This is a genomic window from Ruegeria sp. N11 (genome assembly GCF_056531525.1).
On record NZ_JBQFLX010000007.1, the window covers coordinates 56,848 to 113,212 of the forward strand.

58 protein-coding genes (1 of these 58 cut by a window edge) are annotated in these 56,365 nt (G+C 60.3%); 21 read left to right on the plus strand and 37 right to left on the minus strand.

The window, feature by feature from the left end; genetic code table 11:
• Nucleotides 1–109: 109 nt before the first annotated feature.
• The 10 genes from ACR0J8_RS09185 (at nt 110) to pdeM (ending at nt 11,381) form a co-directional block, all read left to right on the plus strand.
• Nucleotides 110–1,345 carry a CpaE/TadZ family protein gene (locus tag ACR0J8_RS09185; protein WP_480524804.1) on the plus strand — a complete coding sequence of 412 codons (1,236 nt, stop codon included), beginning with the start codon at nt 110–112 and terminating at the stop codon, nt 1,343–1,345.
• Nucleotides 1,346–1,369: 24 nt separating this feature from the next.
• Complete coding sequence (locus ACR0J8_RS09190) at nt 1,370–2,815, plus strand: TadA family conjugal transfer-associated ATPase (protein ID WP_170613282.1); 1,446 nt, start codon at nt 1,370–1,372, stop codon at nt 2,813–2,815.
• Between the two features lie 12 nt (nt 2,816–2,827).
• Nucleotides 2,828–3,796, plus strand: a complete 969-nt coding sequence (locus ACR0J8_RS09195; RefSeq protein WP_170678144.1) for a type II secretion system F family protein — start codon at nt 2,828–2,830, stop codon at nt 3,794–3,796.
• Between the two features lie 10 nt (nt 3,797–3,806).
• Entirely contained in the window at nt 3,807–4,781 is a 975-nt protein-coding gene (locus ACR0J8_RS09200; protein ID WP_480524806.1) for a type II secretion system F family protein, read from the plus strand.
• Between the two features lie 7 nt (nt 4,782–4,788).
• Nucleotides 4,789–5,370 carry a tetratricopeptide repeat protein gene (locus ACR0J8_RS09205; protein WP_170613288.1) on the plus strand — a complete coding sequence of 194 codons (582 nt, stop codon included), beginning with the start codon at nt 4,789–4,791 and terminating at the stop codon, nt 5,368–5,370.
• 30 nt (nt 5,371–5,400) lie between these two features.
• Entirely contained in the window at nt 5,401–6,252 is an 852-nt protein-coding gene (locus ACR0J8_RS09210; protein WP_170613290.1) for a tetratricopeptide repeat protein, read from the plus strand.
• Between the two features lie 3 nt (nt 6,253–6,255).
• On the plus strand, nt 6,256–6,801 hold the full coding sequence (locus ACR0J8_RS09215) for a prepilin peptidase (RefSeq protein ID WP_170613776.1): 546 nt from the start codon (nt 6,256–6,258) through the stop codon (nt 6,799–6,801).
• A 117-nt stretch (nt 6,802–6,918) separates the two neighbouring features.
• The gene (locus ACR0J8_RS09220; protein ID WP_170613292.1) at nt 6,919–8,226 is read left to right on the plus strand and encodes an ATPase; all 1,308 of its coding nucleotides are present in this window, start codon (nt 6,919–6,921) and stop codon (nt 8,224–8,226) included.
• Between the two features lie 40 nt (nt 8,227–8,266).
• On the plus strand, nt 8,267–10,678 hold the full coding sequence (locus ACR0J8_RS09225) for a ligase-associated DNA damage response DEXH box helicase (protein ID WP_480889809.1): 2,412 nt from the start codon (nt 8,267–8,269) through the stop codon (nt 10,676–10,678).
• 40 nt (nt 10,679–10,718) lie between these two features.
• The gene (gene pdeM / locus ACR0J8_RS09230) at nt 10,719–11,381 is read left to right on the plus strand and encodes a ligase-associated DNA damage response endonuclease PdeM (RefSeq protein ID WP_480524812.1); all 663 of its coding nucleotides are present in this window, start codon (nt 10,719–10,721) and stop codon (nt 11,379–11,381) included.
• A gap of 1 nt (nt 11,382) precedes the next feature.
• Here the strand turns inward: pdeM and ACR0J8_RS09235 are convergent, their stop codons facing one another.
• The 18 genes from ACR0J8_RS09235 to ruvC all read right to left on the minus strand — a co-directional run bounded on the left by ACR0J8_RS09235 (nt 11,383) and on the right by ruvC (nt 27,804).
• Nucleotides 11,383–12,129, minus strand: a complete 747-nt coding sequence (locus tag ACR0J8_RS09235) for a LytTR family DNA-binding domain-containing protein (RefSeq protein WP_170613298.1) — start codon at nt 12,127–12,129, stop codon at nt 11,383–11,385.
• A 228-nt stretch (nt 12,130–12,357) separates the two neighbouring features.
• Nucleotides 12,358–13,248 carry a bifunctional methylenetetrahydrofolate dehydrogenase/methenyltetrahydrofolate cyclohydrolase FolD gene (gene folD, locus ACR0J8_RS09240; protein ID WP_170613300.1) on the minus strand — a complete coding sequence of 297 codons (891 nt, stop codon included), beginning with the start codon at nt 13,246–13,248 and terminating at the stop codon, nt 12,358–12,360.
• 52 nt (nt 13,249–13,300) lie between these two features.
• Entirely contained in the window at nt 13,301–13,606 is a 306-nt protein-coding gene (locus ACR0J8_RS09245) for a chorismate mutase (protein WP_170678160.1), read from the minus strand.
• A 57-nt stretch (nt 13,607–13,663) separates the two neighbouring features.
• Nucleotides 13,664–15,340 carry a formate--tetrahydrofolate ligase gene (locus ACR0J8_RS09250; protein WP_480524815.1) on the minus strand — a complete coding sequence of 559 codons (1,677 nt, stop codon included), beginning with the start codon at nt 15,338–15,340 and terminating at the stop codon, nt 13,664–13,666.
• A 144-nt stretch (nt 15,341–15,484) separates the two neighbouring features.
• Entirely contained in the window at nt 15,485–16,081 is a 597-nt protein-coding gene (locus tag ACR0J8_RS09255) for an MOSC domain-containing protein (RefSeq protein WP_480524816.1), read from the minus strand.
• A gap of 98 nt (nt 16,082–16,179) precedes the next feature.
• Complete coding sequence (gene ftsH / locus ACR0J8_RS09260; RefSeq protein ID WP_170613308.1) at nt 16,180–18,096, minus strand: ATP-dependent zinc metalloprotease FtsH; 1,917 nt, start codon at nt 18,094–18,096, stop codon at nt 16,180–16,182.
• A 75-nt stretch (nt 18,097–18,171) separates the two neighbouring features.
• Nucleotides 18,172–19,425 carry a tRNA lysidine(34) synthetase TilS gene (tilS, locus tag ACR0J8_RS09265; RefSeq protein WP_480524819.1) on the minus strand — a complete coding sequence of 418 codons (1,254 nt, stop codon included), beginning with the start codon at nt 19,423–19,425 and terminating at the stop codon, nt 18,172–18,174.
• Complete coding sequence (gene ybgF, locus ACR0J8_RS09270) at nt 19,422–20,246, minus strand: tol-pal system protein YbgF (protein ID WP_480525024.1); 825 nt, start codon at nt 20,244–20,246, stop codon at nt 19,422–19,424. Before ybgF ends, tilS begins: the two co-directional genes overlap by 4 nt.
• Nucleotides 20,247–20,250: 4 nt before the next feature.
• Nucleotides 20,251–20,754 carry a peptidoglycan-associated lipoprotein Pal gene (gene pal / locus ACR0J8_RS09275; protein ID WP_480524820.1) on the minus strand — a complete coding sequence of 168 codons (504 nt, stop codon included), beginning with the start codon at nt 20,752–20,754 and terminating at the stop codon, nt 20,251–20,253.
• An 88-nt stretch (nt 20,755–20,842) separates the two neighbouring features.
• Nucleotides 20,843–22,162: a Tol-Pal system beta propeller repeat protein TolB gene (tolB, locus tag ACR0J8_RS09280; protein ID WP_170613314.1), complete on the minus strand. Its 1,320-nt coding sequence runs from the start codon at nt 22,160–22,162 to the stop codon at nt 20,843–20,845.
• Nucleotides 22,159–23,253: an energy transducer TonB family protein gene (locus tag ACR0J8_RS09285; RefSeq protein ID WP_480524823.1), complete on the minus strand. Its 1,095-nt coding sequence runs from the start codon at nt 23,251–23,253 to the stop codon at nt 22,159–22,161. The genes tolB and ACR0J8_RS09285 overlap by 4 nt, the downstream gene beginning before the upstream one ends.
• Before the next feature lie 9 nt (nt 23,254–23,262).
• Nucleotides 23,263–23,739: a protein TolR gene (gene tolR, locus ACR0J8_RS09290; protein ID WP_170807746.1), complete on the minus strand. Its 477-nt coding sequence runs from the start codon at nt 23,737–23,739 to the stop codon at nt 23,263–23,265.
• Between the two features lies 1 nt (nt 23,740).
• Nucleotides 23,741–24,436 (minus strand): protein TolQ, encoded by a 696-nt coding sequence (gene tolQ, locus ACR0J8_RS09295; protein WP_170807745.1) that lies wholly within the window; start codon nt 24,434–24,436, stop codon nt 23,741–23,743.
• 105 nt (nt 24,437–24,541) lie between these two features.
• The gene (gene ybgC / locus ACR0J8_RS09300) at nt 24,542–24,925 is read right to left on the minus strand and encodes a tol-pal system-associated acyl-CoA thioesterase (RefSeq protein WP_480524825.1); all 384 of its coding nucleotides are present in this window, start codon (nt 24,923–24,925) and stop codon (nt 24,542–24,544) included.
• Nucleotides 24,922–25,545, minus strand: coding sequence for a hypothetical protein (locus ACR0J8_RS09305; RefSeq protein WP_480524827.1), 624 nt, complete (start codon nt 25,543–25,545; stop codon nt 24,922–24,924). The genes ybgC and ACR0J8_RS09305 overlap by 4 nt, the downstream gene beginning before the upstream one ends.
• A gap of 63 nt (nt 25,546–25,608) precedes the next feature.
• Nucleotides 25,609–26,628, minus strand: a complete 1,020-nt coding sequence (ruvB, locus tag ACR0J8_RS09310) for a Holliday junction branch migration DNA helicase RuvB (RefSeq protein ID WP_170807742.1) — start codon at nt 26,626–26,628, stop codon at nt 25,609–25,611.
• Nucleotides 26,629–26,632: 4 nt separating this feature from the next.
• The gene (ruvA, locus tag ACR0J8_RS09315) at nt 26,633–27,310 is read right to left on the minus strand and encodes a Holliday junction branch migration protein RuvA (protein WP_480524830.1); all 678 of its coding nucleotides are present in this window, start codon (nt 27,308–27,310) and stop codon (nt 26,633–26,635) included.
• The gene (ruvC, locus tag ACR0J8_RS09320; RefSeq protein ID WP_170613330.1) at nt 27,307–27,804 is read right to left on the minus strand and encodes a crossover junction endodeoxyribonuclease RuvC; all 498 of its coding nucleotides are present in this window, start codon (nt 27,802–27,804) and stop codon (nt 27,307–27,309) included. Before ruvC ends, ruvA begins: the two co-directional genes overlap by 4 nt.
• A 333-nt stretch (nt 27,805–28,137) precedes the next feature.
• Here ruvC and ACR0J8_RS09325 point away from each other — a divergent pair, with 333 nt between their 5' ends.
• Nucleotides 28,138–28,350: a DUF1127 domain-containing protein gene (locus tag ACR0J8_RS09325; RefSeq protein WP_170613332.1), complete on the plus strand. Its 213-nt coding sequence runs from the start codon at nt 28,138–28,140 to the stop codon at nt 28,348–28,350.
• 89 nt (nt 28,351–28,439) lie between these two features.
• On the opposite strand, the gene ACR0J8_RS09330 is transcribed toward ACR0J8_RS09325, so the two are convergent.
• From ACR0J8_RS09330 to ACR0J8_RS09345, 4 genes are all read right to left on the minus strand, one after another.
• On the minus strand, nt 28,440–28,784 hold the full coding sequence (locus tag ACR0J8_RS09330) for a hypothetical protein (protein ID WP_170678184.1): 345 nt from the start codon (nt 28,782–28,784) through the stop codon (nt 28,440–28,442).
• 103 nt (nt 28,785–28,887) lie between these two features.
• A complete protein-coding gene (locus ACR0J8_RS09335) occupies nt 28,888–29,760 on the minus strand; it encodes a 50S ribosomal protein L11 methyltransferase (protein WP_480889821.1) in 873 nt (290 codons plus the stop codon).
• A 66-nt stretch (nt 29,761–29,826) separates the two neighbouring features.
• Complete coding sequence (locus ACR0J8_RS09340) at nt 29,827–31,059, minus strand: MFS transporter (protein WP_480524834.1); 1,233 nt, start codon at nt 31,057–31,059, stop codon at nt 29,827–29,829.
• 80 nt (nt 31,060–31,139) lie between these two features.
• Complete coding sequence (locus ACR0J8_RS09345) at nt 31,140–33,335, minus strand: primosomal protein N' (protein WP_480524836.1); 2,196 nt, start codon at nt 33,333–33,335, stop codon at nt 31,140–31,142.
• Nucleotides 33,336–33,423: 88 nt separating this feature from the next.
• Here ACR0J8_RS09345 and fsa point away from each other — a divergent pair, with 88 nt between their 5' ends.
• From fsa to ACR0J8_RS09365, 4 genes are all read left to right on the plus strand, one after another.
• Complete coding sequence (gene fsa, locus ACR0J8_RS09350; protein ID WP_170613342.1) at nt 33,424–34,077, plus strand: fructose-6-phosphate aldolase; 654 nt, start codon at nt 33,424–33,426, stop codon at nt 34,075–34,077.
• Between the two features lie 194 nt (nt 34,078–34,271).
• Nucleotides 34,272–34,979 (plus strand): DUF484 family protein, encoded by a 708-nt coding sequence (locus ACR0J8_RS09355; RefSeq protein ID WP_480524838.1) that lies wholly within the window; start codon nt 34,272–34,274, stop codon nt 34,977–34,979.
• On the plus strand, nt 34,976–35,896 hold the full coding sequence (locus ACR0J8_RS09360; protein ID WP_480524840.1) for a tyrosine recombinase XerC: 921 nt from the start codon (nt 34,976–34,978) through the stop codon (nt 35,894–35,896). Before ACR0J8_RS09355 ends, ACR0J8_RS09360 begins: the two co-directional genes overlap by 4 nt.
• A gap of 87 nt (nt 35,897–35,983) precedes the next feature.
• The gene (locus ACR0J8_RS09365; protein ID WP_480524842.1) at nt 35,984–36,679 is read left to right on the plus strand and encodes a CDP-alcohol phosphatidyltransferase family protein; all 696 of its coding nucleotides are present in this window, start codon (nt 35,984–35,986) and stop codon (nt 36,677–36,679) included.
• A gap of 2 nt (nt 36,680–36,681) precedes the next feature.
• On the opposite strand, the gene ACR0J8_RS09370 is transcribed toward ACR0J8_RS09365, so the two are convergent.
• The 7 genes from ACR0J8_RS09370 to ACR0J8_RS09400 form a co-directional block, all read right to left on the minus strand.
• Nucleotides 36,682–37,149, minus strand: coding sequence for a hypothetical protein (locus ACR0J8_RS09370; RefSeq protein ID WP_170613349.1), 468 nt, complete (start codon nt 37,147–37,149; stop codon nt 36,682–36,684).
• A 76-nt stretch (nt 37,150–37,225) separates the two neighbouring features.
• Nucleotides 37,226–37,684, minus strand: coding sequence for a methylated-DNA--[protein]-cysteine S-methyltransferase (locus ACR0J8_RS09375; protein ID WP_480524844.1), 459 nt, complete (start codon nt 37,682–37,684; stop codon nt 37,226–37,228).
• A gap of 134 nt (nt 37,685–37,818) precedes the next feature.
• Nucleotides 37,819–40,731 carry an isoleucine--tRNA ligase gene (gene ileS / locus ACR0J8_RS09380; protein WP_480524846.1) on the minus strand — a complete coding sequence of 971 codons (2,913 nt, stop codon included), beginning with the start codon at nt 40,729–40,731 and terminating at the stop codon, nt 37,819–37,821.
• Between the two features lie 249 nt (nt 40,732–40,980).
• Nucleotides 40,981–41,691 carry a VIT1/CCC1 transporter family protein gene (locus ACR0J8_RS09385; protein ID WP_480524848.1) on the minus strand — a complete coding sequence of 237 codons (711 nt, stop codon included), beginning with the start codon at nt 41,689–41,691 and terminating at the stop codon, nt 40,981–40,983.
• Between the two features lie 59 nt (nt 41,692–41,750).
• Nucleotides 41,751–42,740 (minus strand): YcjF family protein, encoded by a 990-nt coding sequence (locus ACR0J8_RS09390; protein ID WP_480889828.1) that lies wholly within the window; start codon nt 42,738–42,740, stop codon nt 41,751–41,753.
• Nucleotides 42,733–43,188: a GNAT family N-acetyltransferase gene (locus ACR0J8_RS09395; RefSeq protein ID WP_170807730.1), complete on the minus strand. Its 456-nt coding sequence runs from the start codon at nt 43,186–43,188 to the stop codon at nt 42,733–42,735. Before ACR0J8_RS09395 ends, ACR0J8_RS09390 begins: the two co-directional genes overlap by 8 nt.
• The gene (locus tag ACR0J8_RS09400; protein WP_480525026.1) at nt 43,185–44,600 is read right to left on the minus strand and encodes a YcjX family GTP-binding protein; all 1,416 of its coding nucleotides are present in this window, start codon (nt 44,598–44,600) and stop codon (nt 43,185–43,187) included. The genes ACR0J8_RS09395 and ACR0J8_RS09400 overlap by 4 nt, the downstream gene beginning before the upstream one ends.
• Before the next feature lie 113 nt (nt 44,601–44,713).
• Between ACR0J8_RS09400 and truA the strand changes: the two genes are divergently transcribed.
• Entirely contained in the window at nt 44,714–45,481 is a 768-nt protein-coding gene (gene truA / locus ACR0J8_RS09405) for a tRNA pseudouridine(38-40) synthase TruA (protein ID WP_480524852.1), read from the plus strand.
• Nucleotide 45,482: 1 nt separating this feature from the next.
• Here the strand turns inward: truA and ACR0J8_RS09410 are convergent, their stop codons facing one another.
• From ACR0J8_RS09410 to ACR0J8_RS09420, 3 genes are all read right to left on the minus strand, one after another.
• Nucleotides 45,483–46,412: a nickel/cobalt transporter gene (locus tag ACR0J8_RS09410; protein ID WP_480889833.1), complete on the minus strand. Its 930-nt coding sequence runs from the start codon at nt 46,410–46,412 to the stop codon at nt 45,483–45,485.
• Nucleotides 46,397–47,044, minus strand: coding sequence for a DUF1007 family protein (locus tag ACR0J8_RS09415; protein WP_480524856.1), 648 nt, complete (start codon nt 47,042–47,044; stop codon nt 46,397–46,399). The genes ACR0J8_RS09410 and ACR0J8_RS09415 overlap by 16 nt, the downstream gene beginning before the upstream one ends.
• Before the next feature lie 73 nt (nt 47,045–47,117).
• On the minus strand, nt 47,118–47,909 hold the full coding sequence (locus ACR0J8_RS09420) for a thioesterase family protein (RefSeq protein ID WP_480889836.1): 792 nt from the start codon (nt 47,907–47,909) through the stop codon (nt 47,118–47,120).
• Nucleotides 47,910–48,076: 167 nt separating this feature from the next.
• Here ACR0J8_RS09420 and ACR0J8_RS09425 point away from each other — a divergent pair, with 167 nt between their 5' ends.
• Nucleotides 48,077–49,012: a 2-hydroxyacid dehydrogenase gene (locus tag ACR0J8_RS09425; protein ID WP_480889839.1), complete on the plus strand. Its 936-nt coding sequence runs from the start codon at nt 48,077–48,079 to the stop codon at nt 49,010–49,012.
• 15 nt (nt 49,013–49,027) lie between these two features.
• Here the strand turns inward: ACR0J8_RS09425 and ACR0J8_RS09430 are convergent, their stop codons facing one another.
• Nucleotides 49,028–49,381, minus strand: a complete 354-nt coding sequence (locus ACR0J8_RS09430) for a hypothetical protein (protein ID WP_170807724.1) — start codon at nt 49,379–49,381, stop codon at nt 49,028–49,030.
• A gap of 178 nt (nt 49,382–49,559) precedes the next feature.
• On the opposite strand from ACR0J8_RS09430, the gene ACR0J8_RS09435 reads away from it, so the two are divergent.
• The 3 genes from ACR0J8_RS09435 (at nt 49,560) to ACR0J8_RS09445 (ending at nt 51,849) form a co-directional block, all read left to right on the plus strand.
• Nucleotides 49,560–50,393 carry a bifunctional allantoicase/(S)-ureidoglycine aminohydrolase gene (locus ACR0J8_RS09435; protein ID WP_480524862.1) on the plus strand — a complete coding sequence of 278 codons (834 nt, stop codon included), beginning with the start codon at nt 49,560–49,562 and terminating at the stop codon, nt 50,391–50,393.
• 91 nt (nt 50,394–50,484) lie between these two features.
• On the plus strand, nt 50,485–50,808 hold the full coding sequence (locus ACR0J8_RS09440) for a hypothetical protein (RefSeq protein WP_480524864.1): 324 nt from the start codon (nt 50,485–50,487) through the stop codon (nt 50,806–50,808).
• Nucleotides 50,809–50,862: 54 nt separating this feature from the next.
• The gene (locus tag ACR0J8_RS09445; protein ID WP_480524866.1) at nt 50,863–51,849 is read left to right on the plus strand and encodes a type I glyceraldehyde-3-phosphate dehydrogenase; all 987 of its coding nucleotides are present in this window, start codon (nt 50,863–50,865) and stop codon (nt 51,847–51,849) included.
• A 38-nt stretch (nt 51,850–51,887) separates the two neighbouring features.
• Here the strand turns inward: ACR0J8_RS09445 and ACR0J8_RS09450 are convergent, their stop codons facing one another.
• From ACR0J8_RS09450 to puuE, 3 genes are all read right to left on the minus strand, one after another.
• The gene (locus tag ACR0J8_RS09450; RefSeq protein ID WP_321251414.1) at nt 51,888–53,315 is read right to left on the minus strand and encodes a nucleobase:cation symporter-2 family protein; all 1,428 of its coding nucleotides are present in this window, start codon (nt 53,313–53,315) and stop codon (nt 51,888–51,890) included.
• A 63-nt stretch (nt 53,316–53,378) separates the two neighbouring features.
• Nucleotides 53,379–53,864, minus strand: a complete 486-nt coding sequence (locus ACR0J8_RS09455; protein WP_480524868.1) for an ureidoglycolate lyase — start codon at nt 53,862–53,864, stop codon at nt 53,379–53,381.
• A complete protein-coding gene (gene puuE / locus ACR0J8_RS09460; protein WP_480524870.1) occupies nt 53,861–55,279 on the minus strand; it encodes an allantoinase PuuE in 1,419 nt (472 codons plus the stop codon). The genes ACR0J8_RS09455 and puuE overlap by 4 nt, the downstream gene beginning before the upstream one ends.
• A 169-nt stretch (nt 55,280–55,448) precedes the next feature.
• Here puuE and uraH point away from each other — a divergent pair, with 169 nt between their 5' ends.
• Entirely contained in the window at nt 55,449–55,805 is a 357-nt protein-coding gene (uraH, locus tag ACR0J8_RS09465) for a hydroxyisourate hydrolase (RefSeq protein ID WP_170678585.1), read from the plus strand.
• 212 nt (nt 55,806–56,017) lie between these two features.
• Here uraH and ACR0J8_RS09470 read toward each other — a convergent pair whose 3' ends face one another.
• Nucleotides 56,018–56,365 carry the final stretch of a LysR family transcriptional regulator gene (locus tag ACR0J8_RS09470; RefSeq protein WP_480524872.1) on the minus strand. The gene runs 573 nt beyond the window's last position, so 348 of the gene's 921 nt are visible here — the last part of the coding sequence; the start codon falls outside the window, past its right edge; it ends in the stop codon at nt 56,018–56,020.

Genomic DNA, 56,365 nt, shown 5'->3' on the forward strand with positions numbered 1-56,365 from the left:
CAATTGGGTGACCTGCGGCCAGATTTGACCGCATCGGGGCGACAGCCAATCCGACCAGACCGCTTGTGTTTGTAAGATTTGCCAAGCCCTCACTACGAGGATTGTGTTAATGACAAGCGCCGCGCCGCAAGACGAAAATAACGCCATTCTGGCCTGCACAATCAGCCGTGATGTCCAGAACTTCGATCTGTTGATCGAAGACATGGAAGTTGCGCTGGGTGAACGCTGGGGCGATCTTGGATTTGCTGAGGCACTGGCTTTTTTCGGCCAGCCCGAGGCAGATTCTCTTGAATTTGTGGCACTTGCAATCGACGGGGAAGACGAAGACAACCTGACGCTGATGGGTGAAATCATCACCCGCGCCAAGGACAAGAAAATCAAAGTTGTTCTGATCGCCGAAGATGTCACACCTGCGTTGCTGCATCAGCTGCTGCGCAAAGGTGCCGATGAATTTGTCCCGTACCCGCTGCCCGAAGGCGAGTTGCAGGAAGCCATCGAGCGCATGAAACAGCCCGATCCGGTTGCCGCGCCCCAGGCGGCGGCAGTTCCGCTGACCCAGGGCGAATCAAAAGAAGGCGCGCTGTTTGTGGTGCACGGCCTGGCCGGAGGCGTAGGTTCGACCACTCTGGCGGTCAATCTTGCCTGGGAACTGGCTACGGTTTCGGACAAAGAAGCACCGACCGTCTGCCTGATTGACCTGGATCTGCAATTTGGCACAGTTTCCACCTATCTGGACCTGCCGCGTCGCGAGACAGTGTTTGAAATGCTGTCGGACACGGCGTCCATGGACGACGATGTTTTTTCCCAGGCGCTGCAGACATATGAAGAAAAACTGCAGGTTCTGACCTCGCCTTCCGACATTGTGCCGCTGGACCTGATTACGCCGGAGGATATTCAGCGCGTCATCGACACCGCACGCAAGCATTTCGACTATGTGGTCGTGGATATGCCAAAAACGCTGGTGCACTGGTCCGAAACGGTGCTGGCGGCGGCGCATGTCTATTTTGCACTGATCGAGCTGGATATGCGGTCCGCCCAGAACGCGCTGCGCCTGAAGCGTGCCTTGCAGGCCGAGGAGCTGCCCTTCAACAAGCTGCGCTTTGCATTGAACCGGGCGCCAAAATTCACGGATCTGAACGGCAAGGGCCGGGTCAAGCGCATGGGCGAAAGCCTGGGAATCTCCATCGATCTGCAACTGCCCGAAGGTGGCAAACCTGTTCTGCAAGCCGGCGATCACGGCCTGCCGCTTGCAAAATCTGCCGCCAAGAACCCACTGCGGCGGGAAATCGCCAAACTGGCCAAGTCGCTTCACAGCCTGGGCTCGAGCAACGCGGAAGCCGCGTAACAACTTCTCAAGGGGACAGCCGTCATGTTTTCGAGATACAAGAAGCAGCCTGATGCGCAGCCGGTCAAGACTGCGGCCAAAGCCCCAGAGGCCGCCCCGGCCGCGGCAAACGCTCCTGCCTCTGCCACAACGGCGGTTGTCCGCAAACCGGTGCAAAAAAAGGCCGCCGAGGCCTCATCTTCCGACCGTGACCGCAAGCGCAAGGAACGCTTGAGTGAAATCAAGATCGATCTGCATCGCGAATTGCTTGAAAACCTGAACCTCTCGGCGCTGGAATCAGCCGCCGAGGCTGAGCTTCGGGCCGAAATCAGCGCCATTGCCAGCGAAGTTCTCGAATCGCGCAACATCGTTCTGAACCGCGAAGACCGTTCGCAGCTCAACAAGGAACTTTATGACGAGGTCACCGGGCTTGGGCCTTTGGAAACCTTGCTGCAGGATGACACGGTCAACGATATTCTGGTGAACGGACCGCAGCAGATCTTCGTGGAACGCGATGGCAAGCTTCAACTCAGCGACATCACCTTCAAGGACGAAAAGCACCTGATGCGGATCATCGACAAGATCGTGTCCGCCGTGGGTCGCCGGGTCGATGAATCCAATCCTTATGTTGACGCCCGTCTTGCTGACGGATCGCGTTTCAACGCCATGGTGCCGCCGATTGCGGTGGACGGATCTCTGGTATCCATTCGTAAGTTCAAAAAGGACAAGCTGGGCATCGATGATCTGGTCAATTTCGGTGCGTTCAGCGAAGAAATGGCTGCCTATCTTCAAGCTGCGGTGTCTACGCGCCTGAACGTTATCGTATCGGGTGGTACAGGTTCTGGTAAAACGACCACATTGAACGCCTTGTCCAGCTTCATTGACGACGCCGAACGCATCCTGACGATCGAGGATACAGCCGAACTTCAGCTGCAGCAGACCCATGTGGGCCGGATGGAAAGTCGCCCGCCCAACGTAGAAGGCAAAGGTGAGGTCAGCCCGCGAGACTGTCTCAAAAACGCCCTGCGGATGCGCCCCGACCGTATCATCGTGGGTGAGACGCGCGGTGCCGAGGTGATCGACATGTTGCAGGCCATGAACACCGGCCACGACGGGTCAATGACCACGATCCACGCCAACTCGGCCCGCGACGGGATCTCGCGTCTGGAAAACATGATCGCGATGGCCGGGATCGAGATGCCGATCAAGGCCGTGCGCAGCCAGATTGCCAGCGCTGTGAACCTGATCGTACAGGCCAGCCGCTTGCAGGACGGTTCGCGCCGCATGACATCGATCACCGAGATCACCGGGATGGAAGGCGATGTGATTTCCATGCAGGAAATCTTTCGTTTTCAACGTGTTGGCCTGACACCTGACAACAAGATTATCGGTCACTTCACCGCAACCGGCGTGCGCAGCCACTACTCCGAGCGCTTCCGTCTGTGGGGCTTTGACCTGCCCGCGTCCATTTACGACCCAACCACAATGTAGGAGATCAAGGATATGCAACTGCCTATGGAGGCATTGATCTATGTCGCGATCTTCGTGGGCGTTCTGGCCCTGGTCGAAGGTATCTACCTGGTCGCGTTCGGCAAATCCATCAGCCTTAACAGCCGGGTAAACCGCCGCCTCGACATGCTCGACAAAGGTGTCGGGCGTGAACAGGTTCTGGAACAGCTGCGCAAGGAAATGCAGCAGCATATGAAATCGCAGAGCATCCCGCTCTATTCCCTTCTGGCCGACAAGGCGCAGAAGGCGGCGATTGCGTTTTCGCCCCGTCAATTGATCATGATCATGTGCCTTGTATCCGGGGTCGCGTTCATGGGGCTTAGCATCGGCACAGCCACCGATACCGCCTTACGGGCGGCCATTTCCGTCGCAATCGGTGTTGGCAGCGTTTATGCGTGGGTGAACCAAAAGGCCAAGAAACGCATGGGCATGATCGAAGAACAATTGCCCGAAGCCGTGGAACTGATGGTTCGCTCGCTGCGTGTCGGCAACCCCTTCGTCTCAACGATTCAGGTTGTTGCCACCGAGGTTCAGGACCCGCTGGGAACCGAGTTTGGCGTCATCGCCGATGAATGCGCCTATGGCCGCGACGTTGGCGAAGCCTTGAAAGACATGGCCGAACGTCTGGACATGCAGGATTTGCGGTTTTTGGCGGTTGCCGTGGGCATCCAGCAGCAATCCGGCGGTAACCTCGCAGAGATTCTGGCCGGTCTTGCACAGGTTATCCGTGCCCGATTCCGCCTGTTTCGCCGCGTCAAGGCGATCACGGCCGAGGCACAGTGGTCCGGTAAATTCCTGTCGGCCTTCCCGCTGGGCTGTCTGGCTTTCATACTGGTCAAGGATCCCGGTTATTACGACGGCGTTCTCGACCATCCATGGTTCATTCCGATGTGTTTCTTTGTTGGCATCACGCTGACGCTGAACCTGATCGTCATGAAAATCATCACCAACATCAAGGTTTGAGGGCACGGCAATGGAATTCCTGACCCGCATCAATGACTTGCTGACCGAGCATCTGGGCGAGTTCGGACCACTGATCGTGGTCGGTGTTCTGGGGTTGTTCATGATCCTGGTCACTATCCCTCTGATGCTGAACCAGCCCGAGGATCCGCTCAAGAAGTTACAGCGTTCGAATGCCGCGCCCAAGAAGGGAAAAAAGGCCAAGAAAGACCAGTTGCGGAACGCCGGTCGGAACGAGCAGCTTGAAAAATTCGCGACCTTTCTGGAACCGAAAGATCAGGAAGAGCTGTCGGCAATGCAGCTCAAGCTGCGGCAGGCAGGGTACCAGACCAAGGATGCGGTGCGGTTTTTCCACTTTGCACAGTTCTCCCTTGGGATCATCGGCATCATTGTCGGCGTTCTGCTGGTAACGGTGTTCGCGGGAACGCAGGAATTCACCACCCAGCAAATTCTGGTGCGCGTGCTGGTGCCCGGCGGTGTCGGCTACATGATCCCCAAATACTGGATCACGCGCCGCATCGAAGAGCGGAAAGAGAAGATTACGCAAGCCTTTCCCGACACGCTTGACCTGATGCTGGTCTGTGTGGAGGCTGGTCAGTCCCTCGATCAAGCCATAGTCCGGGTGTCCAACGAAATGAAAGCCTCGTACCCCGACATTTCGCAGGAGTTCGAGATCGTCGCTTACGAAATGAAAGCGGGTAAGGACAAGGATACCGTCCTGCGTGACTTTGGCACCCGTTGTGGCGTGCAGGACGTCAACTCGTTCGTCACGGTGATGATCCAGTCGGCGACTTTTGGTACATCAATTGCAGAAGCCCTGCGGGTGTATGCGGGCGAGATGCGCGACAAGCGCGTCATGCGCGCGGAAGAGGCTGCGAACAAGCTGCCAACCAAAATGACGCTTGTCACAATGGGACTGACAGTTCCGCCTTTGCTGGTTATTCTTGTCGGGCCTTCGGCAAACGTTATTTCGACTTTCGGCCGGTAGTAACCTGATGAACCCATTTCGATGCTGCGCCCGGACCGGGCTCCGCCGCATCTTTCAGGTCACCCTGGTTTTCGCCATGGTGGCCTCTTGCACAGAGACCGATCGTTCCGGCGATCTGGAGGCTCCGGGCATTGACGCCGGAGGACAGGCCGAGGACGAAATTGAGGTTGGAAACCGGTTGATGGCCGCCGGCGAGTACGAACTGGCGCTCAAGTCCTTTACCCGCGCCGCTCTGGAACAGGGGATGACGCCGCAAATCCTGACATCGATGGGCACGGCAAATCTGGGCCTGAAGCGCCTTGGCCAAGCCGAAACCCTGCTGAGACGGGCCGTCAAGGATGATACCGATTGGCCGGTGGCCTGGAACAATCTGGGCGTTCTGCTGATGGAAACCGGGCAATATCCGGAAGCGGCTCAGGTGTTTCAGCGCGCTTATGCGCTGGACAATGGCGAAAGTGACGCAATCCGCGACAATCTGCGGTTAGCACTCGCAAAAATGGAAAATCCTGATAATAATACCTCACAAGAACAAGAATATACGCTGGAGCAGCAAGGCGACGGGCAATTTACGCTTCGCAAGCTCCCGTAACCAGAGGCAAGAGCAGTAAAGGACGCAAAAATGCGCCAACAATTCTTGATTCCGTCGATCGTCATATGCGGATTGATTGTATCGGCATGCGCCAAAGAGACCGAAGAAGAAAAGGTCGAGCGTACATTTCAGGAAGTAAACGTCATTGATGAAACCAATCTGAATGACGTGTTGCTGAGTGCGGCCGACCCGAACGAGGCGGTCACATATTTCCACAATGCGGCCACCAAGAACCCTGATCGCATCGACCTGCAGCGGGGTCTGGCGATATCCCTGTCACGCGCCAAACGCACAACCGAAGCTTCTACCGCGTGGAAGAAGGTTACAGGCATGAAAGGCTCGACCAACGCGGACAAGGTCGAGTATGCAGACGCTCTGGTTCGCGGCGGCAACTGGAAAGAGGCCGAGGCTGTGCTGGATTCGGTTCCACCCACATTTGAGACATTCAAGCGCTATCGTCTCGAGGCGTTGGTGGCGGATTCGCAGGAAAGCTGGAAGCGGGCGGATCATTTCTACGAAACCGCCGTGGGCCTGACGACGCGCCCGGGCAGTGTGATGAACAACTGGGGTTATTCCAAGCTGACACGCGGCCAGTATGCCGAGGCCGAACGCCTGTTTACTGAAGCGATCCGGCACGACAAATCCCTGTTCACCGCCAAGAACAACCTTGTCCTGGCCAGATCGGCCCAGAGAAACTACACCATGCCGGTTATTCCGATGACCCAAATCGAGCGCGCCCAGTTGCTGAATACGATGGGGATCTCGGCGGTCAAGCAAGGCGATGTGAACACGGCCAAGAACCTGTTCCGCGAGGCCATTGCCACCCACCCGCAACATTTCGACGAAGCCGTCCGTTCGCTGCGTGCGCTCGAGGAAGCCTGATTGATGCATATCCCTGCGGTTGCAGCTGCGTGGTTCCTGCCATTTGTGCTGCCAATCTGCTTTTACGTCGCTTTCACTGATATGCGTGAAATGCGGATCAAGAATCACGCGGTTCTGGCGCTGGCGATTGTTTATGTCGTCATCGGTCTGTTTGTCCTGCCGCCGTGGTCGCAGGAGTGGTTAAGCGGGAATATTGGCCCCCTATCCGTCACTTTGCCCCTCTATCTGTGGCAACTGCTGCATATTGTCATTGTTCTGCTTGTTGGCATCGTCCTGAACGCGGCAGGGGTCATGGGTGCGGGAGACGCCAAGTTCCTGGCTGCGGCCTCTCCTTTCGTCTGGTTTGCCGACGCTTTTATCCTGTTGGCCGTTCTGACAGCGACCCTTCTGGCCGCCGTGGCAACCCATCGTCTGGCCAAAAACACCCGTCTGCGCAGCATCGCACCGCATTGGGAAAGCTGGGACCGTGGCCGGCAATTTCCAATGGGTCTGGCCCTGGCAGGCGCTTTGGCCATGTATCTGATTTTGGGAACTGTTTACGGTTCGTGAACTATCATCAGCGCGCCTTGCCCCCGCCTTGGTCCTGCCACAAAGGCGGGCCAAATTTTCCGCAAGCGGCCCTTTCAGGGCCCGTTGACGTGAAACCGGGATAGACGAGCCACGCTCATGAATATGCAGACCACTTCCGTTATGGCCCCCCCTGCCCCAAAGGGGCTGGGTGAAATGCAGCTTCCGCTGGTGATGATGCGGGACATTTTGCTCAAGACGATCTTTCGCAAGAACGTCGACACCGTGTCCGAGATCGCCGCAGCCATCTGTCTTCCGGGTTCCGTTACGCAGGAACTGGTTGATATCACCCGCGATCAGAAACTGCTTGAGGCGACCGGCACCCTGAACGCCAACAGCGGCAACGAAATGGGGTACCAACTGACCGATGCGGGAAAGGCGCGTGCGCTGGACGCGTTGAGCCAGTCGGAGTATTTCGGCGCCATGCCAGTACCGCTGGACGTGTATCGCGAGCAGGTCAAGCGCCAGTCGATTCGCAACATTCAGGTTACGCGTGAACAACTGACCGGTGCGATGGGTCATCTGGTTCTGCCCGACAGCCTGCTTGACCATTTGGGCCCGGCGGTCAGCGCCGGCCGGTCGATCCTGATGTATGGCCCGCCGGGCAATGGTAAATCCTCGATCTCGAACGGTATCCGCGACGCGCTGGGGGACAATGTCTATGTGCCCTGGGCCATCGAATATGCCGGGCAGGTGATCACCGTCTATGACCCGATCGTCCATACCGCCATCGAACAGGAACCCGATGACCCCAACAGCCTGCGCCGCCGCAAACGGTTCGATTCGCGCTATGTTCAGTGCGAGCGCCCGACGGTTGTGACCGGGGGCGAACTGTCTCTCAGCATGCTTGATCTGGTCTACAACCCGACCGCGCGCACCTACCAGGCGCCGCTGCAGTTGAAATCGACAGGTGGCATCTTCATCGTCGACGACCTTGGCCGTCAGGCGGAACCACCTCAGGCGCTGGTCAACCGCTGGATCGTTCCGCTGGAAGAAAACAAGGACATCCTTGGCCTTCAATCGGGTGAAAAGTTCGAAGTTCCCTTTGACACGCTGGTCATCTTCTCGACCAACTTCCACCCGAACGAGATCTTTGACCAGGCCGCCCTGCGCCGTATCTTCTTCAAGATCAAGATCGACGGTCCGAACCAGGAAAACTTCCTGAAAATCTTCGCCATGGTTGCCCGCAAACGCGGCATGCCGCTGGACGAGGCCGCGCTGGTGCATCTGTTGAAGGTCAAATACCCCACGATCAACAACATCTATGCGAACTATCAGCCGATCTTCCTGATCGACCAGATGATCGCGATCTGCGAATTCGAAGGCATCCCCTATCAGATGAGCCCCGACCTGATCGACCGGGCCTGGGCAAACATGTTCGTCAAGGACGAGAAAATCGTCAAATAACGCCGTGCCAATCAGGCGCGAGGGCGTTTAATCTGCGCAAATGACGCAGATTCCCGCCCGGATCACCGACTGGTTTTCAGCCAAAGGCTGGTCCATCCACCCGCATCAGCAGGACATGTTCGACCGGGCACAAGACCCGGCGACATTGCTGATCGCACCCACAGGTGGCGGCAAGACCATGGCCGGCTTCCTGCCGACGCTGGCGGAACTGGCCGATGGCACGCACGAGGGCCTGCACACACTCTATGTCTCGCCGCTCAAGGCGCTGGCGGCGGATATCCGGCGCAATCTGCGCGGCCCGGCAGACGAAATCGGCCTGCCGATCCGGATCGAAGACCGGACCGGCGACACCTCAGCCACGCAAAAGAAACGCCAGCGCGTGGATCCGCCGCATATCCTGCTGACGACGCCCGAAAGTCTGGCGCTGCTGACCTCGTACGAGGACGCGCCGCGCATGTTCAAAGGCGTGCAGCGGGTGATCGTTGACGAGATCCACGCCCTTTCCGAAAGCAAACGCGGCGATCAGTTGATGCTGGCACTGGCGCGCCTGCAAAGCCTGTGCCCTGCCCTACGCCGCGTGGGCCTGTCAGCAACTGTCGAAGACCCCGATGCCATCGCCCGATTTCTTGCCCGCCATCCTGACACCTGCCGGATCATTCAGGCCGACCCCGGCCCTGACCCGGATATCTCGATGCTGGAAACAACCGAGATGCCACCATGGTCCGGCGGCGGCGCGGCCTATGCCATTCCGGCCGTGCTGGAGCAGGTCCGGCAACACAAGACGACACTGATCTTTCACAACACCCGCGCACAGGCCGAGATCTTTTTTCACAACCTGTGGCTCGCAAATGACGAGGGTCTGCCCATCGGCATTCATCATGGCAGTCTGGACCGGCAGCAACGCGAAAGGGTTGAAGCCGCAATGGTGCGCGGAGAGTTGCGCGCCATTGTCTGTACCGGCAGCCTGGATCTGGGCATCGACTGGGGTGATGTGGATCTGGTGATCCAGATCGGCGCGCCCAAGAACGTCAAGCGACTGGTGCAACGCATTGGTCGCGCCAATCATCGATACAACGCCCCCTCCAAGGCTTTGCTGGTGCCTGCCAACCGGTTCGAAGTTGTCGAATGCGTCGCAGCGCTTGAAGCCGTCCAGGCGCATGATCTGGATGGCGAACCGCGCGGGCGCGGCCCAAGGGACGTGTTGTGCCAGCACATTCTAATTGCCGCCGCCGCAGGGCCGTTCGATGCGGACGACCTTTATGCGGAAATGACGATGGCAGGGCCTTTTGCCCAAGTGTCGCGCCCGGAGTTCGACGCCTGTCTGGAGTTCTGTGCCACTGGGGGATACGCCCTGCGCGCCTATGACCGCTGGCAACGACTGCAGCAGCGCTCCGATGGCCGTTGGCAACTGCGCGACCCGCGCGCCGCGCAGCGTATCCGTATGAATCTGGGCACGATTCAGGATACCGACACCCTGAAAGTGCGCCTGAAACGCAACCGGGGCGGCAAACCCCTGGGTGAGGTCGAAGAGGGCTTTGCCGCTTCGCTGACGCAGGGTGATACCTTTCTGATCGGCGGGCAAATCGTCCGCTATGAAGGCCTGCGCGAAATGGTTGTCGAGGTCAGTCGCCGCGCTGATCGCAAACCCAAGATCGCCACGTTTTCCGGCACGAAATTTGCCACTTCCACGCAGTTGAGCGACCGCATCTTGCGGATGTTTGCCCAGGACAACTGGCCGCAATTGCCGCCGCACACCGCCGAGTGGCTGGCCCTGCAACGCAACATGTCCCGTCTGCCCCAACGCGACCGGCTGCTGATCGAAAGTTTTCCCAATGACGGGCGCGAAAATCTGTGTGTCTACGGATTTGCCGGGCGAAACGCCCAGCAAACGCTGGGCCTGCTGCTGACCAAACGGATGGAGGAAACCGGGCTGGCACCATTGGGCTTTGTCGCCACCGACTATGCCACGCTGATCTGGGGACTGGATGCGGTGACCGATCCGCGCCCCCTGTTCGAACACAGAGCATTGCGGGCGGGGCTCGAGACATGGCTGGCGGGCAACGCGGTGATGAAGCGTACCTTTCGCGCCTCGGCGACAATCGCGGGGCTGATCGAACGGAATACCGGCGGCCAGCGCAAGAGCGGGCGGCAGGCAACGTTCTCGTCTGACATACTGTATGACACGCTGCTGAAATATGACCCGGACCACCTGCTGATGCAGATCACGCGCGAAGAGGCCATGCGTGGTCTGGTGGACTTCGGCCGGATCGAGGAAATGATTGCGCGCATCGGCGACCGCATCGATCTTCTTCGGCTGGACAGAGTTTCCCCCCTGGCCGCGCCGCTGTTTCTTGAGGTCGGCAAAGTGCCCGTCAAAGGGGCCGCCGAAGAACGGCTATTGGCCGAGGAAAGCGCGCGGCTTTTGCAGGCTGCGGGATTAGAGAGCGGCTAATCCGCTTGCCTTGGGTCGGGAAAAAGGCAAAGAACGGATCATGAACAGCCTGTTGTTTACCTTTGCCGGTCTATCCCTGCACGCTTTGGGGTCCGGGGCGTTGTGGTGGCCCGATCGGAATTTGCTGTGCGTGTCCGACCTGCATCTGGGCAAGTCCGAGCGCATGGCCCGGCGCGGCGGGGCCGCGCTGCCGCCCTATGACACACAGGACACGCTGACGCGGCTGGCGGCGGACCTGCACCACACCCGCGCCGAGACGGTCATTTGCCTGGGTGACAGCTTCGACGATCTGGACGCCGCACAGTCATTGATCCCGGACCATCAATTGCAGATCGTCACCCTGCAGGCTGGCCGGGACTGGATCTGGATCGAAGGCAACCACGATCCCGGACCTGTCGAACTGGGCGGAACGCATCTGTCCGAGTGCTCCTTTGGACCGTTGGTATTCCGCCACATCGCCGAACCCTCTGGCCGGGCCGAGGTTTCGGGCCACTACCACCCCAAGGCGAGCTTACGCGTGCGTGGCCGGTCCATCACCCGGCCGGCGTTCCTGCTGGATCAGGCGCGTTTGATAATGCCGGCCTACGGTACGTTTACGGGCGGTCTGCGCAGTACCGACGCGGCCTTGGCCGGCTTGATGGACAAACAGGCCAAAGCCATTCTGACCGGGCCACAGCCACAGATCATTCCCATGCCGCGCTAGTTCAGATCAGCCCGTCCTGTTCCAACATGGGTCTGTATTTTCGGCTGACCGGCACAAGGTCGCCGTTACGCAGCCGGACGAAAGTCTTTCCGTCGGTCCGTTCGGTGCTGACAATTGCATCATCAGTCACCCAATGGGATCGGTGTGTGCAATGACCGGGGATCGGCTCCATCTCGTCGATCGCATCCGTAAAACGCGATCGAATGGTAAACGTACCCTCAGAGGTGACGACATCCACATTGTGATCCCGAACCGTCAGACGATAGATCCGGCCCTGAAAACCCGCCGGAAGACGTCTGACCAGACGCGGCATCTGCTCTGGCACTCCGGTCGGCTTTGGATGTCCGGGTTCCGTCCGGCCGACCAGAATCAGGCCGGTCGAGAACAGCACCCCGTAAGGTAAGACCGCCAGGGCACCTGGGGCTTCCTGTCCGCCAATCGTGAACAGCAGCCAGGCCAAAAGCCACAATGCCGGTGTAAACAGGATCAGGATGACGGCAGAGAAGACAACGTCTCGGGCCGAAAGATAGTCCTGAGACAGATGTTCATAGATGAACTTTCTGGAAAGCCATGTCGCGGCGATTGCCAGTGCCATGACACCGGCCCAGAATGTCAATCGCATGCCGAACGGCAATGCGACGTCCAAAAAAGGTGGAAAAGTGTAAGCCAGCAGCGGAACGAAAACCAATCCAGCCACCACGCGTTGAAGGGTGCAAGCGGCTATGATCAGGTTCAGTTTTGACTTCATATTGTTCCGACGGGCAATCCGCTGAGGTCCGTTACAATCACTTCGAGCGGCATGCATTTCGCATTTAACCAACTGGATTTAATAACTTATCACCTATTTGATCACATTCAAACCCGTTTATTCAAAATTAATGTTGTCTCTCAATGAGGAAACGGCCGGGAAGGTTTCCCCTGCCCGGCCGTTCCAAAGCATCGGTTGAGCGCTGAAATTGCGCGCAATCTTCCGCGATCAAGCGGTCAGGCCCTCGGGTTCAGGTAAACCGTTCGCGCGGCAGCACGCTGTCAGCGTGTTGGCCAGCAAGCAAGCGATGGTCATCGGGCCAACGCCGCCCGGAACCGGTGTGATCGCACCGGCGCGTTCGGCCGCACTGGCATAGTCGACGTCTCCGACCAGCTTGTTCTTGCCGTCGCGCTCGATCCGGTTGATGCCCACATCGATCACGGTCGCCCCTTCCTTGATCCAGTCGCCCGGCACCATCTCGGGGCGGCCTACGGCGGCAACCACGATATCGGCGCGGCGCACGACGTCCGGCAGGTCCTTGGTGCGCGAATGCGCGATGGTCACGGTGCAGCTGTCACCCAGCAACAGTTGCGCCATCGGCTTGCCGACGATGTTCGACCGGCCGATCACAACAGCATCCATACCCGACAGTGACCCATGGTGGTCGCGCAGCATCATCAGGCAACCCAGCGGGGTGCAGGGCACCATCGACTTCTGACCGGTACCCAGCAGGCCCACATTCGAGATATGGAACCCATCCACGTCCTTGGCCGGGTCGATCGAGTTGATCACCAGATCCTCGTTCAGATGCTTGGGCAGCGGAAGCTGAACCAGAATCCCGTGCACGGCGGGATCGTTGTTCAGCTTGTCGATCAACGCCAGCAGGTCTGCCTCGGAGGTCTCGGCATCCAGCTTGTGCTCGTACGAGTTCATGCCGACCTCGACGGTCATTTTGCCCTTTGAACGGACATAGACCTGACTGGCCGGATCCTCGCCCACCAGAACCACGGCCAGGCCGGGCGTGATGCCGTTTTCCTCTTTCAGCTTTGCAACCTGATCGGCCACCTGCGCGCGGACTTTGGCCGCAAAGGCCTTGCCGTCGATGACTTGAGCTACCATCCTTTGATCCCTTCTTTCAAAAGCGGATCGGGCGCCAGAAGCGCCCGGTCATTCAGTCAGGGCCGAGCACACTTTCTTCGCGTGCAATCGACCAATCAATCAAGATACGCCACAGATCTTCGGCAAGATCAGGGTCCATGCCCAGTCTGTCCGAGCTCACACGTACCTTTTGCACCACATCTTCAACTCGCTCAGGAATTCGGGCCGGAAGACCCTCGCCCGGTTTCAGCTCGGACGCGCGGTCAATGTAAGTTGCGCGCGTCACCAACATCTCAATCAGTTGGCGGTCCAGCTTGTCGATCTGAACCCGCAATTCCTGCATGGAAAGACAGTCTTGCGGCAGTGTCAGAGTGGGCATCGCAATCTCCTCATGGCCCAGGGATTCCCCGGACCACGAGATGTCTCATTCAGCGGCTTAGAACAAGCCCTCGATCTCACCTGCGTCATTGAGGCAGATGGTTTCCGCGGCGGGTTTGCGCGGCAGACCGGGCATGGTCATGATCTCACCACAGACAACCACGATGAAACCGGCACCAGCGGACAGGCGAACCTCGCGCACCGGAACCGAGTGGCCGGTGGGCGCGCCACGCAGGGACGGATCGGTGGAGAACGAATACTGGGTTTTTGCCATGCAGACCGGCAGGTTGCCATAACCGGCGGCTTCCCATTCCTTCAGCTGGTTGCGGATCTTGGAATCCGCCAGCACCTCGTCAGCGCGGTAGATGCGCTTGGCGATGGTCTCGACTTTTTCGAACAGCGGCATGTCGTCCGGATAGATCGGCGAGAAGTTCGCAGTACCGGCATCGGCGATTTCCACAACCTTTTTGGCCAGATTCTCGGATCCCTCCGAGCCCAGTTCCCAGTGACGGGACAGAACCGCCTCAACCCCATGCTCGGCGCAATAGTCCTTGACGGCCTGCACTTCGGCGTCGGTGTCGGTGACGAAGTGGTTGATCGCGACGACAACCGGCACACCGAAGGACTTCACGTTCTCGATATGGCGGCCCAGGTTGGCACAGCCCGACTTCACGGCATCAACATTCTCGGCACCCAGATCGGCCTTGGCAACGCCGCCGTTCATCTTCATCGCGCGCACGGTGGCAACCAGCACGACGGCAGACGGGGCGATGCCCGCCTTGCGGCATTTGATGTTCATGAACTTTTCGGCACCCAGATCGGCACCAAATCCCGCTTCGGTCACGACATAGTCGGCGACTTTCAGAGCGGTCTTGGTGGCGATGACCGAGTTACAGCCATGCGCGATGTTCGCGAAAGGACCGCCGTGAACGAAGGCCGGGTTGTTTTCCAGCGTCTGCACCAGGTTCGGCTGCATGGCGTCCTTCAGCAAAACGGTCATCGCGCCTTCAGCTTTGATGTCGCGGCAGTAGACCGGCGTCTTGTCGCGACGGTAAGCGACGATGATGTCGCCCAGGCGTTTCTCCAGATCCTTCAGATCGTTTGCTAGGCACAGGATCGCCATGACTTCAGATGCCACGGTGATGTCATAGCCTGCTTCACGCGGGAAACCGTTCGAGACACCGCCCAGCGAGCAGGTGATCTGACGCAGGGCGCGGTCGTTCATGTCGACCACGCGGCGCCACACGACGCGGCGCATGTCGATGGCCTGCTCGTTGCCCCAGTAGATGTGGTTGTCGATCATGGCCGACAGCAGCGAGTGGGCAGAGGTGATGGCGTGGAAGTCACCGGTGAAGTGCAGGTTCATTTCCTCCATCGGAACAACCTGCGCGTAACCGCCACCTGCAGCGCCGCCCTTCATCCCGAAGTTCGGGCCCAGCGAGGCTTCGCGGATACAGATCATCGCGTTCTTGCCGATGCGGTTCAGGCCGTCGCCCAGACCAACGGTGGTGGTGGTTTTGCCTTCACCTGCCGGGGTCGGGTTGATCGCGGTCACCAGGATCAGCTTGCCATCTTCACGGTCCTGCACCGAGTTGATGAAGTCCTGGCTGACCTTTGCTTTGTCGTGACCGTATGGCAGCAGGTCTGTGGACTCGATGCCGATTTTAGCGCCGATTTCCTGAATCGGCTTCTTGTTCGCTTCGCGGGCGATTTCGATGTCGGATTTATAGCTCATTGGGCAGGGTCCCTGGTTGAATGCCGTGCAAAACCGACGCTGAGCGTCGGCGCTGTGCAATCCATACCGTCGTGTACAAAACGGATGGCTATGGATTCCGACATAATTGTGCCGCGAAACGGCGTCGGGGTGTTTACCGCGTTTCTAATCGGAAACGCCGGTACCGGAAGGTGCCCAGGCCCGCTGATCCGGCACGAACAGTTTCATGCTGTCACCCAGCTTCAATTGACCCGGACGTTCGACCCAGGCGGTCACGCCCCTGCGCCCCTGCGCCGCCGGTTTGAAGGCAGGGCCATGTCCCGGCAGGTCGGCCTCCACCTCGCGTCCCGGAATGATGCAGGGACGGTTTTCCATATCGATCGTTAGCGTCAGGCCATTTGCGGCCTGCAGACGGGAACTTGGCGGCACATGGGTGAAATCGGGAATTCCGCGCAACACCAGGCTGGCGCCCAGATAGGACGGGTCCAGCCGGGTCAGGCTCATCTCCGTAGCAATCTCGTCCAGTTGCTCGGCTGACAATACCGACAACTGCCGGACATTTCGAATTTCCGTTCCCTTCGGATAGAGGTTTGTCATGCGAACGCAGGAGGCCCGGTTCACACCTTCGTGCCGCGCGCCGGGATCACCCGCGAAATCCAGATCCAGCCTCTCGACCGACTTGGCCCGAATACTATTGCCGGCAGGAACGTGCCCCAGCCAGGTAACTTCGGCGGTGTATTCGGTTTGGCGCAATACGGGCATGTCACCCCTTTCAGGCGGTGTGCGATAACACGGCACAGAAACCCAGTTTTTTTGATTGGAAAGAAAAAAGACCCGGGACATTGCCCGGGTCCGTGTTCTTAAGCCGAAGGTTCCGGCTCCATCCCGCCTTCGGGCGGAGACTTCTTGACCTTGGTCTTCGGGATCGCGGTGACACTGGGCGCGCTACCCTCGTCGGTGTTGTCGCCTTCGTCATCCCCCTCGCCGGGCGATTCGCCGTTCATGACGCGCTTTATCTCGTCACCTGTCAGCGTTTCGTATTCCAGCAAGCCCTGTGCCAGGCGTTCCCAGCTTTCACCGTTCTCGTGCAGGATTTCGAGCGCACGTTCATAACCCTGCTGAATCAGGCGCTTCACCTCTTCCTCGATCAGTTCCTTGGTGTGCGCGGAAACCGAGAATCCGGCCGTGTTGCCTGAATACCCCTCATGCGCCTCGGCATAGTCGATATTGCCGACCTTGTCGGACATGCCCCAACGCATCACCATGGCGCGCGCCAGCTGGCTGGCCTGCATGATGTCACCGGCCGGACCGTTCGACACATGATCTTCACCGTATTTGATCACCTCGGCGGCTTTGCCCGCCATGGTCATGGCCAGCTTCTGCTCACACTCATCGCGGTGATAGTTCAGGCGGTCCATTTCCGGCAGCGAAACCACCATACCCAGGGCACCACCGCGCGGGATGATCGTCGCCTTGTAGACCGGATCGCACAGCGGCAGGGTCAGGCCGACCACGGCGTGACCGGCCTCGTGATAGGCGGTCTTTTCCTTCTGGTCCTGTGTCAGAACCATCGAGCGGCGCTCGGCCCCCATCATCACCTTGTCTTTCGCGTTCTCGAAATCTTCCATGGTGACAAAGCGGCGGCCCACACGGGCAGCCATCAGGGCCGCCTCGTTCACAAGGTTCGCCAGATCAGCACCCGAGAAGCCCGGCGTACCGCGTGCAATGATACGCAGGTCGACATCGGGGCCCAGAGGAGTCTTGCGGGCGTGGACACCCAGGATCTTCTCACGACCCTTGATGTCCGGATTACCCACAGTGACCTGACGGTCGAAACGGCCCGGACGCAGCAGCGCGGGGTCCAGAACGTCTTTACGGTTGGTGGCCGCAAGAATGATCACGCCTTCGTTGGCCTCGAACCCGTCCATCTCGACCAGCAACTGGTTGAGGGTTTGTTCGCGTTCGTCGTTACCACCGCCATAACCGGCGCCACGGTGGCGACCCACGGCGTCGATTTCGTCGATGAATACGATACAGGGCGCGTTCTTCTTGGCCTGTTCAAACATGTCGCGCACACGGGATGCGCCGACACCCACGAACATTTCAACAAAGTCCGAGCCCGAAATGGTGAAGAACGGCACACCCGCCTCACCCGCAATCGCACGGGCCAACAGCGTTTTACCGGTACCCGGAGGGCCAACCAGCAGCGCGCCTTTCGGGATCTTGCCGCCAAGACGTGAGAATTTCTGCGGGTTGCGCAGGAATTCGACGATCTCTTCCAGTTCTTCCTTCGCCTCGTCGATCCCCGCCACGTCGTCAAATGTAACGCGGCCATGCTTTTCGGTCAGCATCTTGGCCTTGGACTTGCCAAAGCCCATCGCGCCGCCTTTGCCGCCGCCCTGCATCCGGTTCATGAAATAGACCCAGACACCAATCAGCAGCAGGAAGGGCAGCAGTGTGATCAGGAACGACTGGAAACCCGACTGTTGCTGCTTTTCAGCGCGCACGGGGATGTTCTTGTCGATCAGCAGTTTGGTGACTTCGGCATCGCCGGGCTTGATGGTGACATAGCTGGCACCACTTTGCGTGGTATAGCGAATCTGCTCGCCGTCCAGTGTCACATTCTTGACTTCGCCGCCCTCAACTGCGCTGACAAAGTCGGAATAGGTTCTTTCGTTATTCTGAAGCGATCCGCCAGGACCGCTGAACAGATTAAACAATGCCAGGATCAGCAGAAAAAGAACGACCCAGAAAGCGATATTACGAGCGTTGCCCAAGAAAAATCTCCCAACAGATTTCGGCAGGTGAGGATCCGCCGCTTGCTCCTTAAAATAGAGAGGATTGTGGCAGGTTCAATGCGATAAAATCATAGCATAAAACTCGGGCCAATTTGGCATCATTTCGGCATGCCAACCATTTGGGGATCCGGAAAGCGGGGCAGACACGACCGTATCGCCTGTCCAGACCGCAGGCGTGGACATCAGTGCGCGCCGGGGCAAGCGTGCTTCACGCCAATCCGGTAATTGTTTCAGCCCGTCCTCGCCCAGCGCGCGGATTTCGGCATCTGGAATGGTGGGGCCGGACACCACCCAGCGTCGGTCCCAAGGCTGGTTACACGCGGCTGATACACCCTGAACCGCCTTTAGTTCCCTGCAAATCCACGCATTATCGCGTTCTGTGAAGACCAGACAGCCTCCGATGGTGCTGGTCCGGCGATTCAATAATGCTTCCAGCGCCTGATCCACATTTGACTGGCGCGGAGGATACCCCTCTCCCGCTATCCAGTTGATGGTCGCGATCAGAAGGCGGCGCTGGACCTCGCGCGGCAAAGCCACAAAACCTGCGGGATCAATGCAGACAGCGCCGTCTTTCACTTCGGTGATCTTGCGGGCGGATTCCTGCGTATACCGCGCCAAAGCATCACGGGCTTGTGCAAGATTTTCAGCCACCCGGGCCAGAGACTGCGCGGTGATGCCAATCGGTTCCAGGCTTGCCAGAGCCTGCCGCACCTTGATCCGGTCAAATCGGGTATCGTGATTCGACGGGTCCTCGATCCAATCAGTGCCGATCCCGCGTAGATAAGTGCGCAGTTCCTGACGCGAGATATCCAGCATCGGTCGAAGCAGCAAAACCCCGTCTCGTGCGCGAACAGACGGCATCGATGACAGGCCGGTGACGCCGGCCGCGCGCGCCAGCCTCATCAGAACGGTTTCGGCCTGATCGTCTGCCGTGTGCCCAAGGGCAATGGCCTCCGCCCCATTGCGACCGGCCCATTCCGTCAGCAACGCGTAACGCGCCTGACGGGCCTGATCCTGCAGGTTTCCGCTGCCACCCCACCCTTGCCAGACCAGAGTATCATGCGACAGCCCAAGGCTTCCTGCCTGCGCGGCCACCGTTTCTGCCTCGGCCGCTGCTTCAGGCCGCAGGCCATGATTCACGGTTGCTGCCAGAACTGTCACCCCTTCAGCCCGTGCTATGCCATGCAGAAGATGCATCAGCGCAACCGAGTCGCCGCCGCCCGAAACCGCCACACCGATACGGCGCGGCAGTGTTTTCGGCAGTCGCTCGCGGATCTGAGCTGTCAGAGAAGCGGCACTTCGGGTCAAGAACAACCCAGAGACGCCATTTCCTGCGTGGCGTCCGAGACCGTGCTGGAGGATGGGAAACGCACCCCAACCTCGCCCAACGTGATACAGGCCTGATCGGTTTGTCCCAATCGCCCCAGCGCGGCGCCCAGTTCAAACAGCGCTTCGGGGGCAAAGGCCCCTTCGGAATCACCGGTAAAGCTCGCCAGGAATGCCCGGGCGGCTTCACGGGTATCGCCCAGACCTTCCAGCGCCTGGCCACGTCTCAGATGCGCCTCGGGTGCAAGCGGACTGCCGGGATACGAGGTGTCGAATTGCGCGAATCCATCTGCGGCAGACTGAAAGTCACCATCAGCCAGCGCCTGCGACGCTGCATCAAAATCAGCGCGTTCACCCACGGCAAGTTCACCCTGACCCGAATTGGTCGGCTCAATCGGCGTAGGAGCGACGGCGACATCGGTCGCGGTTTCCCCGCCTAGGGTCGACGTTTCGCCCAACGTGCTGAGATCGCCCCCTTCCAGTTCGACCAGCCGGAATTCCAGGTCACCAATTCGATTGGTGCCATCGGTCACAACGCTCTGGATACGTTGGTTCAGCTGTTCGGTCTGCCGGGTCAGGCGCTGTAACTCGGCCTCGATGGCGTCAACGCGTTCCAGTACGGAACTGCCGGACAGGTTCGGCGCCGGGGAGCCGGTGGTCGAAAACTCGCGCTTGAGGCGCTGGATTTCCACGTGCAGCACTGTCAGTTCCTGCCGGATATCCGCCAGCGTCTGCTGATCCTGCGCCTTTGCCACGCCGGCGGTCAGCACGACCGCCGCCAGAACCCATCCTGCAATTCGCATCATCTTACCCCAGTGTTGAGCCGGTCAGCACCGTCACCGCGCGGCGGTTCTTGGAATAGCAATCCTCGGTGCTGCAAATCTCGATCGGGCGTTCCTTGCCATAGCTGACCGTGGTTAGACGGCTACCCGCCACCCCCCGCGAGATCAGATATTCACGCGCGGCGTTCGCCCGGCGTGCGCCCAGCGCAAGGTTGTATTCGCGTGTGCCCTGTTCATCGGCGTGACCTTCGATCATCGCCACAAAATCCGGGTTTGCCATCAGCCAGTCGGCCTGCCCCTGCAGAACGGTCTGCGCCTGCGCGGTCAGGGTGGATTGGTCGACCTCGAACAGCACCCGGTCCCCGACCGTTTGCTGGAAATAGGCAGGCGAGCGTGGGTCGCTTGGCGATCCCGGCAGGATCGAACCGCTGCCGCCTGCGCCGCCGCCCAGTGCCGATGGATCATTGTTGGTACAGGCCGCGATCACGCTCAGCGTGCCCAAGACCAGGATTTTGCCCAATACGTTCATTTCAGGTGCCTCGTGGATTTGTTTGTTTATTGCCGTCTCTTTAGCACAGCCAGAGTTTCATGTGAACTTTGCCGATCTGCTGCCCCGATCAATTCTGCAAAGGCCCCCAGGACGGGTCGCTGCCGCCATCCGGCGTGCGGACCGGGCGCAGGTTCCGGCCCGAAATATCCACCGAATACAGCGTCGCCCGTCCGCTTGCGCCCTGGGTCTCGCGGGTGAACATGATCACGCGACCATTGGGCGACCACGTGGGGCCTTCGTCCAGGAAGGACGAGGTCAGCAAGCGTTCTTCACTGCCGTCCGTACGCATGACACCGATGTGGAAACGGCCCTTGTTCTGCTTGGTGAAGGCGATCAGGTCACCACGCGGCGACCAGACCGGCGTGCCATACCGGCCCTGCCCGAAACTGATGCGTGTCGGCTCACCCCCGCCTGCGGGCATGATGTAGAGTTGCGGCGTGCCCGAGCGGTCGCTTTCGAACACGATCTGCGAACCGTCCGGCGAATAACTAGGTGCGGTTTCGATTGCGGGCGTGTTCGTGAGGCGGACACTTTGGCCCGACGCAAGGTCCATCTTCCAAAGGTCGGTATTACCGCCCTGAATCAGCGAATAGACGATCGAGCGCCCATCTGGCGAAAAGCGCGGCGAGAAACTCATCGTTCCGTCCTGCGTCTTGAGTTCACGCCGTTTGACCCGGCCCACGTCCAGAACGTAAATCCGGGGGCTGCCGCTTTCGTAACTTGTGTAAAGCAACTGCTCGCCGGTAGGGGAAAAGCGCGGGGCCAGAACGATGGCAGAGCTGTCGGTCAGATACTGAACATTGGCTCCGTCGTAATCCATGATCGCCAGCCGTTTCAGGCGCTGGTCCTTGGGGCCGCTTTCCGACACAAACGCAACCCGGCTGTCGAAATATCCGCCCTCGCCTGTCACCCGGCTATAAACCTGATCGGCCACTTTATGCGCCATGCGCCGCCAGCCATCCGTGGTGCCTGCAAACTGCAACCCGCTGCCCAGTTCCTGACCCGAGAAAACATCCCAGACCCGGAAACGGACGGTCAGCTTTTTGCCTGACACGTTGACCGCGCCCGTCACCAACGCTTCGGCATTGATGGCCTTCCAGTCCGCAAACTGAAGCGGGGCCTCGAAGCTTGTCACCTGACTGATGAACGCATCCGACGAGATTTCGCGAAACAGCCCGGTGCCGGTCAGATCCGCCGCAACTACGCGCGAGATGTCCTGCGCGTATTGCGCCGCGGTAGGACTGTCCGGAACGAAATTTGGAACGGCAAAGGGCAAGGGTTCGATAATACCCTGATCCAGTTCCAGCCGCAGCGGCCCGCTTTGTGCAAAAACCGGCGCCGACAGAAGCGTCAGGCCAATAAAGAGGCTGGTCAGAAGTTTCATCATTTGATCCGCATCCTCTCGGGATTGAATGTAATCTCAATATCCTGCCACTGCGCGTATTTGTCAGCAGGCAGGTCGTATCCTTTTGCTCCGCAACGCAAAATAGCGCGCCGCGCGGCCTCGTAGGCCTGTTTTGCAGCCCCTGAAGAGCCGCCAGAGCTGTCCAGCAACTGCAAGCTGCCGCCAACAACCTTACCATCCGGGGTCAGAGAAAAGCCGACCACAACGACGGTCTGCAAGGCGTCCGTCGACAACGATCCGACATTCCAGCATTTCGATACCGCCAGCCGCATCGCGTCCTTTTCACCACTGGTCAGCGGTGGCCCCGATGGCGCGTCATCCTGTCCCAACGCATCGGCCAGCGCATCCTCGATGGCCTGCTGGTCACTTTGCGCCGGTTCTTCGGGGGCTTCCGGGGCTTCGGCCACCACGGGTTCGGCCGGAGGTTGCGGGCGGCTGGGACGCGTTCGGGGGCGCGGGGAAGTCTGGGGCGACAATTCCTGCGTCTCTTCCGCCTCGGTCACGATCTGATCCGTGGCTTCCTCGGGCGCGGTCTGATCCTGTTGCTCCTGCTGGGTCTCGGCCCCTTCATCCAGGGATACGGCGGGGGTTTCGATGTCATCCGGTTTTGCCTCAGGCGGCGGCGGGGCCACCGGCTCGGGCGCAACCTTGTCAGCGGAATTGGGCAGGGATTCCGGACCCGGCGTCGGCAGCGCAGCGACTTCCGTATCAGGCTGGTCCAGCGTCGGGGGTTGTTCGATCACTTCCGGCTCGGGCGGGGCTTCCACCGGCTCGGGCAAAGGATCAGGCTCGGGCTCGGACGCGACAATCGGCTCGGGTTCTGGTTGTTCTTCGGGTGTCGGTTCAGGGGCGTTGGCCACTTCGGGCTCTTCAGGCTGCTGCAAATCAGCGGGCGGCGACGGAACCTGGGGCGCGTCGCGTTGCGCGGTCATCGCAGCAAACTGTTCAGCCGTGACCACAGATACCTCCTGAACGGCCATAGGCAAAGGCTCGGACCGGAACGTGCCGCCAAATAGCGCCCATCCGATCAGACCTACGTGGGCAATCGCCGAGATCTTGGTGCCGGTATCCACCGCGCGGCCTCACTCTCCACCTTCGTCAAATGTCGGCCCGCCGGTATCGGTCACAAGGCCCACATTCGAAAACCCGCCGGCATTCAGCGCCCCCATCACCTGCATCACCTGCGCGTAGGGAATTGCGCCGTCCGCCCGCAGGAACACCCGGTCACTGGTACGCTCAACCGCAATGGCCCTGAGTTTTCCGATCAGATCGGCACGCGCGACGTCCGTGGTCTGGATCTGCACCCGCCCGTCCGCTGTCAGTGTGACGGTCAGCGGTTCCTCATTGTCACCCGGCAGGGCACTGGCCGCCGTCTTGGGCAGGTCCACGGGCACCCCCACGGTCAGCAGCGGGGCCGCCACCATGAAGATGATGAGCAGCACAAGCATGACATCTACAAATGGCGTCACGTTGATCTCGGCCATCGGCTGGGCGCGACCACGCCGCCGCCCCCGCCTACGGCCGTTTCCGCCCGAGGGTTGCTGAACCGCCGCACCCATCTCAGCTGTCCAACTGCCGCGACAGGATGGTGGCGAATTCGTCGGCAAACGCTTCATACCCGCCAACGATCCGATCACTGTCCGCGCTGAGCTTGTTGTAGAAAATCACCGCCGGGATCGCGGCCAGCAGGCCCAGACCGGTGGCCAAAAGCGCTTCGGCAATACCGGGCGCAACAACGGCAAGGTTGGTGTTCTGCTGCTCGGCGATCTCGATAAAGGCGTTCATGATGCCCCATACGGTGCCGAACAAACCGATAAATGGCGCGGTCGAGCCGACCGTGGCCAATATGGGCAGACCTTTTTGCAGTGTTTCCGCCTCTTTTGCGATGGCCACATCCATCGACCGGTCAATCCGTGCCGTCGCGCCGGCAATCAAGCCGCCGTCATTTCGGTGTGACCTGCGCCACTCGATCATGCCGGCGGCGAATATCTTCTCGGAACTGCCGTCCGGTCGCGTCCCGATCTGTTCGAACAGCTCATCCAGCGGATTGCCGGACCAGAAGGATTCATCAAAAACCTGCGCTTCGCGTCGCGCTGCGCGGTAATTGATCAGTTTCTGAATGATGATCGCCCAGGACCAGAACGATGCGACGACCAGTATCAGCATCACCAGTTTGACGATAAATGTCGCGCGGGCAAACAGCCCCCACATGGAGAAGTCGATCTCCTGCGCCAGCGCCAGCGTTTCAGCTTCCATGAACCTGCTCTTTGTTTTGCCTGACAGCCATTTGGCCTTGTTTTGCCAAACGCTAACGCAGTTGGTATCGAAAAGCCAACAGAACCACCCCGGCTGAGTAAATTGTTACATCAATGCGCGAATCTCTGCCGGAAGACGGATCGGCCTGCCCTCGCTATTGATGCAAACGGCGGTCACGGTGGCGCGGAAAATCTCGGTTTCGCCGCGCCGGACAAGCTGCGCCATGGTCAGGCGCACTCCTGAAATCGAAACCATCTCGGTCTCGACGATCAGTTCATCATCAAACCTGGCCGGCGACAGATAATCTGCCTCGATCCGGCGCACGACCCAGACAATCCCCTGATCCCGCATCGCGTTCTGGTCATTGCCGAGGTTGCGCACCCAGTCCGATCGTGCCCGTTCAATAAAACGCAGGTAATTCGCATGATAGACAACACCACCCATGTCGGTGTCTTCGTAATAGACCCGAATGGGAAAGACGTGCTTCATTGTGGCTGCTCCAGACGCGCAAACAATCGCAATGCGTGGGACGCATCCTGCGCCATTCCCGGCAAAATCGGATCATAGGCGGCCCGGATAAGCGCGGCGATTTCAGGGCGCAGAATTGTCGTCTCGCCAGCCACGGCCAGCGGAGACTGCGACCGGAACGCAGCATCGGACCACAACAAAACGGTCTGTACCACCTGCCCCAGCGCAAGCGTTTCGGCAGGAATTTTGGACAATTCGCCATCCATCTTCAAAAACACGAACGCCGCCCGGATGGTCCCGTCCTCCTCGAACCGGAATATACGGTACTGGTTGGCATCCGCCTCCATCAGCCGCCCGACCAGAGGGGTCAGATCAGGGATCAGACGGTCCAGATCGGGCACCTCCAGCAATTCCTGCCAGTCGCGAAAAAAGAAGACCATGCAGTTCGCGCCCAGTTCCGGATCGGTCTCGGCCATCTTGTGGCCAGCCAGGGCGACAACCGCCTCGAACGCGCCCTTGATCACGGAAAGCGTATCATCTTCGACGCCAAAGACGATCGGCACGATCGGTCGCCCCCAACGCGCGAACAGGAACTCGCCGTTTTCACGCGTAAAAAGTGCTTCGATTTCTTCCGGTGTCACGGCCGACCCTTCATCTTGTCAAAAATACTCTCGCCGAAGGCATAAAACCCATGGCGCACCGCATCAACCAAACAGATCGCTCTGCCCGCGGGGCGCCGCCATTCCCAGATGCGTCCATGCTTTCTGCGCCAGCATCCGTCCACGCGGAGTGCGCTGTATCAGTCCCTGCTGCAACAAATAGGGCTCAATCACTTCTTCAAGCGAATCCCGGCTTTCTGACAGCGCCGCCGACAAGGTTTCGATTCCCACAGGGCCGCCCGCGTAATTTTCGGCGATCAGCTTCAGATAACGCCGGTCCGCACCATCCAGCCCCAGGTTGTCCACACCCAGACGCGTCAGGGCACCATCGGCCAGATCGCGTGTAATCCGCCCATCGCCCTCGACAATGGCAAAATCGACCACGCGCCGCAGCAGCCGCCCGGCGATACGCGGGGTTCCACGCGAACGCCGGGCGATCTCGCGCGCGCCTTCATCATCAGCCGGAGCACCCAGCTTGCGCGCGTTGCGGGTGACGATCTCGTGCAGTTCGTCGACCGTGTAGAACTGCAACCGCGTTGGAATACCAAACCGGTCGCGCAAAGGCGTGGTCAGCAGCCCCATGCGGGTCGTAGCGCCCACCAGAGTGAACGGCTGCAATTCGATCCGGACGGTGCGCGCCGCAGGGCCTTCACCGATCACCAGATCCAGCTCGAAATCCTCCATCGCAGGGTACAACACCTCTTCAACAGCCGGGTTCAGACGGTGGATTTCGTCTATGAACAAAACGTCCCGCGATTCCAGATTGGTCAGGATCGCCGCCAGATCGCCCGCCTTGGCCAGCACGGGGCCCGAAGTCATGCGGAAATTCACCCCCAGCTCGCGCGCCATGATCTGCGCCAGCGTGGTTTTCCCAAGCCCCGGCGGGCCATGGAACAACGTGTGATCCATCGCCTCGCCCCGCTGGCGGGCTGACTGGATGAAGATGCGCAGATTGGCTCTTGCCTCGGCCTGACCGATAAATTCGTCCAGCCCCTGCGGACGCAGCGCGCGGTCATTGTCTTCCGGCAACGGATCGGGGCGCAGGGCGGGATCGGCGTCTACCATTCATTCACCCTTTCGGAGCAAGCAGTTTCAAAGCGGCCCGGATCAGTTCCGCCTCATCCGCGTCGGGCAGGTTGGCTGCGGCTTCGGCCACGGCCGATGCTGCCTCGGACGGTCCATACCCCAGATTGGACAAGGCCGACAAAGCCCCCGCAGTAGCAGCCGCCGAACCCGAGACTGGCCTGACCGTCGGTTTGGCGACTGGTGCAGGTTCGGACGATTCGACCACTTCCAGTTCGGGACCGCTCATCGCTTCTGTCACCGTGCCGCCCATTGCCATCACGCCTGGCGCCTTGTCCTTGAGGTCCAGCACAATCCGCTGCGCCGTCTTCGGTCCGACACCCTTGGCCGCCTTGACCGCACCCCAGTCACCCAACGCGATGGCGCGACTGACCCCGTCCGGTCCCAGTGCGGACAGGATGGCGAGCGAGACCTTGGCCCCAACGCCCTGCACCGAACACAGCAGGCGATGCCATTCCTTCTCGACCAGCGACAGAAACCCGTAAAGCTGCATGAGGTCCTCACGCACGACCATGTCGGTGTAGATCGAGACGCCCTCACCCACACCCGGTAGTGCCGCCATGGTCCGGTCCGAACAGTAGACGATATAGCCGACCCCGCGCACATCAATCAGCACGTGGTCTGCCGCGCGATAATCCAGCCGCCCGGTCAATTTTCCGATCATGCCCGCACCTCTTTCATGCGCGCCTGAGGCGCCGCGCCGTAATAGGAATGACAGATAGCAATCGCCAGCGCATCCGCCGCGTCCGCCCCTTTGGGCTGACACCCCGGCAGTTGCAGCTTGACCATATGCAGCACCTGCTCTTTTTCGGCGTGACCCACACCGACCACGGTTTTCTTGACCCGGTTGGGCGCGTATTCCCCGACCGTCAAACCGGCCTTCGCCAGCGTCAGCAACGCCACGCCGCGCGCCTGACCCAGTTTCAGCGTTCCAGCCCCGTCCTTGTTGACGAATGTCTGCTCGATCGCGGCCTGATCCGGTCGATACTCGGCTATGACCTCGACGATCTGGTTGTGCAGGGACAAAAGGCGTTCACCCAGATCGTCCCCGTCCGACTTGCACAACCCGTTGGCGACATGGCTCAGACGGCTGCCATGCGATTCGATGATGCCCCATCCCAGGGTTCTCAGCCCCGGATCAATGCCTAGAATTCGCATGTTGTGCCTTTGGCCTGCTCGGGTTCGTGTGATTTTTTTATCAACTAGCACGAAGCAAGAACATTTTCCAAGTGAATTGACCCAAAGGCCAAAAACGACAGACCTGTCTCAACGGCGACAGATGGACCCTTTTTGCGACCCGGAATGTCCTGTTTCCGCCACCTACTGAAAGAGAAATTCATCAATGATTTAAGGGATTTTAATGAAATCCGAGCTCTGCAGAAATTGCATAGGACACATGCAAATTCCGCTCTTGTGCCGGCGATATGACATCACTAGATGCCCGGCAGATCGCAAGATCAGACAGTAACACAAACCAGAAGGAAACAGGATATGGCTGCACTGGACACAACCCGCACCGCCACTGGCTCGTTCGGCCTCGTTGGCCGTATCGGCGAAACTTTCGCAGCGGTCGTCAACGCCGTTGTCGAATGGAATGACGCCCGCGTTACCCGCAACGCGCTGAGCGGTCTGACCGACCGTGAACTGGAAGATATCGGCCTGTGCCGTGGCGACATCGACGTCGTTGCGGAAGGCCGCCGCTAAGACGGCAAACGCCCACTCACAGCTCCTTTACAGAGCAAAAAAACACCGCGCAGCCAGAAGCGGCGCGGTGTTTTTTGATTCAGGCCAAGTCAGTAGAGGACTTTGTTAAGCTGAACCGAGAGAAACTCTGTCATCGGGTCCACCTGCATGATCCAGGCTCCTGCCTGCTCAACCGAGGTGCCCTGGCTTAGTGTGTCAATGCGGTGGTCATAACCGGTCGGACCAAGGCTGGACAGCAGAAACGCCTTGAAGGCAAAGAACCCGCAGATACAGAACAGCAGAACCTTTGCAGGGATCGCCGATCTGACGCGTTGTGGTTTCATCACCACCAGACCATCCTTGCGCATCGTCGCACGATAGCCGTGGCTCATCTTGCTGTGCTTCTTGTTCAGGCGATTGACGCGCTGATCGAACTCCAGTTGTTTTACCGTCATGGCAGCCTCCTAAAACCGCCCCCCGCTGACTTGAATGACGGTAGATACAGATTGCGACAAAAAAGAGGCAAAAAACCACAAAACTCCTGCAAATGGCCCTGAATTAGCCCTGTTTGCTTAAGATCAGCGTCGTCCAGTCACCAATCTGGCCGCGATGATGGGTATTGAACCCATTTTGTAAATAAACGGAAACGACGTCATCGGCCTGTTCGTTCAGAATCCCTGACAGAATCGCGTAGCCTCCAGAGCGTAGATTCGCTGAAATTTCCGGTGCCAGAGCCACCAGCGGACCTTTCAGAATATTCGCAAAGATCAGGTCATAGGGCGCATGCGATTGCAGATCGGGGTGATCGAAGCCCGCCGCCTCAATACAGAGCACCTGACCGGACATCCCGTTTGCCTTCAGGTTGGCCTCGGCCACCTCAACCGCGACCTGGTCAATATCGCTGGCCAGAAACTGCCCGTCCCAGACCCGCGCGGCGGCCATTGCCAGAACAGCAGTGCCACAGCCGATATCTGCCACTTTCGCCGCCGAGAACCCTTCGTCAAGCAACCGATCCAACGCCTTGAGGCATCCAAGGGTCGTGCCATGGTGCCCCGTGCCAAACGCCATCGCGGCCTCGATCAGCAGAGGGATACGGCCTTCGGGCAGCTTGTCCGCATCATGGCTGCCATAGACAAAGAACCGCCCCGCCTCGACCGGTGCCAGTTCCCGGCGGACATGCGCGACCCAGTCGGTTTCGGGCAGTTCCGAAACGACAAAGGGCTTCGCCCCGAACGCAGCGGCCAGAACGGCCAGCGCGGTTTCATCGGGGGCTTCGGTGAAGTAACCGCCAACCTCCCACAGGCCCGAGTCGTCTTCGACCTCGAACACGCCCACACCGGTTGGTTCCGGGTCCAGACGCTCCATCGCTTCGCCCAGGCTTTCGGCGGCTTTCTTCCCGTTCAGTGTCGTGAGCGCAGTGAATGTGGGCATCGGGGCCTCCTGTCCAATCTCGCACTGCGCCTAGGGCCACTGGCCGCCAAGGTCAAGCGCCGGCGCCTATTCGGCGGGGGCGGGGGCGTATTTCGACAGGATGGTTTCGTTGCCCGGTTCCGGGTGACGCGGGATCAGCAGGGACAGACCCAGCGAGACCAGCGCCATGGCCGCAGCCAGCCCGAAAACGGCGCCGGGCGAGACAACCCACAGGAGCCCCAGCAATGCTGGCAGGAACACAGCCGCGATATGGTTGATCGTGAAAGCCACCGCCGCCGTGGGCGCAATATCCGCCGGGTCGGCGATCTTCTGGAAATAGGTCTTCAACGCCAATGCCAGCGCGAACAGTACGTGGTCGATCACGTATAGGATTGCGGCCAGCAGCACGCCCCAGCTAAACCAGTAGATACCGCCATAGGCCGCGAACACGATCGCCAGACCGGTATATTCAAAAATCAGCGTGCGGCGTTCGCCGAACATCGCCACCGCTTTGCCCAACATGGGCGCAGCGGTCATGTTGATCAGCAGATTGATCAGATACAGCCCTGTCAGTTCGTGCACGTCAAAACCGAACTTCTCGACCATCATGAAACCGGCGAAAACAATGAAAATCTGCCGCCGGGCCCCGGCCATGAATTGCAGCGCATAGTACAGCCAATACCGGCGGCGGAGTATGATCTTCTTTGTCTGCGGCGTCGGCGCATCGAATTGCGGGTACGCGATCAGGCACAACAAGCCGAGCAGCGCCGTCAGCCCCCCGGCCGCCATGAATACCGTGTTGTAGGACAGATCGAACCGGTCCCATGTCAGGACGATCAGGCCGTAGACCACCAGAGTCGAGGCAGACCCCATCGCCACCAGCCATCCCAGCACCTGCGGCGCGCGGTCTTTGGGCAACCATTGCAGTTGCAGCGACTGGTTTACCGTTTCGTAGTAATGAAAGCCGATCGAACTGAACAGCGTCACAAACAGCAACCCGCCAAGGCTGGGAAACCAAGCGGTGACGGCCGTTGCAACACCCAGCAGCATCAACGAGATCATCGCCAGCACCTGCTCGCGAATGAACAGGATCACGGCAATCACGCCGACGGCCAGAAAGCCCGGAATTTCCCGCACCGTATGCAGCAGACCGATATCCGCACCGTCAAAATTCGCCACCTCGATGACAAAGTTGTTCAACAGCGCGCTCCACGCGTTGAACGCGATGGGCATGGTCAATGCCATCACGAAAAGGAGCGTGACCGGACGGCGCCAGAACGGAAGGCTCTGCGCCTCAGAAAGCGGCATGGGTTTCAGCATGGGACTCCCTCTACGCCCATTTGAACAGTTTGGCGAGAGGGAAGCGGCATGCGCACAGCAGGCCTGCGCAGATGCAGACGTCAGTAGAAGCTTTGCGGGTCGATATCCACGGAAAGTCGGATATCGCCTTTCAGGCGCAAAGGCTCGATCCAGCGCGCGATGGCGTCCTGAATGGGCGCGCCCTTCGGCGCTTTGACCAGCAGCCGCACCCTGTGGCGGCCTCGGATGCGGGCGATGGGCGCCGGGGCCGGACCAAACACCTGCGCGCCCACGTCACGCAGCGGCGCGTCATTGCGGGCCATGGCATTGCCGATGTCGAAAACCGGGCCGACCTCGGGGCCCGACAGAACAATTCCAGCCATGCGGCCATAAGGCGGCACGCCTGCCGCCTGCCGCCCGGCGGCCTCGGCCTTCCAGAAACCTTCTTCATCGCCGGACAGAATGGCGCGGATGACAGGATGTTCCGGTTGAAAGGTCTGCAACAGCGCCTGCCCGGGCTTGTCGGCCCGACCGGCTCGACCCGCAACCTGCCGCATCAACTGGAAGGTCCGCTCGGCAGCCCGCAGGTCCGCGCCATGCAGGCTGAGATCCGCGTCGATAACTCCGACCAGCGTCAGCTTTGGAAAGTTGTGCCCTTTGGCCACCAGCTGTGTCCCGATGATGAGATCCGCGTCGCCTTCGGCAATCTCTTCAATCTTGGCCTTCAGCGCCCGCGCCGAGCCGAACAGGTCAGAACTGAGCATCGCGATCTTCGCCTCGGGAAAGGTCGCTTCGGCCTCTTCCGCCAGCCGCTCGATTCCCGGCCCGACCGGGGCCAGCTTGCCTTCGACCCTGCAGGACGGACAGGTCTCGGGCATCGGTTTGGTTTCGCCGCATTGGTGGCACATCAGGCGTTTCAAAAAGCGATGCTCGACCATCCGCGCGTCACAGTGATCACAGGCAATCTGTTCACCGCAAGCGCGGCAGAGCGTCACCGGCGCGTAGCCACGGCGGTTGATGAACAGCAGCGATTGTTCACCCTTCTCGATCCGCTGCCGCACGGCCTGCCGCAGGGACGGGGAAATCCACGTCCCTGCCTGCATCTGTTCGGCGCGCATGTCGATGGGCTTCATCTCGGGCAGGACCGCCGCCCCGAACCGCGACGTCAGATCGAGACGCTCGTATTTCCCGGCCTCGGCGTTGGCCCAGCTTTCCAATGAGGGCGTGGCACTGGCCAGAATCACCCGCGCGCCACAGATGGCCGCGCGCAGGACCGCCATGTCGCGGGCGCTGTAGTGCACGCCGTCCTCTTGCTTGTAAGAGGTATCATGTTCCTCATCTACAACAACCAGGCCCAGATTGCGGAACGGCAGGAATAGCGCCGACCGGGCGCCGACCACCAGTTGCGCATCCCCCTGCCCGACCATCCGCCAGACCCGGCGGCGTTCGGTCATGGTCGCACCCGAGTGCCATTCGGCCGGCCGCGCGCCGAACCTTGCCTCGACCCGGGTCAGAAACTCGGCGGTCAGGGCAATCTCTGGCAGCAAGACCAGCGCCTGCCGCCCTTGCCGCAAAGTCTCGGCCACCGCTTCCAGATACACTTCGGTCTTGCCGGACCCGGTCACGCCCTTCAGCAACGTCGTGCCATAATTCCCCGTCCGCTGCCCGGCTTGCAGCCGCGCGACCGCCTCTGCCTGATCTTCTGTCAGCTCCTTTCCGGGCAAATCCGGGTCCAGACGCGGATAGGGCAGATCTCGCGGGCTGTCCTCTTCCCGAACCGCGCCTTGCTTGACCAAGCCCTTGACGACCGAGGACGTTACCCCCGCCTGTTCAGCCAGTTCCTTCAGCGTATAGGCCAGCCCGCCATAGTCGCGCAACACTTCCAGCACGCGGGTGCGTGCATCCGTCATCCGGTCAGGTTGACCTTCGCCAAGGCGATAAATCTTGCGCATAGACGGCGGATCACCCAGCCCCGGCGCGCGGGTCGCCAGACGCAGCATCGCGGGCATCGGCGTCAGCGTGTAATCGGCCACCCGCCCCAGAAACACGCGCATCTCCTCGCGCATCGGCGCAACCTCGAGCACACGTATGACCGACCGCGCCTTGGCAAGGTCAAAGCCCCCCTGCCCCGGCCCCCAGACCACGCCAAGAACTTTGCGCGGCCCCAATGGTACTTCGACAAACGCCCCCAGAAAGCACCCTCCCTCGGGCGCCTTATAGTCCAACGTCCGGTCCAGCGGCTGCGTCGTCAGCACCGCAACCAGGTCTCCCTCGTCGAAAAGTCTGTTAGCGCTCACGGCATATCCTTCGCAGGGGGTTCCAGCATGGGTCTCTTTGAGGTAAAGCCATCCGCAACCAAGGCCAACCCATCAAAGGACTGCCCTCATGAAATTCTTTGTAGACACCGCCGAGATCGATGCCATCGCCGAACTGAACGATCTGGGCATGGTGGACGGCGTAACCACCAACCCGTCGCTGATCCTAAAGTCGGGCCGCGACATTCTGGAAGTGACCAAGGAAATCTGCGATCTGGTCGACGGGCCTGTGTCTGCCGAAGTGGTCGCAACCGAAGCCGACGACATGATCGCCGAAGGCCGCAAGCTGGCCAAGATCGCCCCCAACATCGCCGTCAAAGTGCCGCTGACATGGGCCGGTCTGAAAACATGCAAAACGCTGACCGACGAAGGGCAGATGGTCAACGTGACTCTCTGCTTCTCCACCAACCAGGCCATTCTGGCAGCCAAAGCTGGTGCGACCTTCATCTCGCCCTTCATCGGACGTCTGGACGACATCAACCTTGATGGCATGGATCTGATCGCCGACATCCGTCAGGTTTATGACAATTACGGGTTCGAAACTGAAATTCTGGCCGCCTCGATCCGCACCGTGAACCATGTGACCGACAGCGCGCGCATCGGTGCCGACGTGATCACAGCACCGCCCGCCGTCATCAAGAAACTGGCCGATCACCCGCTGACCGACAAGGGTCTCGAGACCTTCCTGGCCGACTGGGCCAAGACCGGCCAGAAAATCCTCTGATCCATTGCACAACAGCGCGGCGCCGTCTGGCGCCGCGCCCGGCCCAACGGCCGAGGCCTGATCCCCGATCAGGCGCAGGCAGGCGGGAGCCGCCGCATCAGACCTGAGAAAACCCGTCAAAGCTGCATTTTTTCCAAGGCAATCGCGGCAAGCCATGTTATAGTCCGGCACAACAAAAAAAGACCGGACGGGATATGAGCAGCAACCCCAAACTCGAGGATAGCCTTCGCGCCGCGATTCTGGCTGAACCAGACGCTGTGCTGGATGACAAGGACCTGATGCAGGCCCTGGTGGCCGCGAACGAACAGGCGCGTGGCGAAAATGTCATCGACCTGCGCGGCATCGCCATGCAGCGGCTTGAAGCGCGGCTGGACCGACTGGAAGACACCCACCGCTCGGTCATCGCGGCGGCTTACGAGAACCTTGCGGGCACAAATCAAGTACACCGCGCCATTCTGCGCCTGCTGGAGCCCGTCGAGTTCGAAGAATTCCTGCGCGCCCTGGGCAGTGACGTGGCCGATATTTTGCGCGTGGACCAGATCACTCTGGTTCTGGAAACCACAATCGAACAAAACGATCCCGCCATCGAAAAGCTGGGGGGCGTTCTGGCTGTGGTGGAGCCTGGCTTTGTCGACGCGTACCTCAACAGTGATCGCAGCAGATCCACGCGGGATGTCATTTTGCGCGAAACCCGGCAACACAGCCCCAGGATCTATGGTGCGCAGGCGGGGCATTTGCGGTCCGAAGCCTGCCTGCGGCTGAACCTGGGCACGGGTCGCCTGCCGGGCATGATCGTTATGGGCGCCCGGGATCCACGACATTTCACTCCACAACTGGGCACCGACCTTCTGACCTTTTTCGCAGGCGTATTTGAACGCTCCATGCGCCACTGGCTGTCGTGAGCCTGATTTCTCCGGCCTGCCGCGATGCGCTGCAGCAATGGCTTGACGGGCTTGCTGCGCTGGCCGGACGATCGGAGAACACGCAATCCGCCTATCGCGGCGATGTCACCGACTTTTTGTCCTTCATGACCCTGCACCATAACGGGCAGCAGGGGCTGGCCGCGCTTGAACGGATCACGGTTTCGGACATGCGGGCCTGGATGGCGGATCAGCGCGGTAGCGGCGTGGGGGCGCGGTCGCTGGCACGCAAATTGTCGGCCGTCAAAAGCTTTTATCGCTGGCTGGCCGAGCGCGAAGGTTTCGAACCCACCGCCGTTCTGTCGACGCGCGCGCCCAAATACACCCAAAAACTGCCCCGCCCGCTTGCCGAAGATGCGGCGCGCGCGATGATTGATACGGTCGAACTGCAATCCAGCTCGGATTGGGTCGCGGCCCGGGACATGGCGGTGGTGACACTGCTCTACGGGTGCGGATTGCGGATATCCGAAGCCCTGTCCCTGACGGGTAGGGATGTGCCGCTGCCAGCAACACTGCGGATTCTGGGCAAGGGCGGGAAGGAGAGGATCGTGCCGGTTCTGCCAGTCGCCCGGCAGACCGTGGAACGGTACACGTCGCTTTGTCCTCATTCCTTGTTGCCCTCGGAAGCGTTGTTTCGCGGTGTGCGGGGCGGGCCGCTGAACCCCCGTGCAATACAGGGCGTCATGGCGAAGGCACGGATGCAGCTGGGCCTGCCTGCCACAGCCACCCCACATGCGCTCAGGCACAGCTTTGCTACACATCTTCTGTCGGCGGGTGGTGATCTGCGCGCAATTCAGGAATTGCTGGGGCATGCGTCGCTTTCGACCACGCAGACCTACACGGCGGTCGACAGCGCGCGCCTGATGGAAGTCTACAACCGGGCTCATCCCAAGGCCTGAACAGGATCACCACAGCCGCTCGCCGGCGTTTGGTCATTGGAGACTTTTTGCTTTGCATCTCGTCGCCGCATCGTCCATGACACCCCCATGACATTGAGATTCAAAGCCCTTAGCGTTCATCTGTTCACCGCCACCGGTGCCGTTTTCGCAATGCTGGCCATGCTGGCCGCCGTCGAAGAAAAATGGAGCCTGATGTATCTCTGGCTTGTGGTCTCGTTCATCGTGGACGGTATCGACGGCCCGCTGGCCCGCCACTACCATGTCAAGAAAAACGCGCCCGAGTTCGATGGCGTCCTGCTGGACCTGATCATCGACTACCTGACTTATGTGTTCATCCCCGCCTTTGCACTGTTCAAATCGGGTCTGATGGACGGCTGGACCGGTTGGTTCGCCATCATCGTTATCACTTTTGCCAGTGCCATGTATTTCGCGGATACGCGAATGAAGACCAAGGACAACTCGTTTTCGGGTTTCCCCGGTTGCTGGAACATGTTCGTCATCGTGATCTTCGCGCTCGAGCCGAATTTCTGGGTGATCCTGCTGCTGGTCACGCTGCTATCATTGGCAATGTTCCTGCCGCTAAAATTCGTTCACCCGGTCCGGACCGAACGCTGGCGCAATCTGACTTTGCCAATGGCCCTGGCCTGGACGTTCTTTGCAGGATGGGCGGCCTGGGTCGATTTCCATCCCGAAAGCTGGGCCCACTGGGGGCTGGTCGTCACCAGCCTGTACCTGACCTTCGCGGGCATCGCTCAGCAGATCGTGCCCGCGCGCGACAGCTGAACTTACAGGACCTCCTGCACTTCGAATTCCGTCCCATTATGGGTGAACACATCACCCTCCTGCAGGCCGGCCATGGCCAGATAGATCGGGCTTTGCATGGAAATGCCCATATAGGTGTTGCCGTCGACGTCAAACCGCGTCGTTGAAACACACACAACAAACCGCCGGTTGTTGAATTTGATCACCGCGCCGGGCTGCACCGTGTCGGTCAGGCTGAAATCAGTGTTTTCGATCACGTCGATCTTGGCATGATGGGCATGGACCGGCGCGTCGAAAGCTGCCGCCAGATCTGCATTCTCGCGCGAGGCAGCGATGTCGTCCTTGTCATGTCCTTCACGGTCATCCAGCTGCGAATCTTTCAGAAACGCATCATAATGCGCCTGCGCCGTGGCAAGCTCCTGCGCTTCAAGCGACATCAACCGGTCGATAATTGCCTTCTTGCGGGCTGCAAGGTCTGCTTCAGTGGTCATTCAATGCGGTCCTTCAAATTCAGTATCGAATATAAGTTGGGCCGCAATCCGGGCGATTGCAACAGGTTTCCACGGTTCAGATAAGCAGGCTGGCAGCTCCTTCGTGGCGCAACAGGGCAACCTTGGTCTCGACACCCCCGCACCCGGAAAACCCGACCATCCTTCCATTTGCCCCCAAAACGCGGTGGCATGGGATGATCACCGGGATCGGATTGCCGCCACAGCCGCGCCCCACCGCCTGCGCCGAATAGCCCAGCTCCGCCGCCAACTCGCCATAAGTCCGGGTCTCACCCAGCGGGATCGCGAACATTGCGTCGCAGACCCGACGCTGAAACTCTGATCCCTTTATACGATAGGGCAGATCGAACCTTTGCAGGCGCTTCTGGTCGTAGGCCCGCATCTGCGCCGCCGCCTCGCGGAGCAACGGCGTATCAGGGGCATCGTCGGACCCATCCCAAATCAGCCCCGTGATTGCCTCGTCTTCCTCGACGATGCCGAGGCGCCCGAACCGTGTGTCTACCGCAATCGTTCCCATGCGGTCATGCTGACAGACAGGTCACAGCCACCGCAACCCGATTCCGGACAATTCGCCCGTCTTTTGTTCAATATACCTTTCGGAGAAAGGCAGAGCCTCACTAAAGGCCCTGCCCCATATCCGCCGGTAACGGATCAGCCCAGCGCTTCGTCGCAGCGCCCGCAAACGTCGTCATGCGCGTGGCGGCCGACATCCGGCAGGATTTTCCAGCAGCGCTGACATTTCGCGCCTTCGGCTTTTTCGAACACCACACCGACGCCTTCAATCTCAGGCACGCGGAACGCCTCGGCCGGGGCCGGATCGCCGGTCACCGACAGGCCAGAGGTGATGCACATGTCATCCACATCAAACGTTGCCAGCAGATCGCGGGTTTCGGAGTCTTCGATATATACGATCGGCGCCGCCTCCAGGCTGGAGCCGATGACCTTGTCCTGGCGCTGCACTTCCAGCGCAGCGGTCACAGCACGGCGCACCCGGCGGATCTTGGCCATGGCTGTCTCAAGCTCGGCGTTGCGCCAGTCGGCAGGCGTCTCGGGGAAGTCCACCAGATGGACTGAACTGTCGTCGCCCGGGAACCGTTCCAGCCAGACTTCCTCCATGGTGAAGACCAGGACCGGCGCCAGCCAGGTGGTCAGGCGGTGGAACAGGGTATCCAGCACGGTGCGCGCGGACCGGCGGCGCAGCGTGTCGCCATCGCAATACAGCGCATCCTTGCGAATATCGAAATAGAACGATGACAGATCGACGGTCGCAAAGGTGAATACGGCACTGAACACGCCCTGGAAGTCGAACGCGGCGTAGCCCTTGCGGACCTGCTCATCCAGATCGGCCAGACGGCTGAGAACCCAACGCTCCAGTCGCGGCATATCCTCGGGCGCGACGCGATCCGCCTCGGAAAAGTCAGCCAGCGAACCCAGCATGAACCGCATGGTGTTGCGCAGGCGGCGATAGCTGTCGGCGGTGCCTTTGAGGATTTCCGGCCCGATCCGCTGGTCGGCGGTATAGTCGGTCTGAGCCACCCAAAGGCGCAGGATATCGGCACCATATTGCTTAATGACCTCTTCCGGCACGATGGTGTTGCCCAGCGATTTGGACATCTTGTTGCCCTTGGCATCCAGCGTGAAGCCGTGGGTCACAACGTTGCGATAAGGCGCACGGCCCTTGGTGCCGCAGGCCTGCAGCATGGACGAATGGAACCAGCCACGATGCTGGTCGGTCCCTTCCATGTAGACATCGGCGATGCCGTCTTCGGTGCCGTCCTCGCGGTCGCGCAGAACAAAAGCGTGGGTCGAGCCCGAGTCGAACCACACGTCCAGCACGTCGAACACCTGATCGTAATCATCGGGGCTGGCGATGCCGTCCAGGATCTTCTCTTTGAAGCCCTCGGTGTACCAGACGTCCGCGCCATCTGCCTCGAACGCCGCTTTGATACGCGCGTTCAGGTCTGCGTTGCGCAGCAGATAATCTGCGTCGGTCGGCAGAGCACCCTTTTTGGTGAAGCAGGTCAGCGGCACGCCCCAGGCGCGCTGGCGGGACAGAACCCAGTCCGGGCGCGCCTCTATCATGGAATACAAGCGATTGCGGCCCGTTTGCGGCGTCCACTTCACCAGTTCGTCGATGGACCGCAGGGCACGCTCGCGGATGGTGTCTCCCATCTCGCCCATGCCATCATCCAGCTTGCGGTCGACCGAGGCGAACCACTGCGGCGTGTTACGGTAGATGATCGGAGCTTTTGAGCGCCACGAATGCGGGTAGCTGTGCTTGATCTTGCCACGCGCCAGCAACCCGCCGACCTCGACCAGCTTGTCGATCACGGCTTTGTTCGCATCACCCTCACCGCCCTTGCGGGACAGGATGAATTTGCCTCCAAAGAACGGCAGATCAGCGCGGAATGAGCCATCGTCCATCACGTTGTAGGTGATGACCTGTTCCAGCATCCCCAGATCGCGGTACAGCTCGAATTCTTCCATCCCGTGGGACGGTGCACAGTGAACGAAACCTGTGCCTTCGGTGTCGGTTACGAACTCAGCGGCGCGGAAGTCGCGGATGTCGTCCCATTCGCCATTGCTACCTTCGGCCCCGGCCAGCGGGTGGGTCAGCCGGACACCTTCCAGTTCATCGGCAGTCACATCGCGGACGCGGGTCCATTGGTCGTCATTCAGGCGGGCGCGGCCAAGCACATCGGCGGCCAGATTGTCGGCCAGCAGGAATTTGTCGCCCACATTGGCCCAGCATTCCTCCGGCGCTCCGGTGACTTCATAAAGGCCATAAGAGATGTCCTTGCCGTACACGACCGCTTTGTTCGACGGCATGGTCCAAGGCGTCGTGGTCCAGATCACCACAAAGGCGTCATCCAGATCGCCCGCATTCACGACCTTAAACTTCACCCAGATGGTGAAGCTTTCCTTGTCGTGATATTCGACCTCAGCCTCGGCCAGCGCAGTTTTCTCGATGGGCGACCACATCACGGGTTTGGAGCCCTGATAGAGCGTGCCGTTCATCAGGAACTTCATGAACTCGTCGGCGATCACGGCCTCGGCATGATAGTCCATAGTGATATAGGGATCGGGCCAGTTGCCAGTTATACCCAGACGCTTGAACTCTTCGCGCTGGATGTCGATCCAGCCTTCGGCGAACTTGCGGCATTCCTGACGGAAATCGACGATGTTCACCTCGTCCTTGTTCTTGCCCTTCTTGCGGTACTGTTCCTCGATCTTCCATTCGATGGGCAGGCCGTGACAGTCCCAGCCGGGCACGTAACGCGCGTCGAAACCCATCATCTGATGGGATCGCACGATCATGTCCTTGATGGTTTTGTTCAGTGCGTGACCGATATGCAGGTGACCGTTCGCGTAAGGAGGGCCATCATGCAGCGTAAAGGGCGTGCGGCCCTCTTTTTCACGCAAGCGGTCATAGACGCCGATGGTTTCCCACCGCTCCAGCCATGCAGGCTCGCGCTTGGGCAGGCCGGCGCGCATCGGGAACTCGGTTTTGGGCAGGTTCAGCGTGTCTTTGTAGTCAGGTGTCTGGATCGTATCGGCGCACATTTGGGGCGTCCCTTGGATGATCTGGTCTTACTAGGATCGAAGCGTTCGGTGCGAAGTCTCAAACACCTTTGCCCGGCGTCTCAGAGGGTCAGAGCGCCGGGGATATAATTCGAATAATGATGGCCAGACGGTCATGCATGGCAGGCTTATAAGACGCCTTCCCGCAATGGTCCAGAGGTTCTGCCGCCCGGGGTGAAGAGCGGCGAGCGTGTCATTTTCAACACCAATTCAAAACGGCCAAACGGGCTGTCAGAGGTGAAACAGGGACCCGACAAGGTAGGCAATCAACGCCGCCGTTCCGCCAATCAACAAGGTTTCAAAGCCCGACCGCCACCAAGGGGCCAGCGACCACCGGCTTTTCATCGCACCGATGGCGAAGAAAACCGCAAGTGTCAGTGAGACCGAGACCGCAAAGGCATTCTGGACGGACACCAGGAACGGAACCAGCGGAACCATCCCGGCCACCAGAAACGCGAGGAACGTCGCCATTGCAGCCTTGAGCGGATGAGGCTCGACACTGCCCAGACCGTATTCGCCTTCGATCATCAGGTTGATCCAGTTTTCCCGATTATCGGTGATGGCATCCGTCGCCTCGTTCAGAACGCGGCCCGAAAGTCCTTTCTGAGCCAGAATCTCGCGCACTTCGCCGCGCTCGCCTTCGGGGTAAAGGTCGATATGGCGTTCCTCGACCGCGCGAATGCGGCGGATATTGTCCAGTTCGGCCTTGGTGCCCGAATAGTTCCCCGCCGCCATCGAAAACCCGTCGGCCAGCACGTTCGCAAGGCCAAGCGCCACGATGACAAAGGGCGACAGACCCGCCCCGGCGACACCGGACACAATGGCAAAGGTCGTGACCGACCCGTCCAGCCCGCCATAGACAAGATCCCGCAGGACGCCGCGACCGGGCGGGGCATTGATCCGGGCGGAAATCTCTTTCTGGCTGTGACCGTGGTCGATCATGGCTGGCCCTCCGTCGCCATTAGCTTGGCGGAAGGATAGCACTATGGCCTTGCGTCAGATCAATCTTTCGAGAACAGGCCGCTCAGTGCACGCCGGATCATGCCGCGGGTCGACGGCTTGTGCCGTTTGGAAAAGGGCAACGGACGGCAGACTTCCATCGCGGCCACGCCAACACGGGCGCTCAGCGCGCCGTTTACCAGACCCTCACCAAAACGGCGGGACAGTTTGCTGAGGACTGAGCCGCCCAGAACCGGCTCCAGCAGATCATCACCCACAGCGACGGCACCCGTGGCGACCAGATGCACAAAGACTGCCCGCGTCAAACGCCATCCGCCAAAAAAACCGGCGCGGCCTCCGTAGATTTCGGCAATGCGCCGGATCATCCGCAGGGACGCCAGCATCGCCGTTGCGACATCCGCCAGCGCCAGCGGTACAAGCGCGGTCACGGTGGCCACCTGCCTGGCCGCGGCTTCGACCTCACGGCTGGCGGCAGCGTCGAGCGGGGCAAGCAATTCGTCCTCGGCAAGGGACAGCAGACCGCTGGCATCGAATTGCTCACTCATGCGCTCGGCCAGCCTGTCGCGGCCCCATCTCGTGTCTTCGCGGCCCTTGTAGAACGCGACCAGCCTGTTCGTGACCGACCGCGCCTGCGCCAGATCAGCTTCGGCCAGCGCGGCATCGGCGGCGCGGCGCATTCCATCCACGCGCGACAACCGTCCAATAGCCGCCAGTTCACGGATCACGATGATCAGCGTCACCAATACCAGCGCCGCAATCAGCCCGGTGACGATCCACCCCAGAATAGGCGAACGCGCCACCAGCGACGTTGCAAAATCCCACGCTGCAATCGAAACCGCCGCGCCCACAACGGCCAGCGCCAGCCCCCAGAACCACCGGGACAGGGCAGAAGGCTTTCGGGCCGCAAGCCGGGCCGCGGCCTGCATTGCCTGACCTTGCGGCTGCGCAACATCGGGCACGGGCGGCGCCTGTGCTACGTCGGCAGCGGGTTCATCCGCTTCCAGATCAATCAGAACCGGGCCTTTAGCCATTGTTGCCGTCCTCCGCATTCCAGACAAACCTGATATCCGGCAGGTTTTCGTCGTTGTCCGATCCGTCGCCGCGCGCGACCTCGACAAATCCGTGACGCTCATAAAACCTGAGCGCGGGCCTGTTTGCCTCAAATGCGTACAGCGACAGCTGAGATCGTTCGATTTTAGCCCGGTCCAGCAATTTCCGCCCAATCCCCTGCCCCCGCGCCGCAGCAGCAAGATAGAGGGAGTGAACCTCGTCACCATGACGCGCCAGAAAACCCACGACGCCCTTGTCCGTCTCGGCAACTGTGACCCAACCCTGATCGATCATCCTGCCGCAAAACGCGATGGTTTCAGCGCAGGAATGCAGCTCGGGCATCCAGTCGTTTTCGCGCGCGAATCCATGCAGGATTTCACCGGTTGTGCCGGCATCCGTACTGCGGGCGGGGCGGAGTTTTACGGTCACAGGCGGTCTCCGATCAAAAACTGGGCGGCCCGGTCCAGCCGGATGTGCGGCGGCCCGTCCCCGGGGCGAAGGGTCAGATGCGCCGGGGCAAATGTCATGAAACCGAAATCATCGTTCAGCCAGTTCTCAGCCCCGTCGCGGGCCGGGCCCAGCAGATGAGCGGGATCCGACGGCAGATCCCCGGCATAAAAGGCAGCCTGGTTCCCGGTATCCAACAGAGTGCCACGCACGCAGGGCAGTTCCGACCCGTTGTGATTGCGCATTTCTTCCGTCGTGGCACGCAGCGACGCCAGCGACAGGGCGGCGGTCTCGGCTCCGGCGAATTTGGCCCTGTCCTGCGCTTCGCGCGTCAGCGCCTCCATGATCGCGGTCAGGCGTGGGTGTTGCAAGTGGTGCAGATGATCGGCCTTGGTGGCAGCAAAGAGAATACGCTCGACCCGTTTGCCCAGCAGCAGCTGGCTGAGCCACGCATTTCGGCCGGGACGGAAAGCCGACAGGATATCTGCCATCGCGCGGCGCATGTCCTCGACCGCCTTCGGGCCTTTGTGAATTGCGCCCAGCGCATCGACCAACACAACCTGCCGGTCGATGCGCGAGAAGTGATCACGGAAGAACGGTTTGACCACCTGCGACTTGTACGCCTCGAACCGCCGTTCCATCTCGCGGTGCAGCGAGCGCCTGCGCGACGGGCCGTCAACCGGCAATGGCGCAAAGGTCAGAACCGGTGATCCGGCCAGGTCGCCCGGCAACAGGAATCGCCCCGGTGTACAGTCGTAGTAACCACTGTCCCGCGCCCTATTCAGATAATCCGTGAACGCCGCTGCCAGCGCCTGAGCCGTCGGTTCATCGTGGTTGTCATTGGGATCGGTTGCCCCAATCCGTGACAGGAAATCTGTTGCTTCGGACCGGTCTTCGATGCGAGTCAGCGTGCCCTGCGACCACTCCGCATAGGATTTCTCCAACAGGGCCAGATCCAGCAGCCATTCCCCCGGATAGTCCACGATATCCAGGTGAACGGTACGTGGCCCCTGCAACCCGGCCAGCAAACCGGCGGGGCGCGCCTTGAATGACAGGCGCAGTTCGGACACCGCGCGCGTGCTCTCGGGCCAGTGCGGCGCGCGGCCGGTCAGGTCGGACAGATGAGATTCAAAGTCGAACCGGGGAACCGTGTCATCAGGCTGTGGTTGCAGATAGGCGGCGTTGATCCGCCCCTCCTGCTGGGCGACCAGCCCAGTCATGCGGCCCCGATCCAGAAGATTGGCCACAAGCGAGGTGATGAACACCGTTTTGCCGGACCGCGCCAGCCCGGTGACGCCCAGACGTATGACAGGCTCGAACAGGGTTTCAGACACGCGGTCGCCCACGGATTCGACACCGCGCACAAGACTGTCTGCCAGTGATGAGATGACCAATCCGCCGCCCCGCATGGTTGTTTTGCTCAAGATAGGTAGCAAGCCCCGAGGTTGCCAGAGCTTTTCCCAATCCGGCTCTTGCCCGGACCGGCGCGGCGCGATACCAGCGCCACATGCCAAGATACGCGCTGAAAGTCGAATATCAGGGGGAATCGTTTGCCGGATGGCAGCGGCAAAAGGACCTGCCGTCCGTGCAGGGCGCAATCGAGACCGCACTGTCGCGTATCCAGCCGGGTGAGCACACAATTGCCGCCGCCGGGCGGACAGACTCGGGCGTTCATGCGTTGGGACAAGTGGCGCATTGCGATCTGGTGAAAGACTGGGATCCGTTTCGCCTGTCCGAGGCGCTAAACTATCACCTCAAGCCTCAGCCCGTGGCCATCGTGCAGGCTGCGCGGGTGGATGACGACTGGCATGCCCGGTTTTCAGCACTCGAACGGCAATACCTGTTCCGCATCCTGATGCGCCGCGCCCCCGCCACCCATGACAGCGGGCAGGTCTGGCAAATCAACCACCAACTGGATGTCGACGCGATGCAGGCCGGTGCGGACATGCTGATCGGACGGCATGATTTCACAACCTTCCGCTCGTCGATCTGTCAGGCGGCCAGCCCGGTCAAAACTCTGGATGAGTTGCGGGTTGAACGGGTTCAGGGCTTTTCAGGGCCCGAAGTGCACTTCCACGTGCGCGCGCGGTCGTTCCTGCACAATCAGGTACGCAGCTTTGTCGGCACGCTGGAACGGGTCGGCGCGGGATCGTGGACACCAGAAGATGTGCGCGATGCGCTGCAGGCCGCTGACCGTGCTGCCTGTGGCCCGGTCTGCCCGCCGCAAGGGCTTTATCTGGCGCGGGTCGGATACCCTGAACCGGTGTTCGATTGATTTAGAGCGCGCGCATCAGTAACCCGCTTGCGATCACTGCAATGATGAGACCCGCCACCAGTTCGATGGTCGGGGCCAGCACGGAAACGAACCGCGTTGCCGAGGCCGAGGCCAGAAGCCCCCCGCGCAAGCCGAACGATGTCCAGCCCACAAGGGTTGTGACCGTCGCAGTGCCCAGCGCCATGGCAAATGCCCCGGCGATGCCGACCATTGCGATACCCATCTGCCAAGTCAGGATCAGTACGAACAGCGCGCCGGTGCAGGGACGCGCAGCAATCCCCGCGATCAGCACCAATGCCTCACGCAGGCTGCCAACATTCGCCACTTCTTCGGGGCTTGGGCCATGGCGGTGACCGCACTCGGAACACTCCCCGTGATCGTGGTGGTGGTGATGATGGTGGTCATGATGATGGTGCGCGGAAGACTGTGAGTTTCGATGCTGTCGGGCAAAACTGCGAACCGCACGCAGGACAAGCCACATCCCGATCGCCGCAATGGCCCCATAACTGATCGGAGCCATCACCTGTTCTGTTGTCCCGATCAGAGACTCGCGCGACATCTGAAACACCAGCACCCCGGCATACACCAGAACGATAGCCGTTACCGCCTGCCCCAGGCTGGACAGAACACTGATTGCCGACAATCGCCAGAAAGCGACCTGACGGCCCAGCCCGTAGCCGCCGATCAGAACCTTGCCGTGTCCCGGGCCGATCGCGTGGAAAAACCCATAGGCGAAACAAACCGTCAGCAGGGTCGCGACAGCTTCCGGCTGTTCCGCGCGCGCGGCGCGCAGGGAACGCGCGATCTGGTTCTGGAAATCCCGTTGTTCACCGGCAGCCCAGGCAGCAAGATCATCGAATCCGCCGCTGCCCCAGAACCACAACAGCAAGGCACAGGCCAGCGCGACCGGAATGATCAGGAATTTGGACATGAAACGCGGATCTCGGTCGCAAAGCTTTCCCCGACAAGGGGGATATCGTTTTCTTCTAGGTCGACATCTGCATCCAATGTCAGCAGAAAGGCCTGCATCTGCGCCAGTTGTCCGTCGATATCGGGTTCCCGGCGATCGATGTGGCAGCCATCCGGCCCGGAAATCGTCACCGGGCGCGTGACCTCGTAAGCCGTGTAGAAGGTTTCATCGAAAGGTTTGGCGGACAGGTCAGCCGCCGATACGCCGCCAGATTCGACCTCGCGCAGATGAGTTGTCACGATACGCCCGTCTTCGGTGGTCGCGGACGGCTCTGACGGCCCCGTCAATGAAACCGGCGTTCCACCTGCGGTGACGACAAGATCGCCGTTGTAGCCTTCGACCCATTGCATGTCGAAACCGGTCAGAACCTTCTGCTCGGCCTCGGACAACACGCCGTCTGCATCCTGATCGAGTTTCAGGTCTTCCAGAACCAGAAGGGAATAGAATTCGTCATAAACCCAGGTCACGCGGACATGAGTCAATTGGCCCGTCTCATCGACAATGAACTCCAGCCCGGTGTCGATATAGACATGCGGGTGCGGAATTGCCGAAACCGGCAGGCAACAGGTTAACAGTGTGATCAGCCAGCGCATGGCCAGAACATAGGGGCCGAAATCAATTGCGGCAATGCACTTCCGACGTGGATCGCATCATCCGACGCTTGCGCTAGCGCGGGGGAAGCAGAACGAGTGTCTGCAACGCCGTACCTACTGGCCCCTGCGTGTCATACAGGATCGCTTGCGACATTCCGATTCCGTTCGGCTGCCAGTGCGAGACCGACTCGGCCGCCAACCAGTCCGAAACAGGTTCGCGGTGGATGTGCAGCGTCAGGTCCGTGTTCATAAACCCCATGCCGGACGGTTGCACGTTGCACGAGATACCGTTGCCGCAATCGGCCAGCGGACACAGCGACTGAACAGGCGAAGGCTGTTCAGTGCCAAGCAAATGCGGCGTTCGCAACCAGATCGTCTTGGGACCAAGGCCCTGATTGCCGCCTTTTGGATAGGCCACGTCCACGGCCTGCGCAAAACAGTGCAGGTCATGCCGCAACTCCATCAAGGGAAAATCCCCGGTCACGAGATCATGAAATGCAGGTGCGAGAACCTCAGCCGTGGGAACCCTGCCCAGATCCTTGCGCACAAGATGCATTGTTGTTGCCGTCGCGCACAGCGTGTTGTCCAGATCATGCACAGTGACCCGTGTTGTCGCTAATGTGCGTGTGTGCCGGGTGGTCTCGGCGGCAACCCGCAATCCCGCCAGCGGCAATGGCCGGATCAGATCCACCGTCAGCCGGGTCAGCATCTTTTCGGGGCCTGTTTCAGCCTCGGCCGCGCGGACGATCAGGCCGGCAACAGGGCCGGCATGACAATGATCGGCGGACCATGGTCCGCGCGCCGGGTCGTTGCCGACAAACACGCCATCCGGATCAAGGTCAAAGAAAGCCTTTTGGCTGGGCATGGCAGTCATCGGTGTCGGATCCCACAGGTCATTTGTTGATCATGTTTCCGCGATCCGACGACGGACCGGGCTTTACCTTTGGACCGAGAATGACTTAGCTGCCCGAAAGATGTCCAGTTGGGTGACGGAACGTCATTCGTTCAAATCGAAACACATGGGGGTGCGAAATGGCATTGTTGGTTGAAACCGGATTGTCCGACTGGATCAGCGATGATGATATAGCGCGCGAAATCCGGCGACACCATCCGGACGCGGACGTGCGCACCCAGGATACGATTGGCGATGCCGCAGACATCACGATGATCGCGCTTGTCGGCCTGCGCCAGGATCAGCCGGCGCGCTATCCGAATTTGAAACTCGTGCAGAAACTCGGAGCCGGGGTCGAGACAATCGTCAGCAATCCTGGCCTGCCCGATCATGTCCGCATCACCCGCCTGAAACCGGATGCACCGGCGCAGGGCATAGCCGAGTGGTTTCTGGCCTATGTGTTGCGCCGGCAGCGGCACATGGCAATCTATGAAGCCGCCCAGCGCCGAGCCGAATGGACGCCGCGCGCGCCCGGCTTCAGCCCTGATACGGTGGTCGGGGTATTGGGGCTGGGCCATATCGGTGCGCGAACCGCCCGGATGCTGCGCGATGTCGGGTTCCAGGTCATGGGATGGAGCCGTTCGCCCAAGCAGATTGAGGGCGTGACCTGCCTGCATGGCGAAAACATGCTGCCCGACCTTCTGGGGCAGTGCGATCATGTCTGTGCTATTCTGCCATCGACACCTCAGACAATCGGATTGTTCGATGAAACGCTTCTGGGTGCGATGAAGCCCGGAAGCCAGTTGCTGAATGCCGGACGCGGTGATCTGATCGACGAAACCGCGCTGATGGCGGCGCTGGATCGCGGCACACCGGGTCATGCAGTTCTGGACGTCACCTCGCAAGAACCCCTGCCTTCGGACAACCCGTTATGGCGGCATCCCCAAGTGACGATCACCCCGCATGTGTCGGGCTGGCATCTGGGCAACGCATTGTCCGATGTGGCCGAGAATTTCCGGCGCCTGACCAGCGGTCAGCCACTGCTGCACGAAGTCGACAGGGCGCGCGGTTACTGATCTACCGCAAAATGGTCAGGGCGTCAGAATCCAGTTGCCGCTGGCGTCCTTGCATCTGCGCGTTCTGACCTCGCGCGAACTCTCGGCGCCTTCGGGCTGAATGAAATGCTGCAGATGAACGCAGTTGCCGCGAACATCCCGGACCCGGATCGTTCCCTTTGATCCCGTGGCGTCATTGACCCAGCTGCGCTCATCTCCGGCCCGCGCGCTGCCGGTCAGCAACTGGTCCGCCGTTGCATTTACCACTTCAAAATCCGCAGGGGTCAGCCCCATCTCCGATATGATGCGGGACAGCGGTTTGGCGTCTGCGGCAACGCCCAGACCAAAACTCATGACCGCTGCGAAGGTTGCCAATTTCCTGGGCTTCATATTCGCCTCACCGTTCTGAAATAGATTTAGTCCCAAGACTATACCCGCGCTGGTCCGTGGCCAAGCCCCCCACGGCGCGCACCTTCAAATTATCCCGAACAAACCTATCGCAACTCAGGCGCTAGGACCGCCGGTTTATTGCCAGCATAGTGCGATCGATACGAACCAGAGGCATTCGATGGCACACCCGACTTATTACGCCCCATCCGGCGGGCATCCCGGTCAGGATCAGATTCTGACCGACCGCGCCATGTTCACCGACGCGTACGCGGTGATCCCCAAGGGCACCATGCGCGACATCGTCACCAGTTACCTGCCATTCTGGGAGGGCACGCGTCTATGGGTGCTCTCGCGCCCGCTCAGCGGATTTGCCGAGACCTTTTCGCAGTACATTATGGAGGTTCAGCCCGGCGGCGGATCTGATCGCCCCGAAACCGACGAGCAGGCCCAAGGAGTGATCTTTGTGGTCGAGGGCACAGTCTCTCTGACCCTTGGCGGCGATGTTCATGTCCTTGAAACCGGTGGCTACGCCTACATCCCGCCGGGTTCGGACTGGACGCTGCACAACCGCGCAGATGAAGTGACAAGATTCCACTGGGTCCGCAAGGCTTACGAGGCCGTCCCCGGCCTGCCCGCGCCCGATCCAATCATCACCAATGAACGCGACGTGGCCCCCATCGAAATGCCCGGCACCGAAGGGCGCTGGTCGACGACCCGCTTTGCCGACCCGCAGGATCTGCGCCACGACATGCATGTCAACATCGTCAACTTCGAACCCGGTGGCGTGATCCCCTTTGCCGAAACCCACGTGATGGAACACGGACTTTACGTGTTGGAGGGCAAGGCCGTCTACAGGCTCAACCAAGACTGGGTCGAGGTCGAGGCCGGAGACTACATGTGGCTGCGCGCTTTCTGCCCGCAAGCCTGTTACGCAGGCGGCCCGGGGCGGTTCCGCTATCTGCTTTACAAGGACGTTAACCGGCACATGCCGCTGAACCTGTCGCGGCGTTAAACGGGTAGAATGGCCATTTACCTGTCAGGGGTTCACAGAAGCGTCTGAATCTGGTGAAATATCCTCAGGTTATAGTACTGGAGATTGCGCCATGTTTTTTCGCGGAACGATGTTTGCGCTTGCGGCCGTTATCGGCCTGACGGCGTTCGATGCCGCACCTGTTGCGGCCAGGGAAGAAACCAAATCCGTATTTGTCATGAGCCGTACATGGGCTGTGACACAGGTTTCAGACGCTCCGGTCATTTACCGCGCCACACGGGACAACAACAATCTGAACCCCTTCGGTCCGCCGCCGCGCCTGCGGACGATACAAGCCATAGCGGCGATCCAGCAGGCCACGGGTTGCAAGGTTATCCGTTCAAGCATGTATCAGAACATCTCGGGCCAGTTTTTCTCGCAGGTCTCCTGCGGTTAGAACGGTATCGAAACGGGCATTGAGATCGCCCGGTCAGCCTGCCATAGCTTGCCCATGAAACTTGCGATCAACGGATTCGGCCGTATCGGCCGCACAATTCTGCGGCAGGTTCTGGCCTTGCCGGAAGACAGCAATGTCGAGCTGGTGCTGATCAACGATATCGCACCGCTTGAGACCTGCGCCTATCTGTTCAAATACGACAGTACATTTGGCCCTTACGCCGGAACGGTCCTGGCCGAAGGTGACACCCTGATCGTGGACGGGCACCGGGTTCCGATGACCCACAGCGAGGATCTGACCCGTGTGGATCTATCCGGGGTCGACGTCCTGCTGGACTGCACAGGTATCGCACGCACGTCCGATGTGGCCAGCCGAGGATTGACTGCCGGTGCCAGCAAGGTGCTGATCTCGGGCCCCTCGCCCGCAACCGAAGTCACCATCGTACTGGGCGCAAACGAAGATCAACTGGGCAATGCCCGGATCGTTTCGAACGCATCCTGTACCACCAACGGGCTGGCTCCGCTGGTGCGGGTATTGGATGGGATCGGCGGCATCACCGCGGCCCATATGACAACGATCCATTGCTACACAAACAGCCAGCCGATGGTGGACGCGCCGCGCGGCGATCTTGCGCGCTCGCGTGCGGGTGCGCTGTCCATGGTTCCAACCACAACCAGTGCCACGCATCTGATTGACGAAGTCATGCCTCATTTGGCCGGTCGCATCTCGGGCGCCGCGGTGCGCGTACCCACCGCCAGCGTTTCGGCCGTAGACCTGATCGTGACCCTGGAAAACGAGATGAGCCCCGAGGTGATTGACGCCAAGCTGCGCGCAGCGGCCGAAAACTCGCCTGTTTTGGGCTGGACGGACCTGCCTCTGGTCTCATCCGATCTGCGCACGCGACCCGAGTCGCTTGTGATCGCGGGCCCTGAAACTCGCATGGTGGGAAACAGACAGGTCCGGGTGTTTGGCTGGTATGATAACGAATGGGGCTTTTCGGCCCGAATGCTGGATGTCGCGCGCCTGATGGCGGCAAGCTGAAGACGCAGCCCGCCAAACGGCGGGCTGCGATTCACGGATCAGTCGTGGGGCAAGCTGCCCGAGCCATGCCCGGCCATTCCGCCTGACACCTCTTCGGTGGCCTCTTCCGCCAGTTCTTCGGGCAGGATCAGATTCAGCGCAATTGCGATGACCGCAGCAGGCAAAAGCCCACTTTTCATCAAGATGCCCAAAGTTTCCGGCAAGTGCTGGACCGCATCCGGTTCCAATTGCAGCCCAAACCCGATGGACAACGAGATGGCAAAGATCACCATGTTGCGCCGGTTCCAGTCCACATCGGACAACATGGATATACCGGCGGCCACAACCATCCCGAACATGACGATCACACCGCCGCCCAGCACTTCGATCGGAACGGTGCGGATGATGGCCCCGACTTTGGGGACCAGTCCGCACAGGATCAGAAACAGCGCACCGATGGTCACGACATTTCGGCTCATGACGCCGGTCATGGCGATCAGCCCGACATTCTGGCTGAACGACGTGTTGGGCAGTCCGCCGAACACTCCGGCAACCGCCGAGCCAAAACCATCCGCATAGGTTGCACCGGCAATCTCCTTGTCGGTGGCTTCACGCCCGGCACCGCCCTTGGTCACACCGGACACATCGCCCACGGTTTCGATGGCCGAAACAAAGGCCATCAGACAGAACCCGATCACGGCAGCGAACGAAAACTCGAACCCGTATTTGAACGGCATCGGCAATGCGAAGGCCGAGGCGCGGCTCCAGCTTGAACCGATTGCCTCAAATGTCACCATGCCAACCATCAGCGCGTATACGTAGCCGGCAGCCAGACCGATCAGCACCGCCGAAACCGACAGCATCCCGCGCGTAAAGAACTTGAGCGCAAGGGTCACGAAGATCACGACCAGAGCCGCCGACCAGTTCAGGGCCGAGCCGTACTCCGGCGTGCCAATCGCCGGAACGCCGCCAGCCGCGTATTGAATACCTACCTTGACCAGCGCCAGACCGATCATGGTTACGACCAGCCCCGTCACCAGAGGCGGCAGCGCAAACCGGATCTTGCCGATCACCGCCCCGAGGCTGGCGTGAAACAGGCCACCGATCAGAACGCCGCCGAACAGGGCAGCCAGCCCATCGACGCCCTTACCGGCCACAAGCGGGATCATGATGGGCAGAAAGGCAAAGCTTGTTCCCTGAACGATGGGCAAGGCCGCCCCGACCGGACCAAGTGTCACCGTCTGCAGCAGGGTTGCGACCCCGGCAAACAGCATGGACATCTGGATCAGATAAAGTAGCTCCGGGAAATCGGGCGAGTTTGATCCAAATCCGAATCCCGCCGCGCCCGCGACGATGATCGCGGGCGTCACATTGGACACGAACATCGCCAGAACGTGCTGTATCCCAAGGGGAACCGCCTTGTGTAATGCGGGTGTATAGTTCGGATCCCGAAGCTGTTCGGGCGTACCGATCGAAGTGTCGGCCATGAGTACTGTCCTCCCTGTCAGATTTCATGGGGGTCTTACCGCTTATCCTGCGGCTTCAACTGGCTACGGCACGACCTGATAGGGCGTGTCGAACCAGAATTCTTCAAGATTTGCGCCTGCGCCGATCCTGTCGACGACGGCAAACAGGCCGGGGGCGTGGAGCGGCGTCAGGACCCCGTGCCAGGTGCCGCGATGGTAATTCACCGCCTGCCCCGGCCGGGTCACAAAAGCCAGCGGTCGCCCGGGCTTGCCATCCGCGTCCGGCGCGACGATCACCAGAAAGGGCTGGCGGGTCATCGGGATAAAGGCCTGACTGCCCTCGGGGTGCCGTTCGACCATGTCGAACGTATAGGGCAGTGCCCGTGGATTGGCGTTAAACAGGCTGATCCCGGCGCGCCCTGCGGCAAAATCCAGAGTTGCCCGGTCATGATACCGACCACATTGGCCCTGATTTATGATCTTGTCCGGCTCACCCGCAACGTCGATCACATCGCCGTATGGGGCAAACGCATCAGCGGTCAGCGGCTGAACACTGATCCGATTGCTCATGACGGCAGCACATCCCGCAGGCGGAATTCGGCGATCCGTTCGACTTGTCGACAGGCTTCCGCAAATTCAGTGTCCCGGTCCTGCCCGATCCGCCGTTTGAACGCTTCCAGAATCGATGCCTTGTCGTGATCCCGAACCGCGATGATGAACGGAAATCCGAATTTGTCCGTGTAGGTCTGATTCAGATCCGTGAAAGTCGCACGTTCATCGTCGGTCAACGCATCCAGCCCGGCCGAGGCCTGCTCGGTCGTGCTTTCCTGGGTCAGACGCTTGGCCTGCGCAAGCTTGCCCGCGAGATCGGGATGCGCTGTCAGCACGCCAAGCCTTTCCGTTTCAGTGGCCGAGCGGAACATGCGGGCCAGGGCATTGTGCAGGCCGCCCGCCGTGTCATGCGCCGGACCCAGTTCCAGATCAAAAGCGCGCTCGGCGATCCAGGCTGAGTGTTCGAAAATGCCGCCATAGCTGGCCACAAAGTCCTCCCGGCTCAACTCGGTCGGCCTTGCGCGCGGTATGGGTGGGTAATGCGCGGCCCAGTGTTCTGCGATCTGCAGGCGCGTGGCGAACCACACATCCGAAAACCCGCGCGCGTAATCCAGGAACCGTTTAAGGGCCATCACCCGACCCGGACGCCCGATCAACCGGCAATGCAGGCCAATCGACAGCATTTTTGGCGCCCCGGCCCCGCCTTCGGCGTAGAGCGCATCAAAGCTGTCCTTGAGGTAGGAGAAGAACTGGTCGCCTGAATTGAACCCTTGCGGCGTTGCAAAGCGCATATCGTTGCAGTCCAGAGTGTAAGGCACAATCAACTGATGCCGATCACCGAACCGAACCCAGTACGGCAGGTCATCGGCATAGGTATCCGCGACATAGGCCATCACGCCTTCTTCTGCCGCCAGCCTAACTGTGTTTTCCGAACACCGACCGGTGTACCAGCCGCGCGGGCGCTCGCCCACGACTTCGGTATGCAGGCGCACGGCTTCGGCAATCTGGGCCCGTTCCTCGGCCTCGGGCATGTCCTTGTGTTCCACCCATTTCAATCCGTGGCTCGCGATTTCCCACCCGGCCGACTTCATCGCGGCCACCTGATCGGGTGAGCGGGCCAGTGCGGTGGCGACCCCGTAAACCGTGATCGGCAAATCTTTCATCAATCGGTGCAAGCGCCAGAACCCGGCCCGTGATCCGTATTCATAGATCGATTCCATGTTCCAGTGACGTTGCCCTGGCCATTGCGCAGCGCCGACGATCTCGGACAGGAAGGCCTCGGACGCGCTGTCGCCGTGCAATACGCAGTTCTCGCCGCCCTCTTCGTAGTTGAGCACAATCTGCACCGCGATCCTTGCACCACCGGGCCAATTGGCATTGGGCGGGGTGGCTCCGTATCCGATCATATCGCGGGGGTAACGAGGGGGCTGCATGTCGTCTTCCGTTCCGGGTTTAACTTCCTGATTAATGCAATAGCCTAAAAATTCGTATCCGATTATCAAATCAATCCGAACGCTGTTTCCGGTTGTTTCGGCATTTCCACCATTTTGATGTTTGCGCCACACTGTGGCAAACCCGATGAAACAGTCAAAGGAGATCACTGTGGCAGGCTACCTGACAACCCATGTTCTGGACACGGCGCGCGGGTGCCCGGCGGAAGGTCTGAAAATTGCACTGTATCAGGTGTCGGGAAACTCCCATCGCAAACTGGTCGAGATGGAGACAAATTCCGACGGGCGCACCAACAGCCCCATCCTGCCGCAGGAAGACTTTGAAACCGGAACTTACGAGCTGATCTTTTTTGCCGGTGACTACCTGCGCGCAACCGGGCAGGCGGCAGAGGATCCGCTGTTTCTGGACCAGGTTCCCATTCGGTTCGGCATGTCCGATGCCGAGGCACATTATCACGTACCGCTGCTGCTTTCCCCCTACGGGTATTCGACCTACCGGGGAAGCTGACCGCTTTCCGCGCGCCTCCCAGCCGTCGTCGACCCTTTCAGGGCCGTCTTCCGTTGGGCCGGGCACTGCCCCTTGCAGGTGCAGCGCGGATTAGCCCTGAAAAACTGTTACCCGACTTGATAGGGGTCGCAACCGCGCCGCGGCCTTGCCGCGGCGCCGGGCCCAACGCTGTGCCGCGCCTGCAAGGCGCAAACGGCGGCGGGAGCTTCGGCTCAACCCTTCGCTTGCGAGCTGCGCACGACCTTACCGATACGCGAGATCATGAAATCCATAAACAACCGCGCCTTGGGGTCCTGATGGCGGCGATGGGTATAGAGGCATGCCATCTGCACAGGCACCGGCGGCGTCTGCGTCGCAACGGCCACCAAACGGCCCGCTTTCAGATGCTCCGCCACTTCAAAGGCGGGTTTCATCGCAATCCCCTGCCCGGACAACGCCCAATCGGTCAAAACATCGCCGTCATCGCATTCGAAGCGACCTGATACAGCGTATCGCTTCGGGCCCTCGGGTGTTTCCAGCAGCCATTGGAACTCTGTCGCGCCGGGGAAACGAAGGTTCAG

Coding starts and splice junctions, on each gene's coding strand:
- puuE (WP_480524870.1), bottom strand. CDS start 55,279: ATGCAGCCCCCTCGTTACCCCCGCGATATGATCGGATACGGAGCCACC.
- ACR0J8_RS09200 (WP_480524806.1), top strand. CDS start 3,807: ATGGAATTCCTGACCCGCATCAATGACTTGCTGACCGAGCATCTGGGC.
- pdeM (WP_480524812.1), top strand. CDS start 10,719: ATGAACAGCCTGTTGTTTACCTTTGCCGGTCTATCCCTGCACGCTTTG.
- ybgF (WP_480525024.1), bottom strand. CDS start 20,246: ATGCGAATTGCAGGATGGGTTCTGGCGGCGGTCGTGCTGACCGCCGGC.
- ACR0J8_RS09385 (WP_480524848.1), bottom strand. CDS start 41,691: ATGATCGACCACGGTCACAGCCAGAAAGAGATTTCCGCCCGGATCAAT.
- ACR0J8_RS09330 (WP_170678184.1), bottom strand. CDS start 28,784: ATGACGGTAAAACAACTGGAGTTCGATCAGCGCGTCAATCGCCTGAAC.
- truA (WP_480524852.1), top strand. CDS start 44,714: ATGCCAAGATACGCGCTGAAAGTCGAATATCAGGGGGAATCGTTTGCC.
- ACR0J8_RS09355 (WP_480524838.1), top strand. CDS start 34,272: ATGAGCAGCAACCCCAAACTCGAGGATAGCCTTCGCGCCGCGATTCTG.
- ACR0J8_RS09455 (WP_480524868.1), bottom strand. CDS start 53,864: ATGAGCAATCGGATCAGTGTTCAGCCGCTGACCGCTGATGCGTTTGCC.
- ACR0J8_RS09435 (WP_480524862.1), top strand. CDS start 49,560: ATGGCACACCCGACTTATTACGCCCCATCCGGCGGGCATCCCGGTCAG.
- ACR0J8_RS09340 (WP_480524834.1), bottom strand. CDS start 31,059: ATGCTGAAACCCATGCCGCTTTCTGAGGCGCAGAGCCTTCCGTTCTGG.
- ACR0J8_RS09190 (WP_170613282.1), top strand. CDS start 1,370: ATGTTTTCGAGATACAAGAAGCAGCCTGATGCGCAGCCGGTCAAGACT.
- ACR0J8_RS09205 (WP_170613288.1), top strand. CDS start 4,789: ATGAACCCATTTCGATGCTGCGCCCGGACCGGGCTCCGCCGCATCTTT.
- ACR0J8_RS09210 (WP_170613290.1), top strand. CDS start 5,401: ATGCGCCAACAATTCTTGATTCCGTCGATCGTCATATGCGGATTGATT.
- ACR0J8_RS09365 (WP_480524842.1), top strand. CDS start 35,984: ATGACATTGAGATTCAAAGCCCTTAGCGTTCATCTGTTCACCGCCACC.
- ACR0J8_RS09415 (WP_480524856.1), bottom strand. CDS start 47,044: ATGCGCTGGCTGATCACACTGTTAACCTGTTGCCTGCCGGTTTCGGCA.
- ruvA (WP_480524830.1), bottom strand. CDS start 27,310: ATGATCGGAAAATTGACCGGGCGGCTGGATTATCGCGCGGCAGACCAC.
- tolQ (WP_170807745.1), bottom strand. CDS start 24,436: ATGGAAGCTGAAACGCTGGCGCTGGCGCAGGAGATCGACTTCTCCATG.
- ACR0J8_RS09220 (WP_170613292.1), top strand. CDS start 6,919: ATGAATATGCAGACCACTTCCGTTATGGCCCCCCCTGCCCCAAAGGGG.
- ACR0J8_RS09225 (WP_480889809.1), top strand. CDS start 8,267: ATGACGCAGATTCCCGCCCGGATCACCGACTGGTTTTCAGCCAAAGGC.
- ACR0J8_RS09420 (WP_480889836.1), bottom strand. CDS start 47,909: ATGCCCAGCCAAAAGGCTTTCTTTGACCTTGATCCGGATGGCGTGTTT.
- tolR (WP_170807746.1), bottom strand. CDS start 23,739: ATGGGTGCGGCGGTTCAGCAACCCTCGGGCGGAAACGGCCGTAGGCGG.
- ACR0J8_RS09215 (WP_170613776.1), top strand. CDS start 6,256: ATGCATATCCCTGCGGTTGCAGCTGCGTGGTTCCTGCCATTTGTGCTG.
- ruvC (WP_170613330.1), bottom strand. CDS start 27,804: ATGCGAATTCTAGGCATTGATCCGGGGCTGAGAACCCTGGGATGGGGC.
- ileS (WP_480524846.1), bottom strand. CDS start 40,731: ATGTGCGCCGATACGATCCAGACACCTGACTACAAAGACACGCTGAAC.
- ACR0J8_RS09425 (WP_480889839.1), top strand. CDS start 48,077: ATGGCATTGTTGGTTGAAACCGGATTGTCCGACTGGATCAGCGATGAT.
- ACR0J8_RS09255 (WP_480524816.1), bottom strand. CDS start 16,081: ATGCCCGTATTGCGCCAAACCGAATACACCGCCGAAGTTACCTGGCTG.
- ruvB (WP_170807742.1), bottom strand. CDS start 26,628: ATGGTAGACGCCGATCCCGCCCTGCGCCCCGATCCGTTGCCGGAAGAC.
- ACR0J8_RS09235 (WP_170613298.1), bottom strand. CDS start 12,129: ATGAAGTCAAAACTGAACCTGATCATAGCCGCTTGCACCCTTCAACGC.
- ACR0J8_RS09445 (WP_480524866.1), top strand. CDS start 50,863: ATGAAACTTGCGATCAACGGATTCGGCCGTATCGGCCGCACAATTCTG.
- ACR0J8_RS09450 (WP_321251414.1), bottom strand. CDS start 53,315: ATGGCCGACACTTCGATCGGTACGCCCGAACAGCTTCGGGATCCGAAC.
- ACR0J8_RS09195 (WP_170678144.1), top strand. CDS start 2,828: ATGCAACTGCCTATGGAGGCATTGATCTATGTCGCGATCTTCGTGGGC.
- tolB (WP_170613314.1), bottom strand. CDS start 22,162: ATGATGAAACTTCTGACCAGCCTCTTTATTGGCCTGACGCTTCTGTCG.
- ybgC (WP_480524825.1), bottom strand. CDS start 24,925: ATGAAGCACGTCTTTCCCATTCGGGTCTATTACGAAGACACCGACATG.
- pal (WP_480524820.1), bottom strand. CDS start 20,754: ATGAACGTATTGGGCAAAATCCTGGTCTTGGGCACGCTGAGCGTGATC.
- folD (WP_170613300.1), bottom strand. CDS start 13,248: ATGGTAGCTCAAGTCATCGACGGCAAGGCCTTTGCGGCCAAAGTCCGC.
- ACR0J8_RS09370 (WP_170613349.1), bottom strand. CDS start 37,149: ATGACCACTGAAGCAGACCTTGCAGCCCGCAAGAAGGCAATTATCGAC.
- fsa (WP_170613342.1), top strand. CDS start 33,424: ATGAAATTCTTTGTAGACACCGCCGAGATCGATGCCATCGCCGAACTG.
- ACR0J8_RS09440 (WP_480524864.1), top strand. CDS start 50,485: ATGTTTTTTCGCGGAACGATGTTTGCGCTTGCGGCCGTTATCGGCCTG.
- ACR0J8_RS09335 (WP_480889821.1), bottom strand. CDS start 29,760: ATGCCCACATTCACTGCGCTCACGACACTGAACGGGAAGAAAGCCGCC.
- ACR0J8_RS09185 (WP_480524804.1), top strand. CDS start 110: ATGACAAGCGCCGCGCCGCAAGACGAAAATAACGCCATTCTGGCCTGC.
- ACR0J8_RS09410 (WP_480889833.1), bottom strand. CDS start 46,412: ATGTCCAAATTCCTGATCATTCCGGTCGCGCTGGCCTGTGCCTTGCTG.
- ACR0J8_RS09250 (WP_480524815.1), bottom strand. CDS start 15,340: ATGAGCTATAAATCCGACATCGAAATCGCCCGCGAAGCGAACAAGAAG.
- ACR0J8_RS09390 (WP_480889828.1), bottom strand. CDS start 42,740: ATGGCTAAAGGCCCGGTTCTGATTGATCTGGAAGCGGATGAACCCGCT.
- ACR0J8_RS09375 (WP_480524844.1), bottom strand. CDS start 37,684: ATGGGAACGATTGCGGTAGACACACGGTTCGGGCGCCTCGGCATCGTC.
- ACR0J8_RS09245 (WP_170678160.1), bottom strand. CDS start 13,606: ATGCCCACTCTGACACTGCCGCAAGACTGTCTTTCCATGCAGGAATTG.
- ACR0J8_RS09325 (WP_170613332.1), top strand. CDS start 28,138: ATGGCTGCACTGGACACAACCCGCACCGCCACTGGCTCGTTCGGCCTC.
- ACR0J8_RS09430 (WP_170807724.1), bottom strand. CDS start 49,381: ATGAAGCCCAGGAAATTGGCAACCTTCGCAGCGGTCATGAGTTTTGGT.